This window comes from Streptomyces sp. NPDC030183, from assembly GCF_055573455.1.
Genome location: NZ_JBVIBK010000003.1, coordinates 1 through 56944, shown reverse-complemented (window position 1 = coordinate 56944; position 56944 = coordinate 1). Strand labels below are relative to the sequence as shown.

Genomic DNA, 56944 nt, shown 5'->3' with positions numbered 1-56944 from the left:
GGGTGGCGACGACCCCGCCGGGGCTGACCCAGCGCAGGCCCCGGCCGCGGACGTTGGGCGCCGCCCAGTACAGCAGGGCGATCATCACGGTCACCAGCACCAGCAGCACCGGCCACTTGGCGACCCCCCACACCGCGATGGCGGCGTCGCCGAGCCCCACCATCGTGCCCGCCCGCTCGGCCAGCGGCCCCGTGAACACCACGATCACCGCGCTCACGGCGATCATCAGCATCAGCACCAGGGTCAGCGCGATCCGCAGCGGCGTCAGCTTCCACACCGGGCGTCCCTCCGGCAGGTCGTACACCGCGTTGGAGGCGCGGATGAAGGCGGCCACGTACCCGGACGACGACCACACCGCCGTCAGCAGGCCGATGACGGCCAGCACTCCGCCGGTGCCCCCGCCGCTGTCGCTCAGTTGCACGACGGCGTCCCGCAACACGTCCCGCGCGGGGCCCGGCGCCAACTCGCCTATGTTGTCCAGGAGTCCGTCGATGGTGCGCTGCCCGGCGACACCGAGCAGCGACACGGTGAGCAGCAGCGCGGGGAACAGCGACAGCACGCCGTAGTACGTCAACGCCGCCGCCCGGTCCGCGAGATCGTCGTCCAGGACCTCCTTGGCCGTGCGCCGCACCACCGCCCACCAGGAACTCCTCGGCAGCCGGATGGGGCTGCCCGCCACCTCGGGCCCGTGTCCGGCTCCCGCCCCGGTGCCGGCGTCACCGCCGGTTCCGGCGCCCGCCCCCGACCTCAGCCCCGTCCCCGTTACCGCCCCCGTGTTCGCCTGCGCGGCGTCGGACCGCTTCTCGTCCATGACCGGGCGGGTCTCCCGAATTCGGGCTCCGAATCGCCCGGTTGACCTGAATCCTGGTTGAGGTTGAAGGGTGGGGGGTGCCCGTCCGTCGAGCACCGAACCTGGGGGAGCGTCATGACCCGTCGTACCGATGTCCATCCCGTCCTCGACCGCCCCGGCGTCGGGGCGCCCTTCTTCGGCACCTGGCGGGTCGGAACGCCGCGGCGGCAGCACCAGACCGTCGAAGCCGTCGCCGACACCTGGCTGGGGCGGCCCTGGCCCGCCGAAGGGATGTTGGGTTACTTCCTCTACACCGGTCACGACGGCTCCACGCTGCTGCACTACGCGCAGTGGGCCGACGAGCAGGCGTACGAAGCGTTCGCGCGGACCCGCCGACAGGAACGCGACGACGCGATCGACACCGCCGTGCCGGACATCGAGCGGGACCGGATCGGGCGCTACCGCCACTACCGCAGTCTCGGCGGCGGCCATCTCGACGTACGCGTGCCGGGGTGCGTCGTCATCGTCGACATCGAGTTCGACGGCCCGGATCCGGGCCGGCAGCGGGCCTGGGTGGACGCCGTGGCGGAGGCGCTGGCCACCGAGCCGGACCCGCACCCCGGCGGTATCGCCGCCCACTTCCATCTCGGCACCGACGGCACCCGGGTCCTGAACTACGCCGAATGGGAGAGCGCCCAGGACCACATCGACGCCCTCGCGGACGGCCACGGCGTCGGCTCACCCACCGAAGCCTGGCAGCGCGTCCAGACCTGGCCGGGGCTGAAGGGCAGCACGATCAGCCGGTACGAGTACGCCCTCGGTCTCCTGCCCGACTGACGCGAAAGGGGCCGGAACAGAACTCATCGAACACTCGAACCGTCTGGACAAAAAAAGTTTTCGGTGGGACGGTGGAGTCATGTGGGACGTCACCGTGATCGAGGACCCGGAAGCCGCGGCCGTGTCGCTGGACCCCGTACGGGCCCGGCTGCTCGCCGAGCTGGCGGCCGGCCCGGCGAGCGCCGCGATGCTGGCCGGAAAGGTCGGGCTGCCCCGCCAGAAGGTGAACTACCACCTGAAGGCGCTGGAGCAGCACGGCCTGGTCGAACTGGCGGAGGAGCGCCGCAAGGGCAATGTCACCGAGCGGCTGATGCGAGCGACCGCCGCGTCGTATGTGATCTCACCGCTCGCGCTCGCCGCCGTGCAGCCGGACCCGGACCGCTTCCGGGACCAGCTCTCGGCGCGCTGGCTGCTCGCGCTCGGCGCCCGGCTCGTCCGCGACGTCGGGTCGCTGATCACCGGCGCGGCCAAGGCGCGCAGGCGGCTCGCGACCTACGCGCTCGACGGCGAGGTCACCTTCGCCTCGGCCGCCGACCGCGCGGCGTTCGTGCGGGAGCTGACGGCCGGGGTGAGCGCCCTCATCCGCAAGTACGACGCCCCCGACGCCGAGGGCGGCCGGGCGCACCGCGTCGTCGTCGCCGTCCACCCCACGATCACCCGCCCGGCCGGGACGGCTGACGAGGCGCCGGACGCCACCGCGGCCGACCCCGCCCCTCGACTCCCGGCAGGACCCCCGCACGGCAGTCCCGCCCCCGAATCGCACCCGTAGTACTCAGGAGCCACCATGTCCAAGGAATTCGAGATCGCCCGTGAGTTCGAGGTCGACGCCACGCCCGAGCAGGTGTGGGAGGCCGTGACCAGCGGTACCGGCGGCTGGCTGTGGCCGATGGAGGCGCCCGAGCCGCGGGTCGGCGGCAAGGGGCCCTTCGGGTCCGAGGTCACCGCCTGGGAGCCGCCGCACCACTACACCAACCGGGTGGAGGACGTCGACGGCATCTCCGAGCAGACCCTCAACCAGCTCGACTACACCATCGAGCCGCGCGACGAAGGCCGGCGCGCCTGGGTGCGGTACGTGCACAGCGGCATCTTCGTCGACGACTGGGACAACCAGTACGACGCCGCCGGCCGGCACACCGACTTCTATCTGCACACCCTGCGCCAGTACCTGACCCGCTTCGAGGGGCGGCCGGTCACCGCCTTCACCACGTTCGACGGGCCCGGGGCGTCCTCGGCCGCCGACGCGTTCACCGCCGTCGCGCGGGCGCTCGGCCTCGCCGACGACACCGCCGAGGGTGCGCGCCTCCGGGCGGAGGGGCCCGACGGCAAGCCCCTGGACGCGGTGGTCGACTACCGCACCCCCTACTTCATCGGCTTGCGCACCGACGACGCCCTCATCCGCTTCTTCGGCCGCAACCACTGGGGCCACCCCGTCGGCGTCAGCGTCCACGACTTCGCGCCGGACGCCGACGCCGAGGCCGACGAGACGGCGTGGAAGGGCTGGCTGAACGGGGTGTTCAGCCAGCCCTGACAGACCCGGAACGCTCTGCCCGTTACGGGCGGAACCGCAGCACCGACGGGTCGTGGTCGCTGATCTGGTCGTGGAACTCCGCGTTGATGTGCACGCTGTCGTACGTGAACTCGCAGGAGCGACGGATCGACGGGCTCACCAGGATCTGGTCGAGGACCTGCGCGTTGCCCTGGTAGACGTACGAGTAACGCTCGCTCCTCGGCAGCGACTTGACCGACGACCACAGCGCGCCGCCGTCCTCCAGCAGCTTGGCGGTGTCGGAGAACTCGAAGTCGTTGATGTCGCCCAGGGCGATGACGTTCGCGCTCTTCTGCTTCGCCAGGATCTCCTTGACGAACGTGTTCACCGCGGTCGCCTGGAGGTGCCGCTGCGTCTCCGAGCTGCGGGCCGGCGGCTGGAACTGCGAGTGCAGCGCCTGGTCGCCGCCCTTGGACGAGAAGTGGTTCGCGATGACGAACACCGTCTCGCCCCGGAAGGAGAACTCGCCGACGAGGGGCTTGCGGCTGTTGGTCCAGGCGGCGTTCGCCGGGTCGATACGACCGGGGGAGGCCGTCAGCCGGGCCCTGCCGTACGCCTTCGTCACACCGACGGAGGTGGTGGCGTCGCCGCCCGCGCGGTCGGTGAAGGACACCCGCCGGGGGTTGAACAGGAACACCTGGCGGATGTTGCCGCCGGGCTCGCCGCCGTCCGCGAGGTCGACCGGGTCGATGGAACGCCAGTCGTACGCCGGGCCGCCGGCCGCCACGATGGCGTCGGTCAGCTTCTTCACCGTCTGGTCGGCGGCGACCGTACCGTCCTTCGCGGCGCCGCTGTTGTCCTGGATCTCCTCCAGGGCCACGATGTCGGGCGACTGCAGGTTGTTCACGATCGCGGCCGCGTGCGCGGCGAAGGTCGTGTCGGAGGGGTCGAGGTTCTCGACGTTGTACGTCGCCACCGCCAGCTCGCCACGCGCCTGCTTACGGGTCGTCTCCCGCTCCAGGCCGCCCTGCTCCAGGGTGCCGAGCTTGCTCGCGACCAGCGTGTAACCGCCGAACTGGTTGTAGTCCAGGGGGCCCTCGGTGGTGCCCGCGAGGACGTCGCCGACGTTCGCCTTCGGGAAGTCGGCGACCGCGCCGAGCGACTGGATCTGGAGCCGGCCGGTGTTCTGCGAGGTGTAGGAGCCGTAGACCGTGCCGCCGCGGCGGCTGGCGTTCTCACGCGGCTTCACCGTGACCCACAGCTCGGTGAACGGGTCCGTCGCGGTGACCACACGGGCGTCGGCGACCTGGACGTTCATGCCCTCCAGGGACTCGTAGTGGTCCAGGGCGTAGGCGGCCGGGTCGAGGGTGAGCCCGTTGATCGAGCCGTTCGCCGCGGTGTCGCCCGCGGGGGCGTACGCGTCCGGCACGGAGTCGGCGTCGACGACGGTCGCGGCCGGGACGGCGTTGCCGCCGGAGACCACGGTGACGGTGGCGCGGGTGATCTGCGTCACCGACTGGTTTCCGGACGAAGTACCGCCCGGCACGAACTCGCCGACCGTGCCCGACACCGTGACCGCGTCGCCCACGGCGACCTTCGGCGTGGAGCTCGTGAAGACGAAGATGCCCTCGCTCGTGGCCGGGCTGTCGTCCGCCCGGGTGTCCTGCATCCAGAAGCCGCGCGACGAACCATAGGTCCGGACACCCGTGACGATGCCCTCGACACCGGTGACCTGCTGGCCGACGAGCGGCGAGGTTCGCGTGGTGCCCTGGATGTCGTGGATGCGTATGGTGTCCGCCGCGGCGGGCGAGGTCAGGGCCACGGCGGAGACGGTGGAGCAGATGGCGGCGACGGTCAGCGCGCCGATGCGCGCGGTTCTCTTGCTCGGCAAGGGGATCCCTCCGGGGACGTACATGGGCGCCGGGACGAGGGTGGACGGGGGGTGGCCTGTTACCGGTGGGGCGGTGTGACGCGCGTAGAACGCCGGAACGCCCGACAGGGCGTCCAAGGGGCCGGGGTGTTCGCCCCCGTAGCTACCCGTGAGTTTCTACGCGCGTCAATCTCCAGCCTGGTCAGGCCACTTGTCAAGGTTTCGGCCACGTCCGACATCTGGCAGGTACATGAACCAGGCGGCATGGGTGGAAATCCGTCTAGGCTGAGCGGCTGCCGAGGTGGTGCCCCGACAGGCCCCGCCCCGCCCTTCGGTGATGCTTGTTCCGCACACCGCTCGCCGTCGTCCGCCCCCGAGGAGAACCCCCCGATGTCAGACAGCTCGCCACTGCCGCCGGTGCGGCTCCGCTCCGAGGCGGAACTGGCGCGGGACGCGCTCGCCACCCCGCTGCTCTCGCGCGCCGCGCGACTCGCCCGCTGGGCCGGGCCGGAGACACGGGTGGGCGCCGGGGGCGAACTCGTCGAGGAACAACTCCCCGCCGCCGCCGAAGCCCTGGGGCTCACCGGCGCGGGCGCCACCACCGGGGACACCACCGGGCCCGTCACCGCCGAGGACGCGGCGGCGCTGGCGAGCGAGGCGTGGCGGGTGGCCGTGGACACCGGGCTCGTCGAGATCGCGGACCCGGACCAGGAGGAGGGCAGCGGGGTCACCACCGGCGACGCGCTCGCGCTCCTCACCTCCGGCGCGCCCCGCGATGTGCTCGGCGTCTGGCTCGCCGCCCTGGAGGCCGCGCTGGCCGACGCGAGCGTGCCCGAACTCGACGGTCTCGTCGACGCCATGGAGTCCGGCGGCGAGATCGACTTCTCCGAGCTGGACTGGGACCCCGAGGCCGAGGCGGAGTTCCTCGACGGGGTGCTCGGCAACCTCTACCTCCTCACCGTCAGCGAGGACGGACCCGGCGACGGGCCGGTGCCGTTGCCCGCCCTCGCCGCGTCGATGATCGTGCCGGACGACATGGGGGAGCCCACCAACGACGTACTGGAGCAGGTGTCGGACGCGATGATGCGGCTCGACGACCAGTTCCGGGTGCTGGAGCCGGTCGGACTGGTGGAGTACCAGCCCGTGGACGAGGCGCTCATGACGGACGCGGAGGAGAACGCGGCCGCGGGGGGCACCGCGGCCGAGGGGGGCACCGCCGAGGGCGCCGGGAGCGGTCCCGTCGTCGACGACACCGATGTCACCCGGTACGGCATGGTGCGGCTCACCCCGCTCGGGCTGTACGGGATGCGGACGCGCCTCCAGGAGGCGGGACTCGTGGCCCCGGCGGTCGGGGACCTCGCCGACAAGGGTGCGGACGTGCTGCTCGACGGCACCGCCGAGTACCCGCCGGGGGCGGCCCTCGCCGAGACCGAGCAGTGGCTGGCCCGGCATGAACCGCTGGCCGCCGCGCGCGAGTTGCTCGCCGCAGCCCGGGGCTCCGACCAGGGGGCGCCGTTGCGGAGGCTGCGCTGCCAGCAGGCGCTGTCCCTGGTGGGGGCCGTCGCGGAGCCCGCCCTGCGGGAGGTGCTCGACGACGCGGAACTGGGCGGGCTCGCGCGGGTGTGGCTCACCGAACGGGGCGCCGCGGACGTGCCGGCTCCATCGGAGGAGATGGTGTTCTGGCTGACCATCGACACGGTGGCCGCGCAGCTGGCGGCCGAGGGGAACTCGGCGGAGCTGCGGGGGCTGGTGGAGGGGCTCGCGCAGCAGCACCGGGGGTTCTTCGACGCGGCGTGGCGGGTGGGGCATCCGGCCACGGCGGACGTGCTGGAGGCGATGGGGCGCATCCATCCGGACAAGCGGGTGGCGAAGGAGGCGCGGAAGGCGGCGTTCAAGGCGCGGTCGCAGAAGGGGGAGTGAGGGCTGCCGGGCGCCTGGCAGCTCGGGGGTGCGTGTGGTTTAGGCGGCTGCGGGTGGTGTGTGGTTTCTCGCGCAGTTCCCCGCGCCCCTGAAGGCTCGAGCCTGCGGCCCGGACTTCAGCGGGATGGCGCGCCGTCGAAAAGCACGAGGCGCAGGCCCGGGCGCTTCTCGGGGGCGCTGGGAGCACGAACGGCCCCCACCCGCCCGCACTCGCCCGACAACCCCGGTCTCCCGAGCTCTCCCGCGGTGTTCAACCACCGTTCAGGCGCGGGCGGGACAGTGCGGCGCGAAGGTTGGGTCCGCCACCCTCCACGGTCCTCCCACCGCACGCAGGAGACAGCATGTCGCTCACCCGCAGGGACTTCGCCAGTCGATCCGCGGTCACCGGCGCCGGTGTCGCGCTGGCCGGCACCGTGGGCGCCCTCGCCACCGCCCCACACGCCCTCGCGGTGTCGGACACCGGCGCGGACGACACGGACGGCGCCGGCCCCGACCGCGCGGACGACGGCGAGGCGCACCGGCACCGCGGAGCCGGCTACGGCCCCCTCGTCCCCGACCCGCAGGGGATCCTCGCGCTGCCGGCCGGATTCACGTACAGGATCCTCACCCACAGCGGCAGGACCAGACTGGAGTCCGGTGAGTTCACCCCGGGCAAGCACGACGGCACCGCCGCGTTCCCCGGACCCCGGGGCACCACCCTGCTCGTCAACAACCACGAACTGAAGGGCCCCCGCGCCAACTGGCCGCACCCGGTGCCGCTCACCGAGGGGCTCGTGTACGACCCGGCCGCGTCCGGCGGCTGCACGGTCGTCGAGGTCCGCCCCGACGGCCGGGTCGCCGAATGGGTCGGCATCGCGGGCACCTCCACCAACTGCGCGGGCGGCAGCACCCCGTGGGGCACCTGGCTCACCTGCGAGGAGAACTCCGACCGGGCCGGCGTCAACGGCATGACCAAGGACCACGGCTACGTCTTCGAGGTCGACCCCTGCGACCGGCGCGCCAACCGCGACCCGAAGCCCCTGAAGTTCTTCGGCCGGTACGACCACGAGGCCGTCGTCATCGACCCCAGGCGCGGCCACGCCTACCTCACCGAGGACGCCGCCGCCCCCAACGGCCTCTTCTACCGCTGGACCCCGCCGAAGGGCTTCACCCACGGCCCGCGGAGGTTCCGCGCCCTGGCCGACGATGCGGGTGTCCTCCAGGCCCCCAAGTGCTACGACTCCGGCGGCCGGTTCGTCGACGACCTCTCCCGCGCCACCCGCATCGGCACCGTCTACGGCGTCGACTGGGTCGACGTCCCCGACCGGGACGCGCGGACCGTCGCCGTGCGCAAGCAGTTCGACGAGATCACCCGCGCACGCAAGCTCGAAGGCATGTGGTGGGGCGACGGCGGCGCCTACCTCGTCTCCTCCTACGCCCGCGCGGAGAGCCCCGGCGCCGCGCACGACGGCCAGGTCTGGTTCTACGACCCCAAGCGCCGCACCCTCACCCTGAAGGTCCTGCTCGGCGTCAATCCCGACCCGTCCGCCGACGGCGCCCTCGACGGCCCCGACAACATCACCGTCTCCCCGTACGGCGGCATCGTCATCGCCGAGGACGGCGAAGGCGTCCAGCACCTGTTCGGCGCCACCGACAGCGGCCGTACGTATCCGATCGCCCGCAACGAGCTGAACATCGGCACCGAGGAGGAGCCGGAGTACAGCGAGTTCGCCGGCGTCACCTTCTCGCCCGACGGCAAGACGCTGTACGCCAACATCCAGACGCCCGGCATCCTGCTCGCGATCACCGGCCCCTGGAAGCGGCAGAAGCGGTGAAGCGGTAAAGGCGGTCATTTATTCGGTCGCCCGCCCCGCGACCGCCCTCCTAGAGTGATGCACGTCCAGGTGCGAAGGCAGGACCTACTTCCACTCTTAATGGGGCGGTCGCGGGTTCGAGTCCCGCCACCGGCACCAACACGCCGGTGTAGCTCAGGGGTTAGAGCACCTACGTCGGTTCCGCCGAATTCGATCTCTGGACACCCAAAACTTCATGCACCTCCCGGTGCGCGGGCTGCGGCTCCTTCTTCTGTAAAAAGAATCCACGCCGCCGCCACCTTGATCTCGGGAGGCGCGGCACAAGGTGGGTGCCCGGTGCGCAGGCAGCGGATACTTCGGGGACTGATGAGGAAAGCTCCTCGTACGGGTTCGAATCCCGTCATCGGCCCACGGCCGATGTGGCGGAACGGCAGACGCGCCAGTTTATAAGCGCCGCCGCCGCCGACCTCGACCTCGGGCACCTTCCTTCTGCCGCGCCTCCCTCCGAAAAATGTCACGCACAACGTGCGAAGGAATTCGGGGGAATTCACCATGGCGCGGTTCAACAGCAAGAGCACCCGGGCACGGCCCACGTCGCGCGTCACCTCGACGGGACGCGTGCTCCGCACCCACCAGGGCGGGCGCGGCCAGGAGCGGGACGAGCGCTCGGAGCTGTTCCTGCTCTCGATCGCCAACTTCGTCGCGCAGAAGACGTTCTACGAGTCCGGCGAGGACCGGGACGACCGGTTCGCCGCGCTCGTCCGCCGTCTCGCCGTCACCGACCCGGAGTGGACGGCCGGCCTGCTCGGCTGGCTGCGCGGCGAGGGCAACCTCCGTACGGCCTCCCTGGTGGGCGCCGCCGAGTACGTGAAGGCACGGCTCGACGCGGGCGTCACCCACGGCCCGACGAACCGCCAGGTCATCGACTCGGTGCTCCGGCGCCCGGACGAGCCCGGCGAACTGCTCGCGTACTGGACCTCCCGCTACGGCCGCGCCCTCCCCAAGCCCGTGAAGCGGGGCGTCGCCGACGCCGTACGACGGCTCTACCACCCCAGGTCGCTGCTGAAGTACGACACCGCGTCCAAGGGCTACCGCTTCGGCGACATCCTCAACCTGGTGCACGCGGCGCCCGACCCGGACAAGCCGTGGCAGGGCGACCTGTTCCAGTACGCCCTCGACCGGCGGCACCACCCGGACGCGGCGGTCGTGCCCAAGTCGCTGCCCGTGCTCGCGGCCCACCGTGACCTGATGGCCCTGCGGCCCGCCAAGCGCCGCAAGGTCGTCACCGGCGCGGGCGGCGCCCAGCGGCTCGCGGACGCGGGCATGACCTGGGAGGCGCTGGCGGGCTGGCTACAGGGACCGATGGACAAGGCGGCCTGGGAGGCCGTCATCCCGTCCATGGGTGCCATGGCGCTCGGGCGGAACCTGCGCAACTTCGACGAGGCCGGGGTCTGCGACGAGGTCGCGGCCCGGGTGGCCGCGAGGATCAGCGACCCGGCCGAGGTCGCGCGGTCCCGGCAGTTCCCGTTCCGCTACCTCGCCGCGTACCGGCACGCGCCGTCGCTGCGCTGGGCGTACCCGCTGGAGCAGGCGCTCGGTCACTCGCTGGCCAACGTGCCCGCGCTGCCCGGCCGGACCCTGGTCCTGGTCGACCGCTCGGGCTCGATGTTCTACTCGCGGCTGACCGACCGCTCGTCCCTCACCTACGCGGACGCGGCGGCGATCTTCGGTACGGCGCTCGCGCTGCGGGCGGCGGACGCGGATCTCGTCGAGTTCGGCACCACGAGCCGGCCGGTGGCGTACCGCAAGGGCGAGTCGGTGCTGAAGATCCTGGAGCGCTTCGGCGACCTCGGCGGCACCAACACCACCGAGGCGGTGCGCACGCACTACCGCAAGCACGACCGGGTGCTGATCGTCACCGACGAGCAGGCCGCCCACAGCCACCATGGTGACCCGACCGCCCAGGTGCCGGCCCATGTGCCCGTCTACACCTGGAACCTCGCCGGTCACCGGGCGGGCCACGGCCCCTCCGGCACGGCGAACCGCCACACCTTCGGCGGCCTCTCGGACGCGGCGTTCCGGATGGTCCCGCTGCTGGAGGCGGCACGGGACGCCGACTGGCCGTGGAGCCGATGACGGCGGGGGAGAGGGCGTGAGGACGCCCTGAGTGTGGCCCCGTGTCCCAGCAAGGACACGGGCCACACTCTTGTTCGCCCCCCGAACTGACATCTAACATTTCAGTTCATGGAGGCCATACGACCGGTGAGCCGCACCCTGCTGAGGGACCGCGCCTACCTCGCCATCCGGGACGCCATCGTGGCCGGGGAGATCGAGCCCGGCGCCGTGGTGCGGGACGCCGAGTTCGCGGAGTTGCTGGGGCTGTCCCGCGCGCCGGTGCGTGAGGCGTTCTCCCGGCTGGTGGACGAAGGGCTGCTGGAGAGCAAACCGCAGAGCTACACACGCGTGACGCCGGTCGTCGCCGCCGATGTGCGCGACGCCGCCGCCGTGGTCGGCGCGATGCACGAGCTGGCCACGCGGGTCGCCGTGCCCCGGCTGTTCGCGGCCGACGTGGAGACGATGCGCTCCGCCAACGAACGGTTCGCCGCCGCCGTCAGCGCCGGTGACGTCGACGCCGCCCTGGACGCCGACGACGAACTGCACGACGTCCTCGTCCGGGTGAGCGGCAACCGCGCGGCCGCAGCGACCGTCGCCCGCTACACCCCGCTCATCCGCCGACTGGAGCGACGCCGCTTCGGCGAGGGCGGCAACTGCCGCTCGGCCGGACTGCACGACCGGCTGATCGACGCCTGCGCGGCCGGTGACACGGACGAGGCGGTCACCGTCACCGCGGAGATCTGGCGCGGTCTGGCGGCCCTCGCCGACGAACCCGAGGGCGGACGCGCCGCCGACGACGACGAAGCGCCCGCCACCGGCGTGGACCACTGAACCCGACCCCGGGAGGACCCGTGTCCCTTGCTTCCTTCGAGCGCTACCCGCTCCTCTTCGGGCCCTCGCCGGTGCACCGGCTGGAACGCCTGACCGCCCACCTCGGCGGTGCCTCCCTGTGGGCCAAGCGGGAGGACTGCAACTCCGGCATCGCCTACGGCGGCAACAAGACCCGCAAACTGGAGTACCTCGTCGCCGACGCGCTCGCCCAGGGCTGCGACACCCTGGTCTCCATCGGCGGGGTGCAGTCCAACCACACCCGCCAGGTCGCCGCCGTCGCCGCCCGCGCCGGACTCACATGCGTGCTGGTGCAGGAGAGCTGGGTGGAGTGGCCCGACGCCGTGTACGACAAGGTCGGCAACATCCTGATCAGCCGCCTCGCCGGCGCCGACGTGCGGCTCGTCCAGGCCGGGTTCGGCATCGGCTTCAAGGAGAGCTGGGAGCTGGCGCTCAGGGAGGTCGAGGAGGCGGGCGGCAAGCCGTACGCCATCCCGGCCGGCGCCTCCGACCACCCCCTCGGCGGCCTCGGCTTCGCCTCCTGGGCGTACGAGGTCGCCGATCAGGAGCGGGAGCTGGGCGTCTTCTTCGACACGGTCGTCGTCTGCTCGGTCACCGGCTCCACCCAGGCCGGCATGGTCGCCGGCTTCGCCGCCCTGGAGGAGGCCGGCGCACGGCCCCGCCGGGTCCTCGGCATCGACGCCTCCGCCAAGCCCGGCACGACCCGCGCCCAGATCGCGCGCATCGCCCACAACACCGGGCAACTCATCGGCGTCAAGCGGGAGCTGACCGAGGCGGACGTGGAACTGGACGAGCGCTACCACGCCGGGGTCTACGGCGTCCCCGACGACGCCACCCTCGTCGCCATGCAGCTCGCCGCCCGCACCGAGGGCATGATCACCGACCCCGTCTACGAGGGGAAGTCGATGGCCGGGATGATCGACCTCGTCGAACGCGGCGAGATCGCCGAGGACTCGACGGTCCTCTACGCCCACCTCGGCGGCCAGCCCGCGCTGAACGCGTACAGCGGCGTCATCCAGTGACGACCTGACCGGGGGAGGGGCGGCTCCGCCCCTCCCCGCCCCCGCCCCTCCTCGTCGCCGGTGTCCTCAGAGTGCCTGGGCCGCCGGCTTCACCATGCCCCGGACCGTACGGGACTTCACGAAGTCGCCCATGGCCGTCATCTCCCACTCGCCGGAGAACTGGCGGATCAGCTTGGCCATCATCACGCCCGTCTGCGCCTCGGCGTTGGTGAGGTCGAAGCGGACCAGTTCCTCGCCGGTGGCGGCGTCCAGGAGGCGGCAGTACGCCTTGGCGACCTCGGTGAACTTCTGACCGGAGAAGGAGTTGACCGTGAAGACCAGGCCGGTGACCTCCTGGGGGAGCCGGCCGAGGTCGACCACGATCACCTCGTCGTCGCCTCCGCCCTCACCCGTGAGGTTGTCGCCGGAGTGCTTGATCGCTCCGTTCACGATGGAGAGCTTGCCGAAGTAGCAGCTGTCGATGTGGTTGCGCTGCGGACCGTACGCGATCACCGAGGCGTCCAGGTCGATGTCCCTGCCCCGGTACGCCGGCTCCCAGCCCAGGCCCATCTTGACCTGGGAGAGCAGCGGGCGGCCGCCCTTGACCAGGGACACCGTCTGGTTCTTCTGGAGGCTGACCCTGCCCTTGTCCAGGTTGATCTTCCCGGCGCCGGGGGCGGGGGGAGCCGGAGGGGCGGGCGGCGCCGGGGGTGCGGCGGGGGTCATGGCGGGCGGGGCCGGCGGGGTCACGGGGGTCTGCGGGGTGGGCGCGGGTGTGGGCGGGGCCATGGGCTGGGCGGGGGCCGCCGGCTGGGCCGGGGCGGGCTCCTCCACGGTGACGCCGAAGTCGGTGGCGATCCCGGCCAGGCCGTTGGCGTAGCCCTGGCCGACGGCGCGGACCTTCCAGGCGCCGCCCCGCAGATAGATCTCCACGATCACCAGGGCCGTCTCGGTGCCGAGCCGCGGCGGGGTGAACGTGGCGATCACCGCGCCGGTCGCCGCGTCGCGGATGGTGGCGGTCGGCTCGATGCCCTGGAAGGTCTGGCCGGCCGCGTCGGGGCTGGCGGTGACGACGATCTTCTCGATGCCCGGGGGGAGGGCCGTGGTGTCGACCGTGATCGAGTCGGGGGTCGTACCGCCGCCCGAGCGGTACGTCACGCCCGGGCCGCTCGGCTGGTTGTAGAAGATGAAGTCGTCGTCCGAGCGCACCTTGCCGTCGGCGGTGAGCAGCAGGCCCGATACGTCCAGCCGCACGGGGGCGGCGACGTCCACCGCGACACGGGGGGCGGGCAGCGGGATGTTCGAGCCGGGGGTCATAGCTGTCATGCGTGGTGAACGATTCAGGCCGCTTTACCGTTCCCTTACCCAGGGGGACCCGGCGGCCGTTCGGGTCAGCGGCGGTTGCGGGGGTGCTCCCGGGCGGTGCGCTCGTTGCCCCGGCGGTAGTTCCCGGTCCAGCGGGCCATGACCAGCTGCGGGTCGCCCGCCGCGACCTCGGCGAGGAAGCGGTCGGCGCGCGGGCCGCGCAGCGTGGTGGCCGCGCGGCCGTGATGCTCGATCGTCACCGTGCGGTCGGCTTGCTCGGTGTAGGTGAATCCCTGCGGACGTGGCATGTCCAGGATCGTAGGGGCGGAGGGGCGGAGGGGCGGAGGGGAGGGGCACCCCAGCGAATTCCGGCCGGTGGGGTGCCCGCCGCCTACGGCACCACGACGGTCTTCCGGCCCACGCCCGCCGCGAACCGGTCCAGGGCCTCGGGGTACCGGTCCAGCGGCAGCCGGTCGCTGATGAGGACGTCCGGGTCGAGCACCCCGTTCGCGAAGAGTTCCGCCGCGCGTTCGAAGCTGTGCAGGACCGCCATCGAGCCGGTGATGGTGATCTCCTGGTTGTAGATCCGGTAAGGGTCGATCGTGACCCGCGTCGCGTAGTCGGCCACCCCGAACTGGAGGAAGGTGCCCGCCTTCGCCACCCGGTCCAGGCCGTCCTGGATCGCGGCGGCGTTGCCGGTGGCGTCCACGACCAGGTCCCAGCCCCGCGGCCGCTCCAGCTCGTCGGGGTTCGCGGCCGCCCCCGAGACCCCCAGCCGCCGAGCCGTCTCCAGCCGCTCGGGGTTCACGTCCACCATGTCCACACTCGCCGCGCCGGTGCGCTTGGCCAGCTCCAGCATCATCAGGCCCATCGTCCCCGAGCCGTAGATCAGCACATGGGCGCCGAGGCGGGAGCGGAGCACGTCGTAGCCGCGGACCGCGCACGACAGCGGCTCCACCAGCGCCGCGTCCTGTGTCCGGACGTGGTCCGGCAGCTTCACGCAGTTCGCCACGGGCGCCACCGCGTACTCCGCGGCGCCGCCAGCCGTCGTCACGCCGATCGCGGCCCACCGTTCGCAGAGGTTGTTGTGGCCGGTACGGCAGTAGCGGCACTCGTGGCAGTACAGCGACGGGTCCACCGCCACCCGGTCGCCGACGGCCAACTCGGTGACCCGGGAGCCCACTGCCACGACCTCGCCCGCGAACTCGTGACCCGGCACGATCGGCAGCTCGGGCGCGAACTCGCCCTGGAGGATGTGCAGATCGGTGCCGCACAGACCGCACGCGGCGACCCGGACGACGACGTCACGGGGGCCCGGTGCCGGGTCCGGGACCTCGGTGACGACGGCCTTGCCCACGGACTCGATGACGGCGGCCTTCATTTGACGGCTCCCAAGGACAGGCCCTGGACGAGTTTGTCCTGGGCGGCGAACCCCGCGGCGAGCACCGGCAGGGAGATGACGAGGGACGCGGCGCACACCTTCGCCAGGAACAGGCCCTGGCTGGTGATGAAGCCGGTCAGGAAGACGGGCGCGGTCTCGGCCACGACACCCGTCAGCACCCTCGCGAACAGCAACTCGTTCCAGCTGAAGATGAAGCAGATCAGGGCCGTGGCGGCGATTCCGGGGGCGGCGATCGGGGCCACGACCCGGGCCAGCACCGTCGGCAGCCGGGCGCCGTCCAGCTGGGCCGCCTCGATCACCGCGACCGGCACCTCCGCGAGGAAGGACTGCATCATCCACACCGCGATCGGCAGGTTCATGGACGTGTAGAGGACGACCAGCAGCCAGATGTTGTCGAGCAGGCCGGCGTTCTTCGCGAAGAGGTAGATCGGGAGGAGTCCCGCCACCACCGGCAGCATCTTGGTGGAGAGGAAGAAGAACAGCACGTCCGTCCACTTGCGCACCGGGCGGATCGACAGCGCGTACGCCGCCGGGAAGGCCAGCAGCAGGACCAGCAGGGTCGAGACCAGGGACGCCACCGTGGAGTTGGTCAGGGCGGGCCAGGGGCTCGCCCCGCCGTCCACGCCGAAGAACTCGCGGTAGCCCTCCAGGGTCAGCGCGGCCGTGAAGGACGGCGGGTTGGTCGCCGCGTCCGACTCCGAGTGGAAGGACGTCAGCGCCATCCAGGCGATGGGCAGGAAGAAGGCGACCCCGGCGAACCAGGCCAGCAGACCGGGCCCCTTGCGTCGCAGCGCGTTCATGAGCGCCCCGCCTCCTCGCTGAACAGCGACGAGACCACGCGCAGCGCGAACGTCGCGATGATGATCGAGCCGATGACGACCAGGACGCCGGCCGCCGAGGCGAGGCCGTTCTCATGGGCCTGGTAGAAGGTCTGGTAGACGGTGTAGGGGAGGTTCGCGGTGCCCAGGCCGCCGGAGGTGATGGTGAAGACGGCGTCGAAGTTCTGGACGATGTAGATGGACCCGAGCAGGGCGCCCAGTTCGAGGTAGCGGCGCAGGTGCGGCAGGGTCAGATGCCGGAAGATCTGCCAGTCGCTCGCTCCGTCGACGCGGGCCGCCTCGATCTGCTGGTGGTCCCGGGACTGCAGACCCGCCAGCAGGATGAGCATCATGAACGGCGTCCACTGCCACACCAGGGAAGCCTCCACCGCGAGCAGCGGCGTCTCGGAGATCCAGTCCGGCTGGGGGCCGCCGACGTAGTGCAGCAGGCCGTTGAACAGGCCGTACTCCGGGTTGTAGAGGACGTGCTTCCACAGCAGGGCCGCGGCCACCGGGACCACCAGGAACGGGGCGATGAGCAGGGTGCGGACCAGGCTCCGGCCGCGGAACCTCCGGTCCAGCAGCAGCGCCAGCAGCAGCCCCAGGACCAGACTGGCCAGGACCACCGCGACCGTCAGCAGGACCGTCGTCCACACCGAGCGGCGCAGCTCGGGTTCGGTGAGGACCTCGCCGTAGTTGGCGAGGCCGGCGAAGCTGCGGGCGTCGGGGTAGAGGGAGTTCCAGTCGAAGAAGGAGATCACCAGCGTGGCCACGAACGGCAGCTGGGTCACGGTGATCATGAAGACGAGGGCGGGCAGGAGCGGGGCGCGGGTCGCCCAGGCCCGCAGCCGGGCGTGCGGCCTGTTCCGGGTGCGTACTGGTGTCGCCGCCCTCGGCGCTGTCGTGGTCGCGGTCATCGTCCCTCGTACTCCTCGGAGATCTGCTCGGCGAGCGCCTGTGCCTTCCTCAGGGCCGACTCCACGGACTGGCGTCCGGCGATGGCCGCGCTGATCTCCAGGGAGACCTTGGTGCCGAGATCGGTGAACTCGGGGATGCCGACGAACTGGATGCCGGGCGCCGGCCGCGGCTGCACCCCGGGGTCGGTGGGTCGGGCGCCCTCGATGGCCTCGCGGGTCATCTCCTGGAAGGCCGCGGCCTCCGCGCGGTAGTCGGGGTTCGCGTACGTCGACTCCCGCTTGCCTGCGGGGACGTTGGACCAGCCGATCTCGTCGCCGACCAGTTGCTCGTACTCCTTGCCGGACGCCCAGGAGACGAACTTCCACGCCTTGTCGGGGTTGCGGGACGCCTTCTGGATGCCCCAGGCCCAGGTGTAGAGCCAGCCGGAGGACTCGGTCCGCTCGACGGGTGCCGGTACGTAGCCGATCCTCCCCTTCACGGGGGAGTCGTCCGCCTCCAGGGAACCGGCGGCGGAGGTGGCGTCGTACCACATGGCGACCTTGCCCTGGGTCATGTTGTTCAGGCACTCGGCGAAGCCGGACTGGGCGGCGCCGGACTCGCCGTGCTCGCGGACCAGCTCGACGTAGAACCGGGTGGCCCGCTCGAACTCGGGGGAGTCGAGGCGGGCTTTCCAGCCCTTGTCGAACCAGGTGCCGCCGAAGGTGTTCACGACCGTGGTCAGGGGTGCCATGACCTCGCCCCAGCCGGGCAGACCACGCAGACAGATGCCCTTCATACCGGGTTCGGCGCCGTCCGCCTTCGCCGCGAGGCCGGCGACCTGCCGCCAGGTGGGGCGCTCCGGCATGGTGAGCCCCCGCTCGGCGAACACGTCCTTGCGGTACATCAGGAAGGACGACTCGCCGTAGAACGGCTGCCCGTAGAGTCTGCCGTCGTCGCCGGTCAGGGACTGGCGCATCGGCTTGAGGATGTCCCGCTGGTCGAACCCGGGGTCCTTCGCGACGTACGGGTCCAGCTCCTCCAGCCAGCCGTTCCTGGCGTAGATCGGTATCTCGTAGTTGCTCAGGGTCGCCACGTCGTACTGGCCGGCCTGGTTGGCGAAGTCCTGGCTGATCTTGTCGCGGACGTCGTTCTCCGGCAGGACGGTGAAGTTCACCTCGATGCCGGTCCGTTTCGTGAAGTGCGCGGCCGTGAGCTTGCGCAGCTCCTGCATCTGCGGGTTGTTGACCATCAGTACGTTGATCGCGTCGCCGCCGGATCCCGTCCCGCCCGCTCCGGTCCAGCAACCGGAGAGAAGCGGGGCGAGCAGCGTCCCTGCGGCGACCGCGGCGAGTGCGGTGCGCGGCCTCCGTCGGCTCGGGGTTCGCATGGATCACTCCTGCACGTATGGGGAGATAAGGGGTTCTTCGGGGCGTGGAGGTGCCCTCGAAGCGGGTCGGGTGGGAGTCAGACGCGGATGACCTGGGGCCCCAGCAGGGCGTACCGGTGGGCCTCCGCCGTGGGCAGCGCGGTGCTGGTGACGATCGCGTCCAGGTCGCCCACCTCGGCGAACCGGCAGAAGCTGACCGCGCCGAACTTGGTGTGGACACCCACGAACACGGTGCGCCGGGAGGTGCGGACGGCCTGCGCCTTGACCTCGCTGACGGCCGGGTCGGGGGTGGTGAGCCCGTGGTCGCGGGTGATGCCGTTGGCGCCGATGTAGGCCAGGTCGACGACGAAGCCGGCGAGCATCTTCGTCGTCCAGTGGTCGACCGTCGCGAGGGTGCCGGGCCGCACCCGGCCGCCGAGCAGCAGCACGGTCGTGCTGCCGGCCTCGGCGAGCGCGCCCGCGGTGGCGAGGGAGGCGGTGACCACGGTCAGCGGCCGGTCGCGGGGGAGGGCCTCGGCGATGAGCTGCGGGGTGAAGCCCTCGTCGACGAAGACCGTCTCCGCTTCCCCGAGCAGCTCGGCCGCCGCGGCGGCGATCCGGCGCTTCTCGGGGACGTGACTGGTGGCGCGGAAGGCGAGCGTCGTCTCGAACCCGGCGCTCTCCACGGGATACGCGCCGCCGTGCGTACGCCGGACGAGCCCGTGCTCCTCCAGGGCGCGCAGATCGCGCCGTACGGTCTCCTTCGCCACGCCCAGGGCGGCGGCGAGTTCGGCGACGTCGACGGAGCCCGTACGGCGGGCGGCCCTGACGATCTCGCGCCGCCTCTCCTCCGCGCCCATGGCCGACACCCGCTCTCCCTCGCCGTCGCACTGCCCGTTCGGGCCCGTTCGGGGCCCCGGTGCCAGTTCTACAGCGGGTGCGTGGCGCTGACCAGGCTTGTTGCGCGCCCGATGATGCCCGCCCCTGCCCGTTTCGACGGCGGCCGCCCGTCGCGGACCTGGGCGGGGCGTGGGATCGGGCAGCGGGCGTGCCCGAACGCGGCGGAGGGCGGGCCCGTTCGGTGCCCGCCCTCCGCTCTCGCCAGCCTGTCAGTGCGGCCAGATCGGCGGATCGCTCACGAAGTGGCCGCCCAGGAAGGCGTGCGCCTCGTTGTCCGGATCGAGGTCGCCCTGCTCGGCGATGAGCTTGTCGGCGTACGGCTCGGAGTCGTCCCGCGGCTCGTATCCCAGCGCGCGGGCGGTGGAGAGGTCCCACCACAGACGGGTGTTGGCGGAGGAGCCGTACACCACGGTGTGGCCGACGTCCTCGGCGGTCAGGGCCGCGTGGAAGAGCCGGGCGCCGTCGGCCGGGCTCATCCAGAGCGAGAGCATGCGCACGCTCGTCGGCTCGGGGAAGCAGGAGCCGATCCGCACGGACACCGTCTCCAGGCCGTACTTGTCCCAGTAGAACTGGGCGAGGTCCTCGCCGAAGGACTTGGACAGGCCGTAGAAGGTGTCGGGGCGGCGCGGGGTGTCGACCGGGATCAGCTCGCCCGGGTCGAGCGGGGTGTCGCCCTTCGGGCGGGGCGTGAATCCCACGGCGTGGTTGGAGGAGGCGAAGACGACGCGCGCCACGCCCTCCTGGCGGGCGGCCTCGTACAGGTGGTAGGTGCCCTCGATATTGGCCCCGAGGATCTTCTCGAAGGGGGCTTCCAGGGAGATGCCCGCGAGGTGGATGATCGCGTCGACGCCCCGCACGGCCTCCCTCAGGGCCTCCTTGTCGGCGAGGTCGGCGACGATCGCGTCCGGCTCGCCCTCGATGGGGCGCAGATCGAGAAGGCGCAGCTCATAGCCGTACGCCGGGAGGAGTTCCCGCATCAGGGTGCCGAGACCGCCGGCGGCGCCGGTGAGCAGAACGGTGCGGGGAGCGGGCATCCTCGGGTCTCCTTGCCTCGCCATTCGTACATATGAGCGTCCGATATTCACATTCGTGGACACGCTAGGGAGTGAGGTCCGGCGCGTCAAGTGTGCCGCCGGGGTGCGCCGAAGGCGTGAATCGGCTGGTGTGGCGCGGGTTTGGACGCTTGACCGCCCACGCGAGGGCGCCCTAGCGTGATCTCGTTCAGAAATGTAGACAGTGATCAGTGACGTGGACTGGGAGAGCCCGTGACGTCAGCCTCGCTCGCCGCTCGACTCCGTGTCCCCACCGGGCCGCTGTTCTTCCCCGTCACCGCCTACGGCCCGGACGGCCGGATCGACCTCGACGTCTGCCGCGCGCACGTGCGCCGCGGCGTCGAGGCCGGGGCCGCCGCCGTCTTCGTCTGCTGCGGGACCGGCGAGTTCCACGCGCTCACCCCCGAGGAGTTCCAGGAGTGCGTCGGCGCGGCGGTCACCGAGACCGCGGGGCGGGTGCCGGTCCTCGCCGGCACCGGCTACGGCACCGCGCTCGCCGAACGCTACGCGCGGCTCGCCGCCGAGGCCGGCGCCGACGGGCTGCTCGCCCTGCCGCCCTACCTCGTCGTCGCCGCCCAGGAAGGACTGCTGCGGCACTACCGCCGGCTGGCCGCCGCGACCCCGCTCCCCGTGATCGTCTACCAGCGCGACAACGCCGTCCTCACACCCGGGACGGTCGTCGAACTGGCCCGCACCGAGGGGGTCGTGGGCCTCAAGGACGGAGTCGGCGACCTCGACCTGATGCAGCGCATCGTCAGCACCGTGCGCGCCGGAACGGCGGGCGACTTCCTCTACTTCAACGGGCTGCCCACCGCCGAACTGACCCAGCCCGCCTACCGGGGCATCGGCGTCACCCTGTACTCGTCGGCCGTCTTCTGCTTCGCCCCCGAGATCGCCCAGGCGTTCCACCGGGCGCTCGGCACGGGCGACGACACGACCGTCGATCGACTGCTGGACGGTTTCTACCGCCCCTTCGTGGAACTCCGAGCCCGGGGACGCGGCTATGCCGTGTCACTGGTGAAGGCCGGGGTACGGCTACGGGGGCTGGACGTGGGAGAGGTACGGCCGCCGCTGCACGAGCCGGCGGAGGAACACGTCACACAGCTGGGCCAGTTGATCGAGCGCGGCTACGCGCTGCTGGAGGAGTGCCAGGAGGGCAAGTGAAGGCGTCTACGTTCGTCTACCCGTGGGACGTCAACGGGGATCCGGCCGCCGCGGAGCGCATCGCGGACCTCGGTGTGCGGCAGGTGACGCTCGCCTCCGCGTACCACTCCACCCGCGCGCTCACCCCGCGCCACCCCCGGCACCGGGTCGTCACCGCCGAGCACGCGGCCGTGCTGTACCCGCCGGGCGAGCGCTGGCGGGGGCGGACCCTGCGGCCGTACCCGGCGGGGGAGTGGGCGCCCGGCGACGCGTTCGGGGAGGCGGCCCGCGCGCTGGAGGCCGCCGGTCTGGAGGTCCACACCTGGGTGGTCCTCGCCCACAACTCCCGGCTCGGCACCGAGCACCCGTCGACCTCCGTGGTCAACGCGTACGGCGACCGGTACCCGTGGGCGCCGTGCGTCGCACAGCCGGAGATCCGCGAGTACCTCGTCGACCTGGCCGCGGAGGCCGCGGTGCGCCCCGGCGCGCGCGGCACCGAGCTGGAGTCCCTCGGCTGGTACGGCTTCCAGCACCTGCACGCCCATGACAAGACCGGCGGGGTCCCCCTCGGGGACGCCGGGCAGTATCTGATGGCGCTCTGCTTCTGCCCGACCTGCCGTGCCGGGTACGCCGACGCCGGGCTGGACCCCGAGGCCCTGGCCGCGGCCGTGCGGGACGCGCTGGAACCGCTGTGGCGGGGCGAGCCCGTCGACGAGGGCTGGCCGGCGGTCGAGAAGCTCCTCGGCGCGGAGTGGGCGGCGGGGACCCGGGCGTGGCGCGACGCCGTCGCCCGCTCCCTCCAGGAGGCCGCCGTCACGGCGGTACGGGCCGCCGCGCCCGAGGGGTTCCAGGTGCTGCTGCACGCGGACCCCGTGACCTACCACTGCGGGGCGAACACCGGGGTCGACCCCGCGCACGTCCTGGGCGTGGCCGACGGGGTCGTCGTGCCGTGCGCGGGCGGACCGGGGCTGCTTCCCGCGTTCGCGGAGGCGCGGGGGGAAGCGGGTGCGGAGGGGGCGGTGGTGGCCGCCAACTTCGGCGTCGTGTCCGGGATGGGCGGCAGCCCCGGGACCCTGGGGGCGGATGCCCGGCGGGCGGCCGAACTGGGGGCGACGGAGATCCGGCTCTACCACGCGGGGCTGGCGTCGGACCAGGACCTGACGGCGGTGAGGGAGGGGCTGACTGCGGTGCCGGGTGCGTTGTAGCTGGGCGCCGGGGGGTTGCGTTGTCGGGTGCGGGTGCGGGTGCGGGTGCGGGTGCGGGTGCGGGTGCGGGTGGGGGTGGGGGTGCGGGTGCGGGTGCGGGTGAGTGGGAGCTGGTCGCGCAGCTCCCCGCGCCCCGGAAAAGCGACCGGGGCTGCGCCCCGTGCTTTTGAGCTGAAGGCCGGGCCGCAGGCCCCAAGCCCTCGGGGGCGCGGGGAACCGCGCGAGAAACCACGACGCACCCGCAACCGGCGATGAGTTTTCCCCAGCGAGTCGGTCTACCGAGAAAGGCACGCGCCCCCGACCGACCCGAAGGAGCCCCGGATGACCGTCGACGACACCGGCCCCCGCACCACCCCCCTCGATCTCACCGCGCAGACCCGCGTCGTGGCCGCGCTCGCGGCGGCCGTCGCGGACGGGGAACTCTCCGGCGCGACCCCCTGCCCCGCGTACACCGTCCGGCACCTCCTCGGGCATCTGCTCGGGCTCTCCGTCGCCTTCCGGGACGCCGGCCGCAAGGCCCTGGGGCCCACCACGGACACCGATCCCGGCGCCTCGCTGCCCGACATCGGCCCCGACTGGCGCGAGGCCCTGCCCCGGACGCTCGGCGAACTCGCCGAGGTGTGGCGCGACCCGGCCGCCTGGACCGGCGACACCCGGGCCGGCGGCGTCCCGCTGCCGGGCCATGTCGCCGGTGCCGTCGCCGTGAACGAACTCGTCGTGCACGGCTGGGACCTCGCCCGCGCCACCGGACAGGAGTACGCGCCGGACCCGGACGCGCTGGCCGCGTCCCACGCCTTCCTCGCCGCGTCCGTCGGTGACCCGAGCCGGGACAGCATTTTCGGCCCCGTCGTGCCCGTACCGGACGACGCGTCCCTCCTCGACCGGGCCATCGGCCTGAGCGGACGCGACCCGAACTGGAAGCCGTAGGCGCTCCTCAGACAGAACGCTCGAAATCCGGCGCGCGCCCCCACTCGCGTCCGTACGCTCCCCCCTATGCCCCTGAGCCTCACCGTCCTCGGCACCGCCTCTCCGCATCCCCGGCCGGGCCGGCCCGCCTCCGGGTATCTGCTGCGCGGCGGGGGCGCGGAGATATGGGTGGACGCCGGATTCGGGACCTTCGCCGAGTTGCAGCGGCACACGGACCCCACGAGGCTCACGGCGATCTGGCTGTCCCATCTGCACGCCGACCACAGCGCCGATCTGCTCGCCGCCGCGTACGGCTTCGCGTACGGCGGCCTCACCCTGCCCGCCCCCATCCCCGTCTACGCGCCCGACGGCTGCGCGCAGCGGGTCGCGGGCTTCTTCGGCCGGCCCGACACCGCCTTCCTGAGCAGCGTGTTCGAGTTCCGTCCGCTGTACGACGGGCACACCGCCCGGCACTGGAACCTCACCCTCACCGCGCGCGCCGTCGTCCACGACGCGGAGGCGTACGGGCTGCGCGCCGAGTGCCAGGGGCGGGTCTTCGCGTACTCCGGGGACAGTGGGCCGTGCGACGCGCTCACCCACCTCGCCGGCAGCGCCGACCTCTTCCTGTGCGAGGCGGACGTCACCGCGCATCGCGATGGCGAACCCCGGGTGCATCTCACGCCGGAGGAGGCCGGGACCTACGCCAAGGGGGCGAGCCGGCTGCTGCTCACCCATGTGGGACCCACGCTGACCAGGGAGGAAGCCACTTCACGGGCGGCGATCGCGTTCGGCGGGCCCACCGAGAGCGCAGGTGAGGGCGACACCAGGATCGTGTGACGGCGGCCACGGATTCCTTTGTCGGAAGCATTGACGAAACACGAGCCCCCTCCTACCTTCAACGGCGTCGTTCTTCGTACGTCATATATGAGACGCGATACGCGAGATCAGATACGTGAGATGCCGGGACCGGCCGTCCACGCGGGATCTCCGTGACCCGAGAGGCCGAGCATGACCTCTGTGCCCACGCCGATCCCCTCCCGCACGCAGTACGTGCTCGAAGGGATCAAACACCGCATCCTCACCGGCCAGTTGACGCCGGGGCAGGCCCTGGTCGAGACCGAACTGGCCGCGCAGTTCGGGGTGTCCAAGACGCCCGTGCGCGAGGCGCTGAAGACACTGGCCGGCACCGGGCTCGTCGTGATGAGCCAGTACAAGGGCGTCACGGTGCGCATGGTGGACGCGGACATGGCACGCGAGGTCTACGACGTACGGCTGCTCCTGGAGCCGGAGGCCCTGCGGCGCTCGGTGCGGCGCGGTGCCTCCTGGGACGCGGCGAGTGACGCGCTGACCAGGGCCGACGCGGCCACGGACACCGCCGAACGGTCCCTCGCGAACCGGGAGTTCCACCGCGCGCTCTATGTGCCCTGCGGCAACCCGCTGCTCGGCCGCATGCTCGACGAGGTGCGCGACCAGGCCGCGCTGGTCTCCGCCGTCGCCTGGGCCGCCGACCCCTCCTGGGAGCGGGAGGCCGCCGAGCACCGGGAGATCCTCAGGCTCGCCCTCGACGGCGACGCCGACGGCGCGGCCGCCGCCCTGCACGCCCACATCGCCTCGTTCGTCGAGCGCGCCTTCCCCGGCGCCCACGACGGCGACGAGGGTCAGCCCGTCGGCCGGACCCAGGGCGACCACGGCACCCGGCCCCGCACCGCCCCGTAAGCCCCCGAGTCCACGAGGTCGCGGCCGCGCGGGCGGCGGCCTCCGCAGTCCTCGCAGAGGAAGGTCATCCATGAGCAGCGTGACGTTCGAGACCCAACGGACGGCTCTGGCCGACGTGGTGGCCATCCCGGTGACTCCGTTCGCCGAGGACGACACCGTCGACCAGGGCGCCCACCGGGCCCTGCTGCGTCGGCTGCTCGACGGGGGGATCACCACCCTCACGCCCAACGGCAACACCGGCGAGTTCTACGCCCTCACCCCCGAGGAGCGAAGCCTGGTCACCGAGCTGACCATGGACGAGGTCGGCGAGCGCGCCGTGGTCCTGGTCGGCGTCGGACACGACATCCCGACCGCGGTCGCCTCCGCCGAACACGCCCGCGCGGTCGGCGCCCAGATGGTGATGGTCCACCAGCCGGTCCACCCCTACGTCTCGCAGGGCGGCTGGGTCGACTACCACCGGGCGATCGCCGAGGCCGTGCCGGAGCTGGGCGTCGTGCCCTACATCCGCAACGCGCAGCTGCCCGGCGCCCGTCTCGCCGAACTGGCCGACGACTGCCCCAACGTGATCGGCGTGAAGTACGCGGTCCCGGACGCCGCGCGCTTCGCCGCCTTCGCCCGCGACGCCGGCCTGGACCGCTTCGTCTGGGTGGCCGGCCTCGCCGAACCGTACGCGCCCTCGTACTTCTCCGCCGGGGCCACCGGCTTCACCTCGGGGCTCGTCAACGTCGCCCCGGCCGTCTCGCTGAACATGATTGAAGCGCTTCGATCGGGCGACTACCCGGCCGCCATGAAGGTCTGGGAGCAGATCCGCCGCTTCGAGGAACTGCGCGCCGCGAACGGCTCCGCCAACAACGTGACGGTGGTCAAGGAGGCCCTCGCCTCGCTCGGCCTGTGCCGCCGGGACGTCCGGGCGCCCAGCAGGCGACTGCCCGAGGACGAACGGGCCGAGGTCGCCTCCATCGCCGCGGGGTGGTCGATATGACGAAGCCGGTCGATATGACGGCGCCGGTCGACACGACGAAGCCGGTCGAGGTGAGGACGCCGGTCGACACGACGAAGCCGGTCGAGGTGAGGAAGCCGGAGGAACTCCGCAGCCACCAGTGGTACGGCAGCGGCGTCACGTCGGGGCTGCGCTCCTTCAGCCACCGCGCCCGCACCCGTCAGCTCGGCTATCTGCCCGAGGAGCACCTGGGCAAGCCCGTCATCGCGATCCTCAACACCTGGTCGGACATCAACCCCTGCCACGTCCACCTCCGCGACCGCGCGCAGGCGGTCAAGCGGGGCGTGTGGCAGGCGGGCGGTTTTCCGCTGGAGTTCCCGGTCTCCACCCTCTCGGAGACCTTCCAGAAGCCGACCCCCATGCTCTACCGCAACATGCTCGCCATGGAGACCGAGGAGCTCCTGCGCTCCTACCCGGTCGACGGGGCCGTGCTGATGGGCGGCTGTGACAAGTCCACGCCCGCCCTGCTGATGGGCGCCGCCAGCGTCGACCTGCCGACGGTGTTCGTGCCCGCCGGGCCCATGCTGCCGGGGCACTGGCGAGGCGAGGTCCTCGGTTCCGGCACCGACATGTGGAAGTACTGGGACGACCGGCGCGCCGGGCTCATCGGCGACTGCGAGATGACCGAACTGGAGTCCGGTCTCGCCCGGTCGCCCGGCCACTGCATGACCATGGGCACCGCCTCCACGCTCACCGCCGCGGCCGAGGCCCTCGGGGTCACTGTCCCCGGCGCGTCGAGCATCCCGGCGGTCGACTCCGGGCACGACCGGATGGCCGCCAAGTCGGGGCTGCGGATCGTCGAACTGGTCCACGAGGACCGCAAACTGAGCGACATCCTCACCGCCGACGCCTTCGAGGACGCCGTCACCACCGTCCTCGGGCTCGGCGGCTCCACCAACGCGGTCATCCACCTCATCGCCATGGCCGGCCGCGCGGGTGTCAAGCTCACCCTGGACGACTTCGACCGCGTCGCCCGCACGGTCCCGGTCCTGGCCGACGTCCGCCCCGGCGGTCGGACGTACCTGATGGAGGACTTCCACTTCGCGGGAGGTCTGCCCGGGTTCCTCTCCCGGATCACCGACCTGCTGCACCTGGACCGGCCGACCGTCTCCCACGACACACTGCGCGAGCAGCTCGACGGCGCGCTCGTCCACAACGACGCCGTGATCCGCCCGCGCGAGAACCCGGTCGCCGCCGAGGGCGGTGTCGCGGTCCTGCGCGGCAACCTCTGCCCGGACGGCGCGGTCATCAAGCACATCGCCGCCGAACGGCACCTGCTCAAGCACACCGGCCCGGCGGTCGTCTTCGACGACTACCGGACCATGCAGCGCACCATCAACGACCCGGCGCTGGGCATCACCGCCGACAGCGTCCTCGTCCTGCGCAACTCCGGGCCCAAGGGCGGGCCCGGCATGCCGGAGTACGGCATGCTGCCCATACCCGACCACCTGCTGAAGCAGGGCGTACGGGACATGGTGCGGATCTCCGACGCCCGGATGAGCGGCACGAGTTACGGCGCCTGCGTGCTGCACGTCGCACCGGAGTCGTACATCGGCGGCCCGCTCGCCCTGGTCCGCACCGGCGACCCGATCACCCTCGACGTCGAGGCGCGCACCCTCCACCTCCATGTGGACGACGAGGAACTGGAGCGCCGCCGAGCGGAGTGGACCGAGCCGCCCCCCCGCTACGAACGCGGCTACGGCGCCCTCTACAACGACCAGATCACCCAGGCCGACACCGGCTGCGACTTCGAGTTCCTGGCCCGCCCCGGCAAGGTCCCGGACCCGTACGCCGGTTGAACAACCCGACCGGCCCGAACCCCCGGGTCTTGCAGGGGCGCGGGGAACTGCGCGACAAGCCCCAACGCACCCGCACCCGCCAACGCACCCGCACCCGCACCCGCCAACGCACCCCAAGAGGCACCCCAAGAGGCACCCCGTACCGCGCACCCACGCCCACCGAGAAAGCGCTTCCTGTACGACAACGCACCACGACGTACCCAGAAACGGAGCCCCAGTCATGGCCCAAGCCGCAGCCGTGGCGAAACCGCCCGCGCCACCCCGGCGGAGCCGTGCGCGCCGTGCCTCCGCGACCCCGCGCAGGCTGCCCTACCTGCTGATCGCCCCGGCCGCCCTGCTCATGCTGGGCTTCATCGCCTACCCGGTCGCCAGCGTCTTCTACTACAGCCTGCGGCACTACAACCCCACCAAGCCCTGGCGGAACGGCTTCGCCGGCTTCGACAACTTCGTCCACGCCTTCACCGAGGACCCCCTGTTCTGGGACACCCTCGTCTTCAGCGCCCAATGGGTGGTCGTCGAGGTCGGGCTCCAGCTGCTGTTCGGTCTGGCGCTCGCGCTGATCGTCAACCAGACGTTCGTCGGCCGCGCCCTCGGCCGCGCGCTCGTCTTCTCACCGTGGGCCGTCTCCGGCGTCCTCACCTCCGCGATCTGGGTGCTCCTCTACAACTCCCAGACCGGCATCACCCGTTACCTCGCGGACATCGGCATCGGCGAGTACGGCACCAGCTGGCTCTCCGACACCTCCACCGTCTTCCCGGCGGCGGTCGTCGCCGACCTGTGGCGCGGAGTCCCCTTCTTCGCCATCCTCATCCTCGCCGACCTCCAGTCCATCTCGAAGGACCTCTACGAGGCCGCCGAGGTCGACGGCGCCGGCCGCGTCCGGCAGTTCTTCCACATCACCCTGCCGCACCTGAAGGACGCGATCATCCTCTCCACACTGCTGCGCGCGGTGTGGGAGTTCAACAACGTCGACCTCCTCTACACCCTGACCGGCGGCGGACCCGCGGGGGAGACCACCACCCTCCCGCTGTACATCGCCAACACCTCGGTCGACGCCCACAACTTCGGCTACGCGTCCGCCCTGACCACGGTCGCGTTCGTGATCCTGCTCTTCTGCTCGATGGTCTATCTGCGGCTGAGCAAGTTCGGAGGCGAGTCCAAGTGATCACCAAGGACGCCGAGAAGGCCGCTCCGGTGGCGCCCGCGCCGGCGGCTCCCGAGCCCCCGCAACGGCCCCGCAAGCAGCAGCGCGCCTGGGACGAGGTGCCCCGCTGGCAGATCTATCTGCCCCTGTCGCTCTACCTCGTCTTCACCCTCGTCCCCTTCTACTGGATCCTGCTGTTCGCTCTCCGCGAGCCGGGCTCGACCTCGCTCCTGCCGTGGCCCGTCACGTTCGAGCACTTCGAGAAGGTGTGGAACGAACGCAGCTTCGGCACCTACTTCCAGAACAGCGTGCTCGTCGGCGTCGTCACCCTGCTGATGACCACGCTGGTCGCCCTCGCCGGCGGCTACGCCCTCGCCCGCTTCGACTTCAGGATCAAGCGCGGCTTCATGCTGGCGCTGCTGTGCTCCCAGTTCGTCCCGGGCGCCCTGCTCCTCGTACCGCTGTTCCAGATCTTCGCCGAGCTGCGGATGATCAACTCCCTCGGCAGCGTCATCCTCGCCGAGACCGTCTTCCAGCTGCCGCTGTCGATCATCCTGATCAGCAACTTCATCAAGAACGTGCCGTACTCGCTGGAGGAGGCGGCCTGGGTCGACGGCTGCAACCGGTTCACCGCGTTCCGGGTGGTCGTGCTGCCGCTGCTGCGGCCCGGTCTGATCGCGGTCGGCTCCTTCGCCTTCGTGCACTCCTGGAACCACTTCCTGTTCGCGCTGATGTTCCTCAGCAACCAGGAGAAGCAGACCATCCCGGTCGGCCTGAACACGCTGCTCAGCGCCGACAGCGTCGACCTGGGCGCGCTGGCGGCCGGCGGCATCATCGCCGCCGTCCCCGTCGTCGTCGTCTTCGCCTTCATCCAGAAGTGGCTGATCACCGGCTTCAGCGCGGGGGCGGTGAAGGGATGAGCGCACACGGGAAGGCCGTGCGACTCGCCGCTCGCCGGGACCACGACGCCTACCCTGCACCAGAAGATCGACAGCGCTGTGAGGGCCGACCGAGAGGTGGCGCGCGGCGCGGGCGCAGGGAGGATCCGATGAACCACACCACCGCATACGAGAGCCCGATCCCGGTCGTCCTCGCGGGTGCCCGCGGCCACGGCCGCTGGCACCTGGAGAACATCCGCCGCCTGGCGGACAAGGGGATCGTCCGCCTCGCCGGCATCTGCGAGCTGACCCCGCTGACCGCCGACGAGCTCCCGTACGGCCTCGGCACGCCCGAGCAGTCCGCGGACTTCGGGGCGCTGCTCGACTCCACCCGTGCCGCGATCGCCGTGATCTGCACCCCGATCCCGACCCACACCGACCTGGCGCTGGCGGCGGCCGAGCGGGGCGTGCACCTCCTGCTGGAGAAGCCCCCGGCCCCGTCGTACGCCGAGTTCCGCCGGATGGCGGACGGGGTCGCCGCGGCCGGAACGGTGTGCCAGATCGGCTTCCAGTCGCTGGGCTCGCACGCGCTGCCCGCCATCCGGAAGATGATCGAGGACGGGCTGATCGGCGAGGTCACCGGCATCGGCGGCGCCGGCGCCTGGGCCCGCGCCGAGGCGTACTACCGGCGGGCGCCCTGGGCCGGCAAGCGCCGCCTGGGCGGTGTCGACGTGATCGACGGGGCCCTCACCAACCCCCTCGCGCACGCCGTCGCCACCGGGCTCGCGCTCGCCGACGCCGGCCGCGCCGAGGACGTCACCCGCATCGAGACCGAGCTGCTGCGGGCCAACGACATCGAGTCCGACGACACCTCCTGCGTACGGATCACCACCGCCCGCGGCGGCCGGATCACCGTCGCGGCCACGCTGTGCGCGGAGCACCCCGACGAGCCGTACAACGTGGTCCACGGCACCAGCGGCCGGATCACCTACTGGTACAAGCAGGACCGCGTGCTCGTGCAGCGGGCCGGACACGGCCCCGAGGAGATCGAGTACGGCCGCACGGACCTGCTGGAGAACCTGGTCGACCACCTCGTCGACGGCGCCGACCTGCTCGTCCCGCCGGACACCACCGGCGCGTTCATGAAGGTCGTCGAGGCGATCCGCACCGCCCCCGACCCCGTCGCGCTGCCGGCCGACGCCTGGCACCGGCTGCCCGAGGAGGACCGCAGGGTCGTCGACGGCATCGACGCGCTGGTCGCGGCCGCCGCCGAGGACCTCGCCCTCTACTCCGAACTGGGCGCCCCCTGGGCGCTCCCCGAGCCACCGGCGAAAGAGGTGGGCACCTGATGACGACCGACGAGTCCCTCGTCCTGCGGGTGGCGGGGCGTCCGGTGGGCCGCTACCACGCCCGACCCGAGATGCCGGCCCGCCTCTCGCCCCGTCCCTACCTCCATCCCGTCACCACCCTGTCCGGTACGGCGGTCACCGAGCTGAGCCCCGCCGACCACCTCCACCACCTCGGCGTCGGTGTCGCCGTTCCCGACGTCGAGGGGCACAACTTCTGGGGCGGGCGGACCTACGTCCGCGACCGGGGCCCGACCGAGCTGGACAACCACGGCGCCCAGCGCCACGCCGCCTTCCAGCTGCGCGACCCCGACGGCTTCGTCGAGGAACTGCGCTGGATGGCGTCCGGCACCGAACTGCTGCGCGAGCGCCGTACCGTCGCGGCCACCGAACTCACCGAGACCGCCTGGGCGCTGGACTTCGCCTTCTCGCTCACCAACACCACCGGCGCGCCCGTCTCGATCGGCAGCCCCGCCACCAACGGACGCCCCGGCGCCGCGTACGGCGGCTTCTTCTGGCGGGCCCGCAAGGAGGCCCGGCCCCCGCGCGTGTTCACCGCCGACGCCGAGGGGGAGGCCGACGTCCACGGCACCCGCGCCGACTGGCTCGCCCTCGCCGGCGACACCTGGACGCTGGTCTTCGCGGGGGCCACCGCCACCACCCGCCGCGACCCCTGGTTCGTCCGGGCCGACGAGTACCCGGGCGTCGGCTCGTCGCTCGCCCCCACCGAACGCCTCATCGTCGAGCCCGGCGGGACCGCCGTGCGCCGGATCGTCACCGTCGTCGCCGACGGCACCCCCGACCGCGACGGGGCGGCGGCCCTGGTCCGCAAGGCGGTGAGCCCGTGACGACCTCCGTGAGCGCGCCCGCCTTCTCCGCCGACCGGGGCGACGGCACCTACCGCAACCCCGTCCTCGACGCCGACTGGTCCGACCCCGATGTCCTGCGCGTGGGCGACGACTTCTACCTGACGGCCTCCAGCTTCGGCCGGGCGCCGGGACTGCCCCTGCTCCACTCCCGGGACCTGGTCAACTGGACGCTCGTCGGCCACGCCCTCGAAGTCCTCGAACCCGCGAGCGAGTTCCGGGCGCCCCGCCACGACTGCGGGGTGTGGGCGCCGTCGCTGCGGCACTTCGACGACCGGTTCTGGATCTTCTGGGGCGACCCCGACCAGGGCGTCTTCCAGGTCAACGCCCCCGCGATACGGGGGCCCTGGACGCGTCCGCACCTGGTCAAGGAGGGCAAGGGGCTCATCGACCCGTGCCCGCTGTGGGACGAGGAGACCGGCGAGGCGTACCTCGTGCACGCCTGGGCCAAGTCCCGCTCCGGGATCAAGAACCGGCTCACCGGGCACCGGATGCGGCCCGACGGCACCGGACTGCTCGACGGGGGCAAGGTGATCGTCGACGCGGACCGGCTGCCCGGCTGGTTCACCCTGGAGGGCCCCAAGCTCTACCGGCACGACGGCTGGTTCTGGATCCTCGCCCCGGCCGGGGGAGTGGAGACCGGCTGGCAGGGCGCCTTCCGCTCCCGCGACTTCTTCGGCCCCTACGAGGAACGCGTCGTGCTGGAGCAGCGCGACACCGACGTGAACGGCCCCCACCAGGGCGGCTGGGTGCGCACGGCGGCCGGCGAGGACTGGTTCCTGCACTTCCAGCAGCGGGGCGCCTACGGCAGGGTCGTCCACCTCCAGCCGATGCGCTGGGGAGCCGATGGCTGGCCCGTCCTCGGCGACGAGGGCGCCCCCGTGGCCGTCCACCCCAAGCCGGCGCTGCCCGCGCAGCCGTCCGCCGCGCCGGCCACCGACGACGACTTCCCCGGCGGCCGCTTCGGACGCCAGTGGCAGTGGACCGCGAACCCTCAGGAAGGCTGGGCCACCCAGCACTCCGGCGACGGGCTGCGGCTCACGTGTGTGCGCTCCGTGCACGCGCACGACCTGCGGAAACTGGCGAATGTGCTCACACAGCGGCTGCCGGGGATCCCCACCGTGACCGAAGTGGAGCTGCGCCTCGACAGCGAGGAACCCGGGGCGCGTGCCGGACTCGCCGTGCTCGGGGACGCGTACCGCTGGATCGGGCTCCAGCGGGACGCCGACGGAAGCGTGCGCCTCGTCCACCGGTTTGCCGAGACGGTCGCCGCGGGGGCACACCCCACGCCTTCAGGGCAGTGGGGGAGGGAGAGGGACGCCGCCGCTCCCTGCCCGGCGCCCCAGGGCCGGGCCCGGCTGCGGATCGAGACCCGCGCCGGGGCACGCTGCCGGTTCTCCTACGACGTGGGGGAGGGGTGGCAGTCCTCGGGCCAGGTCTTCGCCGCCACGCCCTGGCGCTGGGTCGGCGCCCTGCTCGGCCTCTTCGCGGTCGCGCCCACCGGCGGGGGACACGCCGGGGCGGCCACCTTCACCACGTTCAGGATCACCCCTTCGTCGTAATCCGTACGCCTGTTGGGAGCCGCAATGACGCACCTCCGTAGCAAGCGCCTGCCGAACCCTCGCATCCTCACCACCCTCGTCGGATCCAGAAGAGAGAGCCGTTCAATGAAGATCAGCAATCACAGAAGCAGGCGCGCCGTCCTGGCCGTCGCCCTGGGATCCGTCCTCGCCCTGACCGCCACCGCCTGCGGGGACGACGGCAGCGGGGCCGGCGGCGACAAGGGCTCCGAGGGCAGCGGCAAGGGCGAGATCGTCTTCTGGGACAACAACGGCGGTGTCCGCACCGACATCTGGAAGGAGATCATCGCCGACTTCCAGAAGGCCAACCCGGACATCAAGGTCGAGTACGTCGGCATCGCGGCCACCGAGTACCAGTCCAAGGTGGACACCGCCCTCCAGGGCGGCGGTCTGCCGGACGTGGGCGGTGTGGGCGCGGCCATGGCCGCCGGGTTCGCCGCGCAGGGCGCGCTGGAACCGCTGGACGACCGGCTCTCGAAGTCCTCCCTGAACGGCAAGCTCAACAAGGCGATGGTCGAGTCGCTGAAGTCCGCGGGCGGCGGCGAGGCCCTGTACTCGGTCCCGACCTCCGCGAACAACGGCGTCCTCTACTACCGCACCGACCTGTTCAAGGCGGCCGGCCTCGACGAGCCGACCACCTGGGACAGGTTCTACAAGGCCGCCGAGAAGCTCACGGACAAGGACAAGAACGAGTTCGGCTACACCATCCGCGGCGGGGCCGGCTCCATCGCCCAGGCGCTGGACGCGATGTACGGGCAGTCGGGCATCACCGCGTTCTGGGACTCCAGCGGTGAGAAGACCACCGTGAACGACCCGAAGAACGTGGCGGCGCTGGAGAAGTACGTCGGCCTGTACAAGAAGGTCACGCCCGCGGCCGACCTCAACAACGACTTCACGAAGATGGTCGCGCAGTTCGACTCGGGCACGATCGGCATGCTCAACCACAACCTGGGCTCCCACCAGGACCATGTGAAGGCGTTCGGGACGGACAGGTTCCGGGGGATTCCGCAGCCGACCGGCCCCGGCGGCAAGCGGGTCCAGGTCTCCAACCCGGTCGACGGGCTCGGCATGTTCAAGAGCTCGAAGAACAAGGAGGCGGCCTGGAAGTTCATCGAGTTCGCCCTGTCGCACGAGGAGAACTCCAAGTTCAACGAGTCGGCGGGCCAGGTGCCGGCGAACAACGACGCGGCGAAGGACGCGTGGATCCAGAAGGCCGAGCCGACGAAGCTGGCCGCCGCCGCGCTGACCGACGGGTCGACGTCGATCGTGCAGCTGCCGTACTACCTGCCGGACTGGAACACGATCTCGAAGGCCGACAACGAGCCGTCCTTCCAGAAGGTGATGGACGGGCAGACCAGCGCGAAGGAGTTCCTCGACTCGCTGGCCGACCAGCTGAACAAGGCGCAGGCCGAATGGAACGAGCAGAAGGGCTGACGCTCCGCTTCGGCGACAGGTCCGCTTCAACTGCCGGTCCGCTTCGACTGCCGGTCCGCTTCGACTGCCGGTCCGCTTCGACTACCGGTCCGCTTCGACTGCCGGCCCGTTCCGGCCGGTCGTGCGGCTCCCCGCGCCCCTGGAAGACGGGGGCGCGGGGGCACCCCCCACCACAGGAAAGGCACCGCACCACCTCCCTGCCCCGCACGCCTGTTGAGAAAGGCACCCGCACGTGTCCCTCACCCGTAGACAGGTCACCACCGCGGCGCTCGCCGCCGTTCCGCTCACCGTCGCCGCCACGGGGCCCGCCTCCGCCGCCGTCTCCTCCGGCCGGGTCCGCCGCGAGCCCACGCTCTACCTCGCCGGCGACTCCACCGCCGCCCAGAAGTACGCCGACGCCCGGCCCGAGACCGGGTGGGGCATGGCGCTGCCGTTCTTCCTCCGTAGCGGGCTGAAGGTCTCCAACCACGCGGTGAACGGGCGGAGTTCCAAGAGCTTCATCGACGAAGGGTGGCTGGATGCCGTCCTGCGGGCCGTCCGCCCCGGTGACTTCCTGATCGTCCAGTTCGGTCACAACGACTCCAAGGTCGCCGACCCCGCCCGGTACACCGAGCCGTGGACCACCTACCAGGACTACCTGCGCCAGTACATCGACGGCGCGCGGGCCCGGGGTGCCCGGCCGGTGCTCGCCACCTCCGTGGAGCGTCGGAGGTTCGACGCGGGCGGGGTGGCGCAGCCGACCCACGGCGCGTACCCGGCGGCCATGCGCGCCCTCGCGCAGGAGGAGGGGGCCGCGCTCCTCGACATCCAGGCGCTGTCCCTCGCGCTCTGGCAGAGGCTCGGGGTCGAGGAGACCAAGAAGTACTTCAACTGGACCGCGACCGAGCAGGACAACACGCACTTCAATCCGCCGGGGGCCATCGCCGTGGCGCGGCTGGTCGCCTCCGAGCTGCTGCGACGCCGGGTCCTCGCGCCCCGCGACGTGCGCAGGCTCGACGCGGAGATCCCCGAGTCCTGGATCACCTGGCCGCAGGCGTAGCTCTCCGCCCCTCAGGGGGCACCCCCTTCTTCCCCCATGCCCCTGAAAGGAACCCGCACCCATGCGTGCTCATGTCTGGCATGCTCATGCCATTACTGCCGTCGTCGGCTGCACGGCCCTCGTCCTCGGGGTCACGGGGACCGGCGTCGCCCAGGCCGGCGAACGCGACCTCGGCCGTCAGGTGCTCGGGGCCGGTGACGGCTGGGGCTCCGCGGAAGGCGGCACCACCGGCGGCTCGGCGGCCGACGCCGCCCACGTCCACACCGTCACCACCTGGGCGGAGTTCAAGGCCGCGCTCAGGGACGGCGGTGACGCGCCGAAGATCATCAAGGTCAAGGGCATGATCGACGCCGTCTCCCAAGGCTGCGACGCCTTCGTCACCGGCGGCTACGACCTCCAGCAGTACCTGAAGGACTACGACCCGGCCGTGTACGGCAACGACAAGGTCGCCATGGGCCCGCAGGAGGACGCCCGGGTCGCCTCCGCCGCCCGGCAGGACGCGGAGATCAAGGCCAACGTCCCCAGCAACACCACCATCGTCGGCGTCGGCCGGAACTCCGGCATCCTCGGCGGCAGCCTCCAGATCAAGGGCGTCCAGAACGTCATCATGCGCAACCTCACCATCGAGGCGCCGCTGGACTGCTTCCCCAAGTGGGACCCCACCGACGACAACCACACCGGCAACTGGAACTCCGAGTACGACGCCGTCGTGGTCCACGGCACCCACCACGTCTGGCTGGACCACAACACGTTCACCGACGGGCGCTTCCCGGACAGCGAACGCCCCGTCCACTTCGGCAAGGTCTTCCAGCAGCACGACGGCCTCACCGACATCGTGCGCGGCGCCGACCACGTGACCGTGTCCTGGAACCGCTTCGAGAACCACGACAAGAACATGCTGATCGGCAACAGCGACGGCTCCGCCTCCCAGGACGCCGGCAGACTCAAGGTCACCCTGCACCACAACCGCTTCGACGGGATCCTCCAGCGCTCCCCGCGCGTGCGGTTCGGACAGGTCGACGTCTACAACAACCACTACGTGGTGAACGAGGAGCAGAAGGACGACTACTACGTCTTCGGCATCGGCATCTCCTCGCGGCTCCACGCCACCGACAACGCCATCACCCTGCCGCCGGGCACCAAGGCGGGCAAGGTCCTCAAGAAGTGGAACGAGTCCCCGCTGACCGCCGAGAACAACTACGTCAACGGCCGGCTCACCGACCTCATCGCCGTCCACAACGCCGAGATCCCGGCCGAGACCCTCCAGTCCGGTGCCGGCTGGACGCCGACGCTGCGCAAGAAGGTCGACCACCCGCGCGCCGTGCCCGCGATCGTCAAGGCCCGGGCGGGCGCCGGAAAGGTCTGCTGATGACCGAGCACCGGACAGCCCTGGGCAGACGGTCGTTCGTCCTCGCGAGCGCCGGGGCGGTGCTCGCGCTCGGCACGGCGGCACCGGCCCACGCCTCCCACGGCCGGTCACCGTTCGGTCGGTTCGGCTCACCCGCCGGGCGGCTCGACGAGCGGACGCTGTACGTCCACGCCGGGGGTGCCGGGGACTTCACCACCGTGCGGGCCGCCGTCACCGCGGCGACCGGCACCGGTCACACCCTGGTCATCGCACCCGGCGTGTACCGGGAGACCGTCGTCGTGAGCACCGCCCGCAAGGACATGACCTGGATCGGTGCCTCCGGCGACGCCCTCGACGTCACGATCGTGTACGACAACGCGGCCGGCACCCCCAGGCCCGGCGGCGGCACCCACGGCACCACCGGATCGGCGACCACCCTCGTCCAGGGCGACGGGTTCACCGCGCGGGACATCACCTTCGCCAACGACTGGCTGCGCGCCGACCACCCCGAGATCACCGGCACCCAGGCCGTCGCCCTCAAGGTGCAGGGCGACCGCTCGGCCTTCCTGCGGTGCCGGTTCCTCGGACACCAGGACACGCTGTACGCCGACTCGATGGCGCTCGGCACGTTCGCCCGCCAGTACTTCCAGGACTGCTACGCCGAAGGGGACGTGGACTTCGTCTTCGGCCGGGCCACCGCGGTGTTCGAACGCTGCCACTTCCACACCCTGACCCGGACCGACCTCGCCTCCGCCCCGTACGGGTTCGTGTTCGCGCCGTCCACCGCGGGCGCCAACCCGCGCGGCTGTCTGGTGACCCGGAGCCGGATCACCAGCGGGGCCCCGGACGCCCACTACAAACTGGCCCGGCCGTGGGTGCCCAGCTCCGACACCACCGCCAGACCGATGCTGACCGTCCGCGAGACCCGGCTCGGGGCAGGCATCGACGCGGTGGCCCCGTACGCCACCATGTCCTCCGGATTCCCCTGGCAGGACCAGCGGTTCGCGGAGTACCGGAACACCGGCCCCGGCGCCCGGATCACCGTCCCGGAGAACCGGCCCCAGCTCACCGCCGAGGAGGCCGCCGCGCACACCCGTGAGGCGTACCTCGGCGACTGGGCACCCTGGAAGGGGTGCTGACGTGCGCCGGCGCACCCTGCTCACCGGGATCGCCGGCGGCCTCGCGGCCGCCGGCGCCACCCCCGCGTCCGCCCATGCGCGCCGCCGGGTCCTGCACGTCCGGCGCGGCGGCTCCGTCCAGGCCGCCGTGGACGCGGTGGACGGCCCCGGCTGGACGATCGTGGTGCATCCGGGCACCTATCGCGAGGTCGTCGACATCCCCGCCGACAAGGGGGAGTTGACGCTTCGCGGTGCCTCCCGCGACCCGCGCGCCGCCGTCATCGTCTTCGACCGGGCGGGCGGCACACCCAGACCCGAGGGCGGCACCTACGGCACGGCGGGCTCGGCCACCTTCACCTCCGCCGCGCCCGGCCTCACCGTCCGCGACCTGACCCTCGCCAACGACTGGCTGCGCGCCGACCACCCCGACATCACCGGGACACAGGCCGTGGCCGCGTACATCACGGGGGACCGCGGCCACTTCGAGAACGTCCGCCTCCTCGCCCACCAGGACACCCTCTTCGCGGACACCACCGCGCTCGACGCCTTCGACCGGCAGTACTACCGCCGCTGCCACATCGAGGGCGACGTCGACTTCGTCTTCGGCCGGGCGCGCGCGGTCTTCGAGTCCTGCCGCCTCCACACGCTCCAGCGGGATGTCCCCTTCACCCCCAAGGGCATGGTCTTCGCGCCCTCCACCGCCCGCGCCAACCCCTACGGGTTCCTCGCCCTGCGGAGCCGGATCACCTCCGGCGCCGAGGACGGGGCGTACAAGATCGCCCGCCCCTGGGTGCCGTCGTACGAGACGACCGCCTGGCCCTCCCTGGTCGTCCGGGACACCTGGATCGGTTCCGGCATCGACGCCGCCGCCCCCTACACCAACATGCGCGAGGCGTACCCGTGGCAGACCATGCGCTTTCGCGAGTACGGCAACTCCGGTCCCGGCGCGGCCGTCACGGTGCCGGAGAACCGGCCGCGGCTCACCGAGGCGGAGGGCGCGCTGCACACCCGGCGGACGTATCTCGGGGACTGGAGGCCCGATGGATGCCCGTGATCCGGGCGACTGGCTCGACTCCGTCCTGTGAACGCCCCACCCGCACGCCCCACCCGCACGCCCCACCCGCACGAGAAAGGACCGCTCTCCATGTCTCGTCGTACCACTCTCGCCCTGGGCACCGCCCTCGCCCTCGGTGCCGGACTGGCCGTGCTCCCCACCCAGGCGCACGCCGCGACCGTCGTCGTCAACACCACGACCGCCCTGTCCAACGCCCTGAGGAACGCCACGCCCGGCACGGTCATCCAGGTGCGCGGCGGCACGTACTTCCCGACGGCCACCCTCCAGTCCACGGCGAACGGCACCTCCTCCAGCCGGATACACCTCCAGCCGTACGGTTCGGAGACCGTGAGGATCGACGGCTCGAACCTCCCCGCCGGCGACTGGATCTTCAAGCTGACCGCGGACTACTGGACCGTCTCCGGGATCACCTTCCAGAACTCCCCGGACAGCGCGGTCGTCTGCCAGTCCTGTGCCTCCACCGTCTGGGACACCGTCAAGACCATCAACGGCGGCGACTCCGGCTTCACGCTCACCGGCGACGGCACCACCGGCAACACCGTCCGGAACCTCGACTCCTACGGCCACTACGACCGGGCCAACCACGGGGAGAACGCCGACGGCATCGCCGTGAAGTTCGGCTCCGGCGGCGGCAACCTCATCACCGGGGCCCGCCTCTTCAACAACGCGGACGACGGCCTGGACTTCTGGTCGTTCTCCTCGCCCGTGACGGTCGAGCACACCTGGGCGATGGGCAACGGCAGGAACTGCTGGGGCGACTCCGCGTTCGCGGGCGACGGCAACGGCTACAAGCTGGGCGGCGACGGCGAGACCGTGGCCCATGTCATCAACAACTCGGCGGCCTGGGACAACGCCGGCAACGGCTTCACCGAGAACAGCAACAAGGGCGCCATCGTCATCAACCGCACCACCGCCTACGCCAACGCCAAGTGGGGCTACTACTTCGCGACCGGCGCGGCCCGCCTCGGCCGGAACCTGGCCGTCGGCAACGGCGGCGGCCCGGTCACCAAGGGCTCCTCGGTCGTCTCGTCCGGCAACAACTGGGACCCCGGCGTCTCCACGCCCGCGTTCCGCTCCACCAACGCCTCCACCACGTTCAACGCCCGGCAGTCGAACGGCGCGCTGCCCGTGACCACCTTCCTCACCACGGGCAGTTCGACGATCGGCGCGACGATGGACTGAGCCGGCCTTTCGAAGGTTTTCGAGGGTTCGCGGCAACCTTTCCCGGCGGGGCGACGACCAGGGACAGAAGCGGGCCGGGGCGGCCCCTCCGGCCCGCTTCGCTCCTCGTCCCCCCCGTGAAAGGAACCCTCGTGCGCCAGAACATCGGGCGCCACCGCAGGACCGGCACCCTGTCGATCGCCGCCCTGGTGGCCGTCGCCGCGGGGGCGGGCGGTGTCCTGCTCGGTCTCTCGAACGACGGCGCCCGGGCCGCCGCGACCACGGTCACCGGCACCGCGTCGCTGGAGTCCGCCTTCGCCCATGCCGCCGCCGGTACGACCATCCAGCTCCGCGGCGGCACCTACCGGCCCACCCGGACCCTGAGGTCCACGGCCGACGGCACCGCCTCGGCCCGGATCACGCTCACCGCGTACGGGAACGAGAAGGTCAGGATCGACGGCTCCCGACTGCCCGCCGGTTCCTGGCTCGTCGCCATCGACGGCGACCACTGGACCGTCTCCGGCATCACCTTCCAGAACTCCCCGGCGCGGGGCTTCGTCGCCACCTCGTCCGTCGGCGGGATCTTCGAGAACCTCGTCACCGCGGACAACGGCGACTCGGGCTTCACGCTGCGCGGCGACGGCACCACCGGCAACGTCGTGCGGAACCTGGACAGCCACGGCAACCACGACGCCGCGAACCACGGCCGGAACGCCGACGGCATCGCCGTGCAGTTCGGCTCCGGCACCGGCAACCGGATCACCGGGGCCCGCCTCTACGACAACGCGGACGACGGGCTCGACCTCTGGCAGTTCTCCTCACCCGTCACCGTCGAGCACTCCTGGGCCTTCGGCAACGGCGGGAACCGCGGGAACGACACCGCCTCCGAGGGCAACGCCGGCGCGTCCGAGGGCAACGGCAACGGGTTCGAGCTGGGCGGCGGCGGAGCCTCCGCCGCCCACCGGGTCCATGACAACGCGGCCTGGGACAACACGCTGCACGGCTTCACCGGGAACTCCAACACCGGGGCGCCACGGCTCCACCACAACACCGCCTTCGCCAACACGGCGGACGGGTTCTCGTTCCCGGCGGGGACGGCCCGGCTGACGCGGAACCTCGCGGTGGACAACGGCACGGGCACGGCACGTCTGGGCCCGGGCACGGTGTCGTCGGCCAACAGCTGGAACGGCGGGGTGGTGACACCGCCGTTCAGGTCCCTCGACGCGAGCGGGGTGCGCCGGGCGCGCGGCGCCGACGGTTCGCTGCCGGTCACGGCGTTCCTGACGACCGGCTCCACGGCCGTCGGCGCGGCGATGCGCTGACCCGGGAGAAGGGCGCCCCCCGCCGGTCGTCACCGGCGGGGGGCGCTTGTCGTGCCGACCGAGGGGGGCTCAAGTCGGCACCACTGCCGGCCGAGGGGGGCTCAGGCCAGCAGGTCCACACAGTCGAACGAGGTGCCCGGGCTCAGGAAGGCCGTGCCGCTCGATCCACTGACGATATCGATCTTCAGCACGTTGTACCCACTGGTGTTCGACTTCCATGCACTGGCAGGGACGTGGAAAGTGAACATGTGGTTGTTTCCCCGGTACGAACCCGTGGTCAGGGAACGCGTCGAGGGCTGCTCGGGCGGCGCGGGGACCGGCGACACCCACTCGTTGACCGTCACCCGCGGCCGGCCGTTCGAGAAGGCGTCCGTGACGCCGATCCTCAGCGTGTGCGCGGCGGCGGCCTGGGCGGCGGTCAGCTTGAAGTGGACACGGACCCCGTTGTTGACGTCCTGCCACACATACGCCGGGAACGTCGCGGCCTGGTCGCCGCCGTCGAGGGTGACGTCGCCCGTCCACTTCCTGGCACGGCCGTCGGAGGGGTGCGCGTACGTCATCAGCTCGGCGTTCTTGAACCCGCGCGGAGTGCCGTCCCAGTCGCCGAGCCGCCAGAGCGTCCTCGCCGCGGACGGATCGCCGGTGATGGTCAGGGTGTTGAGCGCGGTGGCGCCGCCCGCCCTCACCGTCACCTGCCGGGTGTGCACGGCCAGCTCGCCCTTGTATACGGTCAGGGTGTACGTGCCCGGGAGCATGCCCTTGCAGGAGAAGGCGCCGGTGCCGGCCGCTGCCCTGGTCCAGTACTGGGCGTCGGCGTTGGCGAAGCCGACCGTGTACGCGTGCTTCGGATCCATGCCCTTGAGTCCGACCCCGGCCACCTTGCCGCGTCCCGCCCTGCCGACCCAGCCGGTGATGCCGAGGCCGTCCACCCAGGAGGTGTCCAGCCTGTCGTGGGCCAGGGAAGGGGAGGGGGCGCCGCCGTCGGTGAAGGCGAGGACGTACGGGCCCTGGAGGCCGAAACGTTCCGGCTCGGTCTGGGCCTGGTTGTAGTGCAGGATCTCGTACAGCCCGGCGCCCTTGTCGTTGGAGTGGCGCAGCAGTGAGCGGTAGAAGGGGCCGCCGGACGCCTTCTCGTGGTTGGAGCGGACGAGCCACAGGCCGACCTCGCCGGTGGTGAACCCGATGTGGTCGTAGTCGATGACCCGCTTGCCCGAGTAGTGCTTGGAGTGGGTGGTGCCGTCCGCGCGCCGCCACACGTCGCCGGCCTCGATGACCCGGTCGGAGCTCTCGATCCAGGAGTCCGGGCCCTCGTTGGGGAACACTCCCGGCTTGAGGCGGACGAGGAAGCGGGTCGCCGTGAAGGAGGCGTCCGCCTTGTGCGTCCACAGGTAGACGTTGCTCTGACCGCTGCGGGCCGCGTACCACTGGGTGATCGCGCCGTGCGCGGCCTTGATCAGGATCGTCGCCCCCGACTGCCGGAGCGTGACGGTGGCGGTGCCGAGCCCGGACTCCACATGGGAGTGCCGGCCGCCGTAGCCCTCGTACTCCTTGCCCCGGTAGCGCAGGGAGGTGAGGTCGCCGGTGGTCTTGGAGACCTTGAAGACCAGGCCGGCGCCGGTGTCGACGACGAAGTTCCGGCCGTCGTCGGAGTGTCCGAAACCGGCGGCGGACGCGGTGGCGAGAAGACCGCTGCCGCCCGCGACGGCGGCGCCGGTGGCGGCGACACCGAACGCGGTGGCGCCGAGCACCCGTCGGCGGGTGAGACGTCGTCTCTTGTGCGTGCTCAAGGGGCGTGCTCCGGGAATGGTGGATTCCGTATCGCTCGTACGTGAGAGCAGATGACGGGAACCGGCAGTCGGTTCCCTCCCGCTCTCACGTCTTCCGGTCGCCACCGGCGGGCAAAGGGTTGCCGCCCCGCGAGATTTTTTCCGCGGGATGCCGCTGCGGGGTTCCGCGGGGCCTTTCCTACGAGTCGCCGTCGTCCGACGAGTCGCCCTCGGCCTGGCCCTCGAAGCCGCCCGCCACCGCGAACTCCTCGCCGCCCGCCTTCGCGGTCATCGCGTAGCGGTCGTCGCTCGCGTCCCGGCCGCCGCGCTCGTGGTTGTACTGCCCGGCGAAGACGAACTCGCCCTTCGGGACCGTACGCCCGTCCTTGAGCACCCAGGTGTAGACCAGGAAGCCGTCGTCCTCGGCGACCGTGAGGTCGAAGTCCGCCTCGGGCAGCGAGCGCCAGGCACCGGACGAGGAGACCCCGCCGGTCTCGGCGATCCGCAGCTGGACGGTGAGCGCGGTGAGCTGCTCGCCGGTCTTCAGGGTCAGATTGCTCTGGGCCCAGAAGTCGTTGCTGTGCGGGTCGACGGTGCCGTCCGACCAGAGCGGGCCGTCCTCCGCGTCCCCCGAGACGGGCAGCTTCGGCGCGGGGGAGTCCTTGGCCGGCGGTGCACTCGACGGCTCGGCGCCGGGCTCGCGCTCCGACTCGCCCCGGGTCGGGGCCGGGTCCGGCGGGACCGGCGCCCGGCTCGTCGCCGCCGGGGACTCCACCGGGGTCGGCGACACCGCGACCGTCCGGTCGTTGGGCTTCTCCTCGCCCTTCACCGCCGACGCGACGGCATAGCCGCCCACCGCGAGCACACCGGCGACACCGGCGGTCGCGCTGACCACGCGCACCCAGCCCCACAGCGGCGGCCGCGTGGCCCTGCGGCTGCGGCGCGGCTCCTCGGGTGCCGCCATCCCGCGCTCGATCCGGGCCAGGATGCGGGCGCGGTCCGGCACGTACGCCTCGGCCGACTCGCGCAGCCGGGCGCGCAGCTCCTCGTGCACGTCCCTCATCGGTCCCTTCTTCCGCTGCCCGGCGCACCCGCGCCGGTCACCCTCGCGCCCGTGACACCCGCACCCGTGATGCCGGTGGGCATCCGCCGGGGGGCGTCGCCGGTGCCGAGCAGCTTCTTCAGCTCGGCCATCCCCTTGGACGTCTGGCTCTTCACCGTACCGACCGAGACGCCGAGGGCGAGCGCCGTGTCCTTCTCCGAGAGGTCGAAAGCATGCCGCAGCACCACGCACGCCCGCTTGCGGAACGGCAGCCGGCGCAGCGCCGACTGCACGTCGACCACCCCGGCCACATCGGGATTCTCGGCCTTCTCCTCGCGCTGCGACCAGAACAGCGTGATCCGCCGGCGCTCCCGCACCGCGCTGCGGATCCGGGTACGGGCCAGATTGGCCACCACCCCGCGGGCGTACGCCACCGGGTGCTCCGCGGCGCGGACCCGGTCCCAGCGGTGCCACATCGCGAGCAGGGCGTCCGCGGCGAGATCGTCCGCCGCGTCCGCCTCGCCGGTCAACAGATGGGCCAGACGGGACAGTTCGGCGTAGTGCCGCTCGAAGAAGTCATGGAACTCCACGGAGGCTGCGTCGTCGACGACCGTGCCCACGGGCGACCTCTCTCCTCGCTTCGGCTGGAGGCACCGGGACCGGGTGCCTGTGCGTGCCCTGTGAATGACACGTGATCGTCCGGGGGTTCCCCCGACGAGATCCGGAAGAGTAGCAGTGATCGTGAACGAGTTTCGTACGAGGCTTCGAACGCCGTCTTGCGGGGCGAACTTCGATTCCGTAACACGGAGAAAACCTGAACTGGGTTCAACGACGGAACAATCCAGCCAGCATCCGCGCGTAGCACACACGTCCCTAGGAGCACGGCACATGTCCGACGCACAGAAGGTGGCCGACCGGCGAGGCACCCCACCCACCGGGGTGAACAGCGTCGATCGCTTCTTCAGGATCACCGCTCGGGGGTCCACCTTCGCCCGCGAGATACGCGGCGGCCTCGCCACGTTCTTCACGATGGCATACATCCTTGTCCTGAATCCCATCATCCTGGGAAGCGCCAAGGACAAGTACGGTCACACCCTCGACGGCGCCGAACTCGTCACCGCCACCGCCCTCGTGGCGGCCGTCATGACGATCATCATGGGGGTCGGCGGGAACCTGCCGCTGGCGCTCGCCGCGGGCCTCGGGCTCAACGCGGTCGTCGCCTTCCAGATAGCCCCGCTGATGAGCTGGCCCGACGCGATGGGCCTGGTCGTCCTCGAAGGTCTGCTGATCTGCGTCCTGGTGGTCACGGGCCTGCGCGAGGCTGTCATGCACGCCATCCCGCAGCCGCTCAAGCAGGCCATCAGCGTCGGCATCGGCCTGTTCATCGCCTTCATCGGCTTCGTCGACGCAGGCTTCGTCACCCGCATCCCCGACATCGCGAACACCACCGTGCCGGTCCAGCTCGGCGCGTCCGGCGCGCTGTCCGGCTGGCCCATCCTGGTGTTCTGCGCCGGCGTCCTGCTGACGATCGCGCTGCTCGCCCGGAAGGTACGGGGCGCGATCCTGATCAGCATCCTGACGATGACCGTCGTTGCAATTGTGATCAACTCTCTGGCCGACATCGAGAGTTGGGGACTGACCACCCCGAAGGTCCCCGACGACCTCGTGGCCGCCCCCGAGTTCGGACTGATCGGCGACTTCAGCCTCTTCGGCTCCTTCGGCGAGACCACCGTCATCACGGTCGTCCTGCTGATCTTCACCCTGCTGCTCTCGGACTTCTTCGACACCATGGGCACGGTCGTCGGCGTCAGCGCCGAGGCCGGGCTGCTCGACGAGGAGGGCAAGGTCCCGGACCTCGGCCGGGTCCTCCTCATCGACGGCGCCGCGGCGGTCGCCGGCGGCGCCTCCTCCGCGTCCTCCGCGACCTCCTACATCGAGTCCGCGGCGGGCGTCGGCGAGGGCGCCCGCACCGGCTTCGCCAACCTGGTCACCGGCGGGCTCTTCGCGGTCGCCCTCTTCCTCACCCCGCTGCTCACCATCGTCCCGATGCAGGCCGCGGCCCCCGCGCTGGTCGCCGTCGGCTTCCTGATGATGATCCAGGTCAAGAACATCGACTGGGACAGGTACGACATCGCCATCCCCGCGTTCCTGACGATCGTCGTGATGCCGTTCACCTACTCCATCACCAACGGCATCGGCGCGGGCTTCCTCGCCTACGTCCTCATCAGGACGGTCCTCGGCAGGGCCAAGGAGATCCACTGGCTGCTGTGGGGCACCTCGGCGCTGTTCCTGGTGTACTTCGCCATCAACCCGATCCAGCAGCTGTTCGGTGTGAAGTAGCCCGCCGGAGAAGGGCCGCCCCCGGGGGGAGAGGGGCGGCCCTTCGTCTTCGGACGGTCCTCGACCGTGCCCTCAGTCCCTCAGAGCCGCCTCCATCACGGCCTTCGCGACCGGCGCCGCCAGCCCGTTGCCGCTGACCTCGGAGCGGGCCGCGTCCGACTGCTCCACGACCACGGCGACGGCGACCTCCTTGCCGCCGGCCTTCGCGTACGACGTGAACCAGGCGTACGGCGTCTTGCTGTTCCTCTCGCCGTGCTGGGCGGTACCGGTCTTGCCGCCCACGGTCGCCCCGCCGATCCGCGCGTTCGTGCCCGTGCCGTCCTCGACGACCGTCTCCATCGCCGACCGCAGCTGCTTCGCCGTGGACGCGCTGACCACCCGCTCGGTGCCGGCCTCGGAGTCGTAGTCCTCCAGCACGTCGCCGCCGCCGTCGGTGATCTGCGACACCATGTGCGGCGCCACCAGCTTGCCGTCGTTGGCGATGGCCGCCGACACCATGGCCATCTGCAACGGCGTCGCGGTGACGTCGTACTGCCCGATCCCGGTCAGTGCCGTGGACGACTCGTCCATGTCGGACGGGTACACACTGGTGTAGGCCCGCACCGGCACGTCCTGCTCCGTGTCGTCGAAGCCGAACTTCTCGGCCATCGCCCTGACCTTGTCCTGGCCCAGCTTGACGGCCATCCGCGCGAACACGTTGTTGCACGAGTACTGCAACGCCGTACGGATGGAGGCGTTCTCGCAGGGCGCGTCCGGGTTCTCGTTGCCCAACTCCGTCGTGGTGCCCGGCAGGGTGTACGGGTCGGGGCTGTCCGTCCGCACGTCCACCGACGGGTACAGCCCGTCCTCCAGCGCGGCCGCCGCGACGACCAGCTTGAACGTCGACCCCGGTGGCAGGGGCTGCCGCAGCGCCCGGTTGGTCAGCGGCTTGTCCGGGTCCGCGTTCAGCTTCTTCCAGGCCGCGCCCGCCGTGTTGGCGTCGGTGAGCGCCGACGGGTCGTACGACGGGGTCGACACCACCGCCAGGATCCTCCCGGTCGCCGGGTCGATCGCGACGGCGGCACCCTTCTTCTCGCCGAGCGCCTCGTACGCCGCCTTCTGCACGGCCGGGTCGATCGTGGTGATCACATCGCCCGGGTCGGCCCGCGTGCGGGTGAGGGTGTCCAGCACCGTCCTCAGCCGGCTGTCCGTGCCGTTGAGCAGGTCCTGGTAGATGCCCTCCAGCTGCGTCGGCGCGTAACTCTGCGAGGCGTACCCCGTCACCGCCGCGTACAGCTCGCCGTCCTTGTAGGTGCGCTTGTAGGCGAGGTCGCCGCCCTTGGTCCGCGCGGAGCCGGTGATCGCGTCGCCGCCCACGATGATGTTCCCGAGCGGCGCCGCGTACGTCTCGATCGCGTTCCGCCGGTTGTCCTTGTCCTCCGCGAGCGCCGTGCCCTCGTAGAACTGCACCCAGGTCGCCCGCGCCAGCAGGGCGAGCACGAGGAGCAGGGTGAAGACGGCGCTGCGTCTGATCGTCTTGTTCATCGCACCCGGGCAGACGAGCGGAACGCGGTCGGTCGTTCCCTTCCGTCCCGCTTCTCATGAGGTCTTCATGTGCCCGGGCGGCGGACGCGCCCGTGTGCCGCGCGGGCCGGGCTCAGAGCCGGCGCGTGGCCAGCGTCAGCCGGTCGCGGGCGTCGAACAGGGCGTCCTTGACCAACTGCTCGTGCGCCGGGGTGAGCCGGGCCACCGGCACGGAGCAGCTGATCGCGTCACGGGCCGGGGTGCGGTACGGGATGGCCACGCCGAAGCAGCGCAGACCGAGGGTGTTCTCCTCGCGGTCCACGGCGAAGCCCTGCTCACGGACCTGGTGCAGCTCCTCGATGAGCTGCTCCCGGTCGGTGATCGTGTTCTCGGTGAGCGCCGGGAGGGTCTCCGGGAGCATCTTGCGGACCTGCTCGTCGGTGTGGGTGGCGAGCAGCGCCTTGCCGAGCGAGGTGGAGTGGGCGGGCAGCCGCCGGCCGACCCGGGTGAAGGGACGCAGATAGTGCTGCGACTGCCGGGTGGCCAGATAGACGACGTTGGTGCCGTCGAGGCGGGCCAGGTGGATGGTCTCGGTGGTGTCGTCCGAGAGCCGGTCGAGCGTGGGCCGGGCCAGCGCCACCACCTCGTCCCCGTCGATGTACGAGGTGCCGACGAGAAGGGCCCGTACGCCGATGCCGTACCGGGTGCCCGTCGCGTCCGTCTCGACCCAGCCGAGCTCCACGAGGGTGCGGAGCAACATATAAAGACTGGACTTGGGATAGCCGACGGCCTCCTGCACCGCCGCGAGCGAGTGCATTCCGGGGCGCCCGGCGAAGTATTCCAGCAGTTCGACGGTTCGAACCGCCGACTTGACCTGCGCTCCGCCGCCCGTCTCGACTGCCGACATCGCCCTTGACCCCTTCGTTCGACGGGAAATAGTCTCCAACACCATATTCATCATTGAGGACGGCGTTCAGCATATCGAACGACCTTGGTGAATGACCCAGAGAATACCCCTGGGAATGACCCAGAAATACGTGGAGGGACCCGCGGTGGCAGCAGCACCAGTCTGGAGTGTCGACCCCCGAACCGGGAAGCAGCGCGAGCAGGTTGCGGTGGAGGCCACAGCCCAGGAGGTGGACGCCGCCGTCCGCGCGGCCCACGAGGCCCGTGGCGCCCTGGCCGACCGCGGCGTTCGCGCGGCGTTCCTGCGCACGGCCGCCGACCAGCTCCAGGCGGCCAAGGACCAGCTCGTCGAGGTCGCCGACGCGGAGACCGCGCTCGGTCCGGTCCGGCTCACCGGTGAACTCGCCCGCACCTGCTACCAGCTGCGGGCCTTCGCCGACATCGTCGACGAGGGCGCGTTCCTCGACGTGGTGATCAACCACCCCGACGACACCGCGACCCCGCCCATCCCCGACCTGCGCCGCTACAAGGTGCCGCTGGGCGTCGTCGCCGTCTACTCGGCCTCCAACTTCCCCTTCGCCTTCTCCGTGCCGGGCGGTGACACCGCGAGCGCGCTGGCCGCCGGGTGCCCGGTGGTCGTCAAGGCCCACCCCGACCACCCGGCGCTGTCCGAGCTGGTCGCGATCGTGCTGCGCCGGGCCGCCGTCGAGCACGGCATCCCCGAGGGCGTCCTCGGTCTCGTCCACGGCTTCGAGGCGGGCGTCGAGCTGGTCAAGCACCCGCTGGTGACCGCCGCCGGCTTCACCGGCTCCGTGCGCGGCGGCCGGGCCCTGTTCGACGCGGCGGCCGCGCGGCCGGTGCCGATCCCGTTCCACGGCGAGCTGGGCTCCCTGAACCCCGTCCTCGTCACCGAGGCCGCGGCGGCCGAGCGCGCCGAGGCGATCGGTACGGGACTCGCGGGCTCCATGACCCTCGGGGTCGGCCAGTTCTGTGTGAAGCCGGGCCTGGTGCTGGCGCCGGCCGGCGACGCCGGTGACCGGCTGGTCAAGTCGCTCACGGACGCGGTCAGCGACGTCGACGCGGGTGTCCTGCTCGACCACCGGATGCGCGACAACTTCCTCGCCGGTGTCGCCGAGCGCGCGGAGCTGCCGGACGTGGAGTCGCCGGTGACGGCGGGCGCGGGCGGCGAGCACACCGTGAGCCCCGGCTTCCTCACCGTCCCCGCCGGCAAGCTGGCGTCCGAGGGCGAGCACGACCTGCTCCTGGAGGAGTGCTTCGGGCCGCTCACGGTCGTCGCGCGCTACGAGGACGAGGACGAGGCGAAGGCCGTGCTGTCCCGGCTGCCGGGCAACCTCACCGCCACGGTCCACCTGTCCGGTGAGGAGGCCGCCGGTGAGGGACGCGGCCCGGAGCTGCTGGCGGAGCTGACGCCGCTGGCCGGGCGTGTGCTGGTCAACGGCTGGCCGACGGGTGTGGCCGTGGCCGCGGCCCAGCACCACGGCGGGCCCTACCCGGCGACGACCTCGACGTCCACCTCCGTGGGCGGCACGGCCATCGAGCGGTGGCTGCGGCCGGTCGCGTACCAGGGTGCGCCCGAGGCGCTGCTGCCGCCGGAGCTGCGGGACGACAACCCGCTGGGGCTGCCGCGCCGGTTCAACGGCGTGCTGGAGCGCTGACCGCGGGACGCGGTGGTCGGCCGGCCACGGGTCGTCCGTGGCCGGTCGCGCGGTTCCCCGCGCCCCCGAAAGGGGGCGCGGACGCCGACCGGGGGCTGTAAGAATCCCCCAATGGATCTCGAACTTCCCGAACTCCCTTTCCCTCTCCGTACATACGGTCCCGATGGGCACTGGTCCTATGAGGACGGGGTGCTCACCGGGTGGGCCGGCGCCCGGCAGGACCGGTTCGTGCCGCCCACGGACGAGGGGCTGGACCCCGTCACGGACGCGCCCAGGCTGCTGGGGGCGCCGGAGGGGGACTTCCAGTTGATCGCCCGCGTCACCGTCGGCTTCGCCGCCGGGTTCGACGCGGGCGTGCTCTATGTGCACGTGGGGGAGCGGGCCTGGGCGAAGCTGTGCCTGGAGTACTCGCCGGACGTCCCCACGGTCTGCACGGTGGTCACCCGTGGACACTCCGACGACGCCAACTCCTTCACGGTGGAGGGAAGTTCGGTGTGGCTGCGGGTCAGCCGCACGGGCCGGGCGTTCGCCTTCCACGCCTCCCGCGACGGCAAGCACTGGACGTTCGTCCGGCTGTTCACGCTCGGCGGGGAGCGGGAGAGCGGAGCCGCCCTGGTCGGGTTCATGACGCAGTCACCGATGGGGGAGGGCTGCGTCGTGACGTACGACGAGATCGAGTTCCGCCCGAACTGGCCCCAGGACCTGAGAAACGGCAGCTGAGGACGGTGGCGTCGGCGGCCCGGACGCCGGGACCGGTGTCACCCCCGGCCGGAACCGCCCGGGCGTCCGGCTCGTCCTCCTTCACATGATCGAGAACCGTGTGGAACGACTGACCGGAGCACGAGTGATCAGGACCGCGCTCCCCGCCGAACTCGGTGACGTCGTCGCGCTGCATGCCCGGGCCCGGGCGACGTACTACCCGGACGGCGTCCCCGACGACGGCACGGACTGGCTCGCCGGCTGGCGGCGGGCCATCGAGCGGCCGGACGGCCGGGTGCTCTGCGCGGTGGAGCACGGCCGGATCACCGGCATCGCCTCCTTCCGCCCGGCGGAGGACGCCCCCGCCGACACGGTGTACCTCGCCCAGCTCCACGTGGACCCCGACCTGTGGCGCCGGGGCACCGGCCGCGCCCTGCACGCGGCCTGTGTGGAGGAGTGGCGGGCCGACGGCAGACGCACGGCCGTGCTGACGGTCCACGTCGACAACCACCGGGCGCGGGCGTTCTACGCCCGGCTCGGCTGGACCCCGGACCCGAGCAACCCACCGGCCCCGGGCGATCACCATCTGCTCCTCACCTATGACGTCGCCGGGGGGTGAGCGGGAGCGGGGGAGTGAGCGGGAGCGGGGGAGGGCCGCGGGAATGAGCCGGGCTGCTTGAACGTTCATCCATCTCAGGGCCGGAGGGCGTCTCCGTGCACCCGTACCCGTACCCGTACGACGGAAGAGAGCTGACACCATGCGCGTCGAGATCTGGAGCGACATCGCCTGCCCCTGGTGCTACGTGGGCAAGGCCCGCTTCGAGAAGGCGCTGGCGGCCTTTCCCCACCGGGACGGCGTCGAGGTGGTGCACCGCTCCTTCGAGCTCGACCCCGGCCGCGCCAAGGGCGACATCCAGCCGGTCCTCACCATGCTGAGCAAGAAGTACGGGATGAGCGAGGCGCAGGCCCAGGCCGGTGAGCACAACCTCCGCGCGCAGGCCGACGCGGAGGGCCTCGACTACCGGGCGGAGGGGCGCGACCACGGAAGCACCTTCGACATGCACCGGCTGCTGCACTTCGCCAAGGAGCACGGCAGGCAGAGCGAACTGCTCCAGCTGCTGTACCGGGCGAACTTCGCCGACGAGCGGTCCGTGTACGCCGACGCGGACGAGTTCCTGATCGAGCTGGCCGTCGAGGCGGGACTCGACGAGGGGGCCGCGCGTGAGGTGCTGGCCGACCCCGCCGCGTACGCGGACGCCGTCCGCGAGGACGAGCGGGAAGCGGCCGAGCTCGGCGCGAACGGAGTGCCGTTCTTCGTGCTGGACCGCAAGTACGGGGTGTCCGGCGCGCAGCCCGCCGAGGTGTTCGAGCGGGCGCTCACCCAGGCGTGGGGGGAGAGGTCGCCGCTCCAGGTCATCCAGGACGAGGGCGCGCAGACGTGCGGGCCCGACGGCTGTGCGGTGCCGCGGACCCGGTGACCGGTGTCCTGGCGGCGCTGAGGTGCTGGTCGGGCCGGATATATAAGCGGTGCTTTGATGAACCGCGTAAAACCTCTCAATAGACGGGGAGGTCCTGGGGCGTCACAGTGGTGGCATGGAGACCTTCGAGAGCCTCGTCCGTGCCGAGTTCGCGCCGAAGAACACCTACCTGAACACCGCCTCCAGCGGCCTGCTGCCCGCCCGCACCGTGGCCGCTCTGGGCGAGGCCGCCCTGCTGCGGGCCGAGGGCCGGGCACTGGACCCGCTGTTCGACGACGTGGAGGCCGCGCGGGCCTCGTTCGCGCGGCTGGCCGGAGTGCCGGCCGGGCGGGTGGCGGCCGGGCCCTCGGTGTCCGTGCACACCGGCGTGATCGCCGCGTCGCTGCCGCCCGGCGCCGAAGTGCTCACCGCCGAGGGCGACTTCACCTCCGTCCTCAACCCCTTCCACGTCCGCGGCGACCTCAAGGTGCGGGCCGTGCCGCTGGAGCGGCTCGCCGAGTCCGTCCGGCCCGGCACCGCGCTCGTCGCGGTCAGCGCCGCCCAGTCCGCCGACGGCCGGGTCGCCGACCTGCCCGCGCTCCGCGAGGCGGCGCGGGACCACGGGGCGCGTACCTACGTCGACTTCTCCCAGGCCGCCGGTTGGCTGCCGATGGAGGCCGACGCGTACGACTTCACCGTCTGCACGACCTTCAAGTGGCTGCTCGGCCCGCACGGCGCGGCCTTCCTCGTCGTGCCCGAGGACTTCGGCGGGCTGACCCCGGTGCTGGCCGGCTGGGTCGCGGGGGAGGACCCCTGGGCCAGCTGCTACGGCCCCGTCACCGAACTCGCCCGCTCCGCCCGCCGCTTCGACCTGACCCCGGTCCTGTTCACGTACGCCGGGCTGCGCCACTCCCTCGCGCTCATCGAGGAACTCGGCGTGACCGCCGTCCACGCCCATGACCTCGCCCTCGCGGACCGCTTCCGCGCCGGGCTCGCCACCCTCGGCCACGAGCCCGTCCCGGCGCCCGGCTCGGCGATCGTCTCCGTGCCCGGACTGGGGGTACGGCAGCCCGAGCTGAGCGCGGCCGGCATCCAGGTCTCCGACCGCGCGGGCAACCTGCGGGTCTCCTTCCACCTGTACAACACGGCGGCGGACGTCGACCGGGTCCTGGACGCCCTGTCTTCCTGAACCGCTGGCGCGAGCCCGGCCGGGACGCTAGGAAGGGCATCAGGGATGGTGGTGCCGGTGGAGCCGACGCTCGAACAGCCGTCCATCGATGTGGAGTTGCATCGGCGGCTGGTGTACGGGGACGAGTCCGCGCTGCGTGAGGCCTACGCGGCGTACGGGGCACTCGTGCGCCGGGTGGCCGTCCGGGTCACCCACAGCCAGGCCGCGGCCGAGGACGTGGCCCAGGAGGTCTTCGCCCAGCTGTGGACCAGCCCGTACGGCTTCGACGCGCGCCGCGGCTCCCTGCGCACCTGGCTGTCGATGCTCGCCCACCGGCGGGCCGTGGACTGGGTGCGCAGCGAGGCCCGGCACCGCAAGGACGTCCAGGCGGACGACTCGGCGCTGCACGCCATCCCCGACGCCGGGCCCGGCCCGCACGAGACGGTCGTCGACCGCGAGCGCTCCCTGCTGCTGCACACCGCCCTCGCCGAACTCCCCCGCACCCAGCGGGAGGTGGTCCACCTCGCCTACTTCGCGGGCCGCACCTACCGCCAGGCCGCCGTGGAGCTGGGCATCCCCGAGGGCACCGCGAAGACCCGGCTCCGCTCGGCCCTGCGCAAACTGGCGGCATCCCTCGCGGATCCACCGGACCCGGCAGCGGCGAGGGGGGCGTGATGGCGGCGGGCCCGCACCGCGCCGCCGGGGCCGTGCGGGCCCTGCGTATCGTGGCAGCGGCACGGCGAAAGGGCGGCGCGCGATGACCAACGACCACGACGGCGTACGGGAGCTGCTGGCCGCCTGGGCGGTCGGCGCGCTGCCACACTCCGACGCCGGGGCGGTCCCGCTCCACCTCGCCGACTGCGAGACCTGTGCTGAGGAGGCCGAGCGGCTCCGCGCGACCGTACGCCTGCTGGACGGCGCCCTGGGCCCGGACGCGGGGCCGAGCCGGGCCCCCGGTGGCGCGCGCGCCGGCGAGGGGTGCGGCGGCGCGGACGGTGTGCTCGCTTCGGCCCTGCGCTCCCGCCCTCCCCGCACCCCCGGTGTCGCCTCGCACGCGGCGCCGTACGCCGCCGCCGTCGCCGGACTCCAGGCCCTCGTCCGGGAGTTGGACGGCCGCTGGAGCACCCCGGTGGTGCACGACTGGGACGTGCACGCCACCGTCGCCCACCTGGTCGCCGCCGACGAACACCTCGCCCTCGCACTCGGCGTCGGCGCCCGGTTGCCCGCCTCGCACATCCCGGACGGCACCCCCGCCGCAGGCGCGTGGGAGCTGCGCACCGCCGACGTCATCGCCCACGAGCACGCCCGCACGCCCGAGGAGACCGTCGCCACCTGGGCCGCGCAGGCCGCCGATCTCCTGGCGACCCCCGAGGCCCGCGACCCCGCCCTCGCCGCCCGCGCGACGACGGTGATGGGCCTCGGGCTGCCCGTCGCCGACCACTTCGTCATCCGCGCCTTCGAGGCGTGGATCCACGCCGACGACATCGGCCGGGCGGTCGGCGTCGCCGTACCGCCGCCGCCCGGCGAACACCTGGAGCAGCTGGTCCGCCTCGCCGTGCGCATCCTCGGCCTGGCCCTCCACGACGCGCCCCCCGTCCTCGTCGAGGTCACCGGGACCGCCCCCGGCACCGGCTGGGTCCTCGGCTCGGACGCCGAGCCCGTGACCGCCGAACTGACCCTGGACCCGGTCGACTTCTGTCTGCTCGTGGGCGGCCGCTACACCCCGGACGAGGTGCCCCGGGGCCTCACGGGCGACGAGCGCGCCGCACGGAACGTCCTGGCCACGGCGGCGTCGCTGGCCTGGCTGTAGGCCCTGTCGTCAAATTCCCGCCTACCCCGCGACGCCATGCACGCGCTCTCGACGCACCGGGCCCTGACCCGAGTACGTCCAGTACACGGGTCAGGG

50 protein-coding genes (1 of these 50 cut by a window edge) are annotated in these 56944 nt (G+C 71.9%); 35 read left to right on the top strand and 15 right to left on the bottom strand.

Annotation, left to right across the window (positions count from 1 at the left end):
* Positions 1 to 811 carry the 5' portion of a YihY/virulence factor BrkB family protein gene (locus ACZ4Z2_RS04955; protein ID WP_468072442.1) on the bottom strand. It extends 314 nt beyond the left edge of the window, so only the first 811 of its 1125 coding nucleotides appear in the window; its start codon is at positions 809 to 811; its stop codon lies off the left edge, out of view.
* 114 nt (positions 812 to 925) lie between these two features.
* Here ACZ4Z2_RS04955 and ACZ4Z2_RS04950 point away from each other — a divergent pair, with 114 nt between their 5' ends.
* From ACZ4Z2_RS04950 to ACZ4Z2_RS04940, 3 genes are all read left to right on the top strand, one after another.
* On the top strand, positions 926 to 1627 hold the full coding sequence (locus tag ACZ4Z2_RS04950; RefSeq protein WP_468072440.1) for an antibiotic biosynthesis monooxygenase: 702 nt from the start codon (positions 926 to 928) through the stop codon (positions 1625 to 1627).
* 79 nt (positions 1628 to 1706) lie between these two features.
* The gene (locus ACZ4Z2_RS04945; protein ID WP_468072438.1) at positions 1707 to 2396 is read left to right on the top strand and encodes an ArsR/SmtB family transcription factor; all 690 of its coding nucleotides are present in this window, start codon (positions 1707 to 1709) and stop codon (positions 2394 to 2396) included.
* 15 nt (positions 2397 to 2411) lie between these two features.
* Positions 2412 to 3155, top strand: coding sequence for an SRPBCC family protein (locus ACZ4Z2_RS04940; protein ID WP_468072436.1), 744 nt, complete (start codon positions 2412 to 2414; stop codon positions 3153 to 3155).
* Between the two features lie 22 nt (positions 3156 to 3177).
* Here ACZ4Z2_RS04940 and ACZ4Z2_RS04935 read toward each other — a convergent pair whose 3' ends face one another.
* Positions 3178 to 5004: an endonuclease/exonuclease/phosphatase family protein gene (locus ACZ4Z2_RS04935; protein WP_468072434.1), complete on the bottom strand. Its 1827-nt coding sequence runs from the start codon at positions 5002 to 5004 to the stop codon at positions 3178 to 3180.
* Positions 5005 to 5373: 369 nt separating this feature from the next.
* Between ACZ4Z2_RS04935 and ACZ4Z2_RS04930 the strand changes: the two genes are divergently transcribed.
* The 5 genes from ACZ4Z2_RS04930 to ACZ4Z2_RS04910 all read left to right on the top strand — a co-directional run bounded on the left by ACZ4Z2_RS04930 (position 5374) and on the right by ACZ4Z2_RS04910 (position 12682).
* Positions 5374 to 6903, top strand: coding sequence for a hypothetical protein (locus ACZ4Z2_RS04930; protein ID WP_468072432.1), 1530 nt, complete (start codon positions 5374 to 5376; stop codon positions 6901 to 6903).
* 341 nt (positions 6904 to 7244) lie between these two features.
* Positions 7245 to 8717, top strand: a complete 1473-nt coding sequence (locus ACZ4Z2_RS04925; RefSeq protein ID WP_468072430.1) for an alkaline phosphatase PhoX — start codon at positions 7245 to 7247, stop codon at positions 8715 to 8717.
* Between the two features lie 531 nt (positions 8718 to 9248).
* On the top strand, positions 9249 to 10832 hold the full coding sequence (locus ACZ4Z2_RS04920; protein ID WP_468072428.1) for a TROVE domain-containing protein: 1584 nt from the start codon (positions 9249 to 9251) through the stop codon (positions 10830 to 10832).
* Between the two features lie 108 nt (positions 10833 to 10940).
* A complete protein-coding gene (locus ACZ4Z2_RS04915) occupies positions 10941 to 11642 on the top strand; it encodes a GntR family transcriptional regulator (RefSeq protein ID WP_468072426.1) in 702 nt (233 codons plus the stop codon).
* A 20-nt stretch (positions 11643 to 11662) separates the two neighbouring features.
* A complete protein-coding gene (locus tag ACZ4Z2_RS04910; RefSeq protein WP_468072424.1) occupies positions 11663 to 12682 on the top strand; it encodes a 1-aminocyclopropane-1-carboxylate deaminase in 1020 nt (339 codons plus the stop codon).
* A 66-nt stretch (positions 12683 to 12748) separates the two neighbouring features.
* On the opposite strand, the gene ACZ4Z2_RS04905 is transcribed toward ACZ4Z2_RS04910, so the two are convergent.
* From ACZ4Z2_RS04905 to ACZ4Z2_RS04870, 8 genes are all read right to left on the bottom strand, one after another.
* Positions 12749 to 13978 carry a TerD family protein gene (locus ACZ4Z2_RS04905; protein ID WP_468072870.1) on the bottom strand — a complete coding sequence of 410 codons (1230 nt, stop codon included), beginning with the start codon at positions 13976 to 13978 and terminating at the stop codon, positions 12749 to 12751.
* A 74-nt stretch (positions 13979 to 14052) separates the two neighbouring features.
* Positions 14053 to 14274: a hypothetical protein gene (locus tag ACZ4Z2_RS04900; RefSeq protein ID WP_468072422.1), complete on the bottom strand. Its 222-nt coding sequence runs from the start codon at positions 14272 to 14274 to the stop codon at positions 14053 to 14055.
* 83 nt (positions 14275 to 14357) lie between these two features.
* The gene (locus tag ACZ4Z2_RS04895) at positions 14358 to 15347 is read right to left on the bottom strand and encodes a zinc-dependent alcohol dehydrogenase family protein (RefSeq protein ID WP_468072420.1); all 990 of its coding nucleotides are present in this window, start codon (positions 15345 to 15347) and stop codon (positions 14358 to 14360) included.
* Entirely contained in the window at positions 15344 to 16168 is an 825-nt protein-coding gene (locus ACZ4Z2_RS04890) for a carbohydrate ABC transporter permease (protein WP_468072418.1), read from the bottom strand. Before ACZ4Z2_RS04890 ends, ACZ4Z2_RS04895 begins: the two co-directional genes overlap by 4 nt.
* Positions 16165 to 17103 carry a carbohydrate ABC transporter permease gene (locus ACZ4Z2_RS04885; protein ID WP_468072416.1) on the bottom strand — a complete coding sequence of 313 codons (939 nt, stop codon included), beginning with the start codon at positions 17101 to 17103 and terminating at the stop codon, positions 16165 to 16167. The genes ACZ4Z2_RS04890 and ACZ4Z2_RS04885 overlap by 4 nt, the downstream gene beginning before the upstream one ends.
* Positions 17100 to 18470: an ABC transporter substrate-binding protein gene (locus tag ACZ4Z2_RS04880; RefSeq protein ID WP_468072414.1), complete on the bottom strand. Its 1371-nt coding sequence runs from the start codon at positions 18468 to 18470 to the stop codon at positions 17100 to 17102. The genes ACZ4Z2_RS04885 and ACZ4Z2_RS04880 overlap by 4 nt, the downstream gene beginning before the upstream one ends.
* A 77-nt stretch (positions 18471 to 18547) precedes the next feature.
* Positions 18548 to 19309: a DeoR/GlpR family DNA-binding transcription regulator gene (locus tag ACZ4Z2_RS04875; RefSeq protein WP_468072868.1), complete on the bottom strand. Its 762-nt coding sequence runs from the start codon at positions 19307 to 19309 to the stop codon at positions 18548 to 18550.
* A gap of 249 nt (positions 19310 to 19558) precedes the next feature.
* Complete coding sequence (locus tag ACZ4Z2_RS04870) at positions 19559 to 20383, bottom strand: NAD-dependent epimerase/dehydratase family protein (RefSeq protein ID WP_468072412.1); 825 nt, start codon at positions 20381 to 20383, stop codon at positions 19559 to 19561.
* 231 nt (positions 20384 to 20614) lie between these two features.
* On the opposite strand from ACZ4Z2_RS04870, the gene ACZ4Z2_RS04865 reads away from it, so the two are divergent.
* The 19 genes from ACZ4Z2_RS04865 (at position 20615) to ACZ4Z2_RS04775 (ending at position 42481) form a co-directional block, all read left to right on the top strand.
* Positions 20615 to 21565 (top strand): 5-dehydro-4-deoxyglucarate dehydratase, encoded by a 951-nt coding sequence (locus ACZ4Z2_RS04865; protein ID WP_468072410.1) that lies wholly within the window; start codon positions 20615 to 20617, stop codon positions 21563 to 21565.
* Positions 21562 to 22749 carry a hypothetical protein gene (locus ACZ4Z2_RS04860; protein ID WP_468072408.1) on the top strand — a complete coding sequence of 396 codons (1188 nt, stop codon included), beginning with the start codon at positions 21562 to 21564 and terminating at the stop codon, positions 22747 to 22749. The genes ACZ4Z2_RS04865 and ACZ4Z2_RS04860 overlap by 4 nt, the downstream gene beginning before the upstream one ends.
* A 321-nt stretch (positions 22750 to 23070) precedes the next feature.
* Positions 23071 to 23676: a TIGR03086 family metal-binding protein gene (locus ACZ4Z2_RS04855; RefSeq protein ID WP_468072406.1), complete on the top strand. Its 606-nt coding sequence runs from the start codon at positions 23071 to 23073 to the stop codon at positions 23674 to 23676.
* Between the two features lie 66 nt (positions 23677 to 23742).
* Positions 23743 to 24492, top strand: a complete 750-nt coding sequence (locus ACZ4Z2_RS04850) for an MBL fold metallo-hydrolase (protein ID WP_468072404.1) — start codon at positions 23743 to 23745, stop codon at positions 24490 to 24492.
* A 171-nt stretch (positions 24493 to 24663) separates the two neighbouring features.
* Positions 24664 to 25371 carry a GntR family transcriptional regulator gene (locus ACZ4Z2_RS04845; protein ID WP_468072402.1) on the top strand — a complete coding sequence of 236 codons (708 nt, stop codon included), beginning with the start codon at positions 24664 to 24666 and terminating at the stop codon, positions 25369 to 25371.
* A gap of 70 nt (positions 25372 to 25441) precedes the next feature.
* Entirely contained in the window at positions 25442 to 26353 is a 912-nt protein-coding gene (locus ACZ4Z2_RS04840; RefSeq protein WP_468072400.1) for a dihydrodipicolinate synthase family protein, read from the top strand.
* Positions 26350 to 28170 carry an L-arabinonate dehydratase gene (gene araD, locus ACZ4Z2_RS04835; protein WP_468072398.1) on the top strand — a complete coding sequence of 607 codons (1821 nt, stop codon included), beginning with the start codon at positions 26350 to 26352 and terminating at the stop codon, positions 28168 to 28170. Before ACZ4Z2_RS04840 ends, araD begins: the two co-directional genes overlap by 4 nt.
* Before the next feature lie 220 nt (positions 28171 to 28390).
* On the top strand, positions 28391 to 29335 hold the full coding sequence (locus ACZ4Z2_RS04830) for a carbohydrate ABC transporter permease (protein ID WP_468072396.1): 945 nt from the start codon (positions 28391 to 28393) through the stop codon (positions 29333 to 29335).
* Positions 29332 to 30234 (top strand): carbohydrate ABC transporter permease, encoded by a 903-nt coding sequence (locus ACZ4Z2_RS04825; protein ID WP_468072394.1) that lies wholly within the window; start codon positions 29332 to 29334, stop codon positions 30232 to 30234. Before ACZ4Z2_RS04830 ends, ACZ4Z2_RS04825 begins: the two co-directional genes overlap by 4 nt.
* Before the next feature lie 128 nt (positions 30235 to 30362).
* Entirely contained in the window at positions 30363 to 31541 is a 1179-nt protein-coding gene (locus ACZ4Z2_RS04820) for a Gfo/Idh/MocA family protein (RefSeq protein ID WP_468072392.1), read from the top strand.
* A complete protein-coding gene (locus ACZ4Z2_RS04815) occupies positions 31541 to 32386 on the top strand; it encodes a DUF6807 domain-containing protein (RefSeq protein WP_468072390.1) in 846 nt (281 codons plus the stop codon). Before ACZ4Z2_RS04820 ends, ACZ4Z2_RS04815 begins: the two co-directional genes overlap by 1 nt.
* Complete coding sequence (locus ACZ4Z2_RS04810; protein WP_468072388.1) at positions 32383 to 33966, top strand: glycoside hydrolase family 43 protein; 1584 nt, start codon at positions 32383 to 32385, stop codon at positions 33964 to 33966. The genes ACZ4Z2_RS04815 and ACZ4Z2_RS04810 overlap by 4 nt, the downstream gene beginning before the upstream one ends.
* A 105-nt stretch (positions 33967 to 34071) precedes the next feature.
* The gene (locus tag ACZ4Z2_RS04805) at positions 34072 to 35418 is read left to right on the top strand and encodes an ABC transporter substrate-binding protein (protein WP_468072387.1); all 1347 of its coding nucleotides are present in this window, start codon (positions 34072 to 34074) and stop codon (positions 35416 to 35418) included.
* A 232-nt stretch (positions 35419 to 35650) separates the two neighbouring features.
* Positions 35651 to 36457 (top strand): rhamnogalacturonan acetylesterase, encoded by an 807-nt coding sequence (locus ACZ4Z2_RS04800; protein WP_468072385.1) that lies wholly within the window; start codon positions 35651 to 35653, stop codon positions 36455 to 36457.
* 61 nt (positions 36458 to 36518) lie between these two features.
* Positions 36519 to 37826, top strand: coding sequence for a pectate lyase family protein (locus ACZ4Z2_RS04795; protein WP_468072383.1), 1308 nt, complete (start codon positions 36519 to 36521; stop codon positions 37824 to 37826).
* Positions 37826 to 38944 carry a pectinesterase family protein gene (locus tag ACZ4Z2_RS04790; RefSeq protein ID WP_468072381.1) on the top strand — a complete coding sequence of 373 codons (1119 nt, stop codon included), beginning with the start codon at positions 37826 to 37828 and terminating at the stop codon, positions 38942 to 38944. The genes ACZ4Z2_RS04795 and ACZ4Z2_RS04790 overlap by 1 nt, the downstream gene beginning before the upstream one ends.
* A gap of 1 nt (position 38945) precedes the next feature.
* Complete coding sequence (locus tag ACZ4Z2_RS04785; RefSeq protein WP_468072379.1) at positions 38946 to 39977, top strand: pectinesterase family protein; 1032 nt, start codon at positions 38946 to 38948, stop codon at positions 39975 to 39977.
* 90 nt (positions 39978 to 40067) lie between these two features.
* Positions 40068 to 41180 carry a right-handed parallel beta-helix repeat-containing protein gene (locus tag ACZ4Z2_RS04780; RefSeq protein ID WP_468072377.1) on the top strand — a complete coding sequence of 371 codons (1113 nt, stop codon included), beginning with the start codon at positions 40068 to 40070 and terminating at the stop codon, positions 41178 to 41180.
* Positions 41181 to 41311: 131 nt separating this feature from the next.
* Positions 41312 to 42481 carry a right-handed parallel beta-helix repeat-containing protein gene (locus ACZ4Z2_RS04775; protein ID WP_468072375.1) on the top strand — a complete coding sequence of 390 codons (1170 nt, stop codon included), beginning with the start codon at positions 41312 to 41314 and terminating at the stop codon, positions 42479 to 42481.
* A 101-nt stretch (positions 42482 to 42582) separates the two neighbouring features.
* Here the strand turns inward: ACZ4Z2_RS04775 and ACZ4Z2_RS04770 are convergent, their stop codons facing one another.
* The 3 genes from ACZ4Z2_RS04770 to ACZ4Z2_RS04760 form a co-directional block, all read right to left on the bottom strand.
* Positions 42583 to 44268, bottom strand: a complete 1686-nt coding sequence (locus ACZ4Z2_RS04770; protein ID WP_468072373.1) for a rhamnogalacturonan lyase B N-terminal domain-containing protein — start codon at positions 44266 to 44268, stop codon at positions 42583 to 42585.
* Positions 44269 to 44446: 178 nt separating this feature from the next.
* Positions 44447 to 45310, bottom strand: a complete 864-nt coding sequence (locus ACZ4Z2_RS04765; protein ID WP_468072371.1) for a hypothetical protein — start codon at positions 45308 to 45310, stop codon at positions 44447 to 44449.
* Positions 45307 to 45909 carry a SigE family RNA polymerase sigma factor gene (locus ACZ4Z2_RS04760; protein ID WP_468072369.1) on the bottom strand — a complete coding sequence of 201 codons (603 nt, stop codon included), beginning with the start codon at positions 45907 to 45909 and terminating at the stop codon, positions 45307 to 45309. The genes ACZ4Z2_RS04765 and ACZ4Z2_RS04760 overlap by 4 nt, the downstream gene beginning before the upstream one ends.
* A gap of 268 nt (positions 45910 to 46177) precedes the next feature.
* On the opposite strand from ACZ4Z2_RS04760, the gene ACZ4Z2_RS04755 reads away from it, so the two are divergent.
* Positions 46178 to 47629 (top strand): NCS2 family permease, encoded by a 1452-nt coding sequence (locus ACZ4Z2_RS04755; protein ID WP_468072367.1) that lies wholly within the window; start codon positions 46178 to 46180, stop codon positions 47627 to 47629.
* 72 nt (positions 47630 to 47701) lie between these two features.
* On the opposite strand, the gene ACZ4Z2_RS04750 is transcribed toward ACZ4Z2_RS04755, so the two are convergent.
* Positions 47702 to 49153 (bottom strand): peptidoglycan D,D-transpeptidase FtsI family protein, encoded by a 1452-nt coding sequence (locus tag ACZ4Z2_RS04750; RefSeq protein ID WP_468072365.1) that lies wholly within the window; start codon positions 49151 to 49153, stop codon positions 47702 to 47704.
* A 112-nt stretch (positions 49154 to 49265) separates the two neighbouring features.
* Positions 49266 to 50039 carry an IclR family transcriptional regulator gene (locus ACZ4Z2_RS04745; protein WP_055514882.1) on the bottom strand — a complete coding sequence of 258 codons (774 nt, stop codon included), beginning with the start codon at positions 50037 to 50039 and terminating at the stop codon, positions 49266 to 49268.
* 145 nt (positions 50040 to 50184) lie between these two features.
* On the opposite strand from ACZ4Z2_RS04745, the gene ACZ4Z2_RS04740 reads away from it, so the two are divergent.
* From ACZ4Z2_RS04740 to ACZ4Z2_RS04710, 7 genes are all read left to right on the top strand, one after another.
* Entirely contained in the window at positions 50185 to 51714 is a 1530-nt protein-coding gene (locus ACZ4Z2_RS04740; RefSeq protein WP_468072363.1) for an aldehyde dehydrogenase (NADP(+)), read from the top strand.
* Positions 51715 to 51825: 111 nt separating this feature from the next.
* Positions 51826 to 52434 carry a DUF1349 domain-containing protein gene (locus ACZ4Z2_RS04735; RefSeq protein WP_468072361.1) on the top strand — a complete coding sequence of 203 codons (609 nt, stop codon included), beginning with the start codon at positions 51826 to 51828 and terminating at the stop codon, positions 52432 to 52434.
* A gap of 85 nt (positions 52435 to 52519) precedes the next feature.
* On the top strand, positions 52520 to 53032 hold the full coding sequence (locus ACZ4Z2_RS04730; RefSeq protein ID WP_468072359.1) for a GNAT family N-acetyltransferase: 513 nt from the start codon (positions 52520 to 52522) through the stop codon (positions 53030 to 53032).
* A gap of 139 nt (positions 53033 to 53171) precedes the next feature.
* Positions 53172 to 53891 (top strand): DsbA family oxidoreductase, encoded by a 720-nt coding sequence (locus ACZ4Z2_RS04725; RefSeq protein WP_468072356.1) that lies wholly within the window; start codon positions 53172 to 53174, stop codon positions 53889 to 53891.
* A 115-nt stretch (positions 53892 to 54006) separates the two neighbouring features.
* Positions 54007 to 55059: an aminotransferase class V-fold PLP-dependent enzyme gene (locus ACZ4Z2_RS04720; RefSeq protein ID WP_468072354.1), complete on the top strand. Its 1053-nt coding sequence runs from the start codon at positions 54007 to 54009 to the stop codon at positions 55057 to 55059.
* A 45-nt stretch (positions 55060 to 55104) separates the two neighbouring features.
* A complete protein-coding gene (locus ACZ4Z2_RS04715) occupies positions 55105 to 55713 on the top strand; it encodes an RNA polymerase sigma factor (protein ID WP_468072352.1) in 609 nt (202 codons plus the stop codon).
* An 82-nt stretch (positions 55714 to 55795) separates the two neighbouring features.
* Positions 55796 to 56848, top strand: a complete 1053-nt coding sequence (locus ACZ4Z2_RS04710) for a maleylpyruvate isomerase family mycothiol-dependent enzyme (RefSeq protein ID WP_468072350.1) — start codon at positions 55796 to 55798, stop codon at positions 56846 to 56848.
* Positions 56849 to 56944 lie beyond the last annotated feature (96 nt).

What these genes read in the sequence shown, in the direction of transcription:
- ACZ4Z2_RS04950 (WP_468072440.1), top strand. Translation starts at nt 926, where the DNA reads ATGACCCGTCGTACCGATGTCCATCCCGTCCTCGACCGCCCCGGCGTC.
- ACZ4Z2_RS04945 (WP_468072438.1), top strand. Translation starts at nt 1,707, where the DNA reads ATGTGGGACGTCACCGTGATCGAGGACCCGGAAGCCGCGGCCGTGTCG.
- ACZ4Z2_RS04940 (WP_468072436.1), top strand. Translation starts at nt 2,412, where the DNA reads ATGTCCAAGGAATTCGAGATCGCCCGTGAGTTCGAGGTCGACGCCACG.
- ACZ4Z2_RS04930 (WP_468072432.1), top strand. Translation starts at nt 5,374, where the DNA reads ATGTCAGACAGCTCGCCACTGCCGCCGGTGCGGCTCCGCTCCGAGGCG.
- ACZ4Z2_RS04925 (WP_468072430.1), top strand. Translation starts at nt 7,245, where the DNA reads ATGTCGCTCACCCGCAGGGACTTCGCCAGTCGATCCGCGGTCACCGGC.
- ACZ4Z2_RS04920 (WP_468072428.1), top strand. Translation starts at nt 9,249, where the DNA reads ATGGCGCGGTTCAACAGCAAGAGCACCCGGGCACGGCCCACGTCGCGC.
- ACZ4Z2_RS04915 (WP_468072426.1), top strand. Translation starts at nt 10,941, where the DNA reads ATGGAGGCCATACGACCGGTGAGCCGCACCCTGCTGAGGGACCGCGCC.
- ACZ4Z2_RS04905 (WP_468072870.1), bottom strand. Translation starts at nt 13,978, where the DNA reads ATGACCCCCGGCTCGAACATCCCGCTGCCCGCCCCCCGTGTCGCGGTG.
- ACZ4Z2_RS04900 (WP_468072422.1), bottom strand. Translation starts at nt 14,274, where the DNA reads ATGCCACGTCCGCAGGGATTCACCTACACCGAGCAAGCCGACCGCACG.
- ACZ4Z2_RS04895 (WP_468072420.1), bottom strand. Translation starts at nt 15,347, where the DNA reads ATGAAGGCCGCCGTCATCGAGTCCGTGGGCAAGGCCGTCGTCACCGAG.
- ACZ4Z2_RS04890 (WP_468072418.1), bottom strand. Translation starts at nt 16,168, where the DNA reads ATGAACGCGCTGCGACGCAAGGGGCCCGGTCTGCTGGCCTGGTTCGCC.
- ACZ4Z2_RS04885 (WP_468072416.1), bottom strand. Translation starts at nt 17,103, where the DNA reads ATGACCGCGACCACGACAGCGCCGAGGGCGGCGACACCAGTACGCACC.
- ACZ4Z2_RS04880 (WP_468072414.1), bottom strand. Translation starts at nt 18,470, where the DNA reads ATGCGAACCCCGAGCCGACGGAGGCCGCGCACCGCACTCGCCGCGGTC.
- ACZ4Z2_RS04875 (WP_468072868.1), bottom strand. Translation starts at nt 19,309, where the DNA reads ATGGGCGCGGAGGAGAGGCGGCGCGAGATCGTCAGGGCCGCCCGCCGT.
- ACZ4Z2_RS04870 (WP_468072412.1), bottom strand. Translation starts at nt 20,383, where the DNA reads ATGCCCGCTCCCCGCACCGTTCTGCTCACCGGCGCCGCCGGCGGTCTC.
- ACZ4Z2_RS04855 (WP_468072406.1), top strand. Translation starts at nt 23,071, where the DNA reads ATGACCGTCGACGACACCGGCCCCCGCACCACCCCCCTCGATCTCACC.
- ACZ4Z2_RS04850 (WP_468072404.1), top strand. Translation starts at nt 23,743, where the DNA reads ATGCCCCTGAGCCTCACCGTCCTCGGCACCGCCTCTCCGCATCCCCGG.
- ACZ4Z2_RS04845 (WP_468072402.1), top strand. Translation starts at nt 24,664, where the DNA reads ATGACCTCTGTGCCCACGCCGATCCCCTCCCGCACGCAGTACGTGCTC.
- ACZ4Z2_RS04840 (WP_468072400.1), top strand. Translation starts at nt 25,442, where the DNA reads ATGAGCAGCGTGACGTTCGAGACCCAACGGACGGCTCTGGCCGACGTG.
- araD (WP_468072398.1), top strand. Translation starts at nt 26,350, where the DNA reads ATGACGAAGCCGGTCGATATGACGGCGCCGGTCGACACGACGAAGCCG.
- ACZ4Z2_RS04830 (WP_468072396.1), top strand. Translation starts at nt 28,391, where the DNA reads ATGGCCCAAGCCGCAGCCGTGGCGAAACCGCCCGCGCCACCCCGGCGG.
- ACZ4Z2_RS04820 (WP_468072392.1), top strand. Translation starts at nt 30,363, where the DNA reads ATGAACCACACCACCGCATACGAGAGCCCGATCCCGGTCGTCCTCGCG.
- ACZ4Z2_RS04815 (WP_468072390.1), top strand. Translation starts at nt 31,541, where the DNA reads ATGACGACCGACGAGTCCCTCGTCCTGCGGGTGGCGGGGCGTCCGGTG.
- ACZ4Z2_RS04805 (WP_468072387.1), top strand. Translation starts at nt 34,072, where the DNA reads ATGAAGATCAGCAATCACAGAAGCAGGCGCGCCGTCCTGGCCGTCGCC.
- ACZ4Z2_RS04795 (WP_468072383.1), top strand. Translation starts at nt 36,519, where the DNA reads ATGCGTGCTCATGTCTGGCATGCTCATGCCATTACTGCCGTCGTCGGC.
- ACZ4Z2_RS04790 (WP_468072381.1), top strand. Translation starts at nt 37,826, where the DNA reads ATGACCGAGCACCGGACAGCCCTGGGCAGACGGTCGTTCGTCCTCGCG.
- ACZ4Z2_RS04780 (WP_468072377.1), top strand. Translation starts at nt 40,068, where the DNA reads ATGTCTCGTCGTACCACTCTCGCCCTGGGCACCGCCCTCGCCCTCGGT.
- ACZ4Z2_RS04765 (WP_468072371.1), bottom strand. Translation starts at nt 45,310, where the DNA reads ATGAGGGACGTGCACGAGGAGCTGCGCGCCCGGCTGCGCGAGTCGGCC.
- ACZ4Z2_RS04755 (WP_468072367.1), top strand. Translation starts at nt 46,178, where the DNA reads ATGTCCGACGCACAGAAGGTGGCCGACCGGCGAGGCACCCCACCCACC.
- ACZ4Z2_RS04750 (WP_468072365.1), bottom strand. Translation starts at nt 49,153, where the DNA reads ATGAACAAGACGATCAGACGCAGCGCCGTCTTCACCCTGCTCCTCGTG.
- ACZ4Z2_RS04745 (WP_055514882.1), bottom strand. Translation starts at nt 50,039, where the DNA reads ATGTCGGCAGTCGAGACGGGCGGCGGAGCGCAGGTCAAGTCGGCGGTT.
- ACZ4Z2_RS04735 (WP_468072361.1), top strand. Translation starts at nt 51,826, where the DNA reads ATGGATCTCGAACTTCCCGAACTCCCTTTCCCTCTCCGTACATACGGT.
- ACZ4Z2_RS04730 (WP_468072359.1), top strand. Translation starts at nt 52,520, where the DNA reads ATGATCGAGAACCGTGTGGAACGACTGACCGGAGCACGAGTGATCAGG.
- ACZ4Z2_RS04725 (WP_468072356.1), top strand. Translation starts at nt 53,172, where the DNA reads ATGCGCGTCGAGATCTGGAGCGACATCGCCTGCCCCTGGTGCTACGTG.
- ACZ4Z2_RS04720 (WP_468072354.1), top strand. Translation starts at nt 54,007, where the DNA reads ATGGAGACCTTCGAGAGCCTCGTCCGTGCCGAGTTCGCGCCGAAGAAC.
- ACZ4Z2_RS04715 (WP_468072352.1), top strand. Translation starts at nt 55,105, where the DNA reads ATGGTGGTGCCGGTGGAGCCGACGCTCGAACAGCCGTCCATCGATGTG.
- ACZ4Z2_RS04710 (WP_468072350.1), top strand. Translation starts at nt 55,796, where the DNA reads ATGACCAACGACCACGACGGCGTACGGGAGCTGCTGGCCGCCTGGGCG.